This is a genomic window from Ralstonia sp. A12, from assembly GCF_000801955.1.
Lineage (GTDB): Bacteria > Pseudomonadota > Gammaproteobacteria > Burkholderiales > Burkholderiaceae > Ralstonia.
This window is the reverse complement of record NZ_JSZO01000004.1, coordinates 230,687-286,288: the sequence shown is the minus strand read 5'-3', so window position 1 is coordinate 286,288 and position 55,602 is coordinate 230,687. Positions and strand designations below refer to the sequence as shown.

56 protein-coding genes and 3 pseudogenes (1 of these 59 running past the window's edge) are annotated in these 55,602 nt (G+C 61.2%); 26 read left to right on the top strand and 33 right to left on the bottom strand.

Going from position 1 to position 55,602, the window contains the following annotated elements:
* Positions 1 to 77: 77 nt before the first annotated feature.
* The 3 genes from PI87_RS09000 (at position 78) to PI87_RS28055 (ending at position 3,203) form a co-directional block, all read left to right on the top strand.
* Entirely contained in the window at positions 78 to 1,022 is a 945-nt protein-coding gene (locus PI87_RS09000; protein WP_039597399.1) for a M48 family metallopeptidase, read from the top strand.
* 141 nt (positions 1,023 to 1,163) lie between these two features.
* Positions 1,164 to 1,886 (top strand): hypothetical protein, encoded by a 723-nt coding sequence (locus tag PI87_RS08995; protein WP_232313964.1) that lies wholly within the window; start codon positions 1,164 to 1,166, stop codon positions 1,884 to 1,886.
* 234 nt (positions 1,887 to 2,120) lie between these two features.
* Positions 2,121 to 3,203 (top strand): hypothetical protein, encoded by a 1,083-nt coding sequence (locus PI87_RS28055; RefSeq protein WP_052321458.1) that lies wholly within the window; start codon positions 2,121 to 2,123, stop codon positions 3,201 to 3,203.
* Positions 3,204 to 3,218: 15 nt separating this feature from the next.
* Here PI87_RS28055 and PI87_RS08985 read toward each other — a convergent pair whose 3' ends face one another.
* Together PI87_RS08985 and PI87_RS08980 are read right to left on the bottom strand one after the other, a co-directional pair.
* Positions 3,219 to 4,139, bottom strand: a complete 921-nt coding sequence (locus PI87_RS08985) for an EamA family transporter (protein ID WP_039597352.1) — start codon at positions 4,137 to 4,139, stop codon at positions 3,219 to 3,221.
* Between the two features lie 53 nt (positions 4,140 to 4,192).
* Positions 4,193 to 4,780 carry a nitroreductase family protein gene (locus PI87_RS08980; RefSeq protein WP_039597351.1) on the bottom strand — a complete coding sequence of 196 codons (588 nt, stop codon included), beginning with the start codon at positions 4,778 to 4,780 and terminating at the stop codon, positions 4,193 to 4,195.
* 121 nt (positions 4,781 to 4,901) lie between these two features.
* Here PI87_RS08980 and PI87_RS08975 point away from each other — a divergent pair, with 121 nt between their 5' ends.
* From PI87_RS08975 to PI87_RS08960, 4 genes are all read left to right on the top strand, one after another.
* On the top strand, positions 4,902 to 5,414 hold the full coding sequence (locus tag PI87_RS08975; RefSeq protein ID WP_039597350.1) for a MarR family winged helix-turn-helix transcriptional regulator: 513 nt from the start codon (positions 4,902 to 4,904) through the stop codon (positions 5,412 to 5,414).
* Positions 5,415 to 5,513: 99 nt separating this feature from the next.
* Entirely contained in the window at positions 5,514 to 5,885 is a 372-nt protein-coding gene (locus tag PI87_RS08970; RefSeq protein ID WP_039597349.1) for a hypothetical protein, read from the top strand.
* Between the two features lie 91 nt (positions 5,886 to 5,976).
* A complete protein-coding gene (locus PI87_RS08965) occupies positions 5,977 to 6,732 on the top strand; it encodes a YdcF family protein (RefSeq protein ID WP_039597348.1) in 756 nt (251 codons plus the stop codon).
* Between the two features lie 310 nt (positions 6,733 to 7,042).
* Positions 7,043 to 7,951: a prohibitin family protein gene (locus tag PI87_RS08960; RefSeq protein ID WP_039597347.1), complete on the top strand. Its 909-nt coding sequence runs from the start codon at positions 7,043 to 7,045 to the stop codon at positions 7,949 to 7,951.
* 62 nt (positions 7,952 to 8,013) lie between these two features.
* Here the strand turns inward: PI87_RS08960 and argC are convergent, their stop codons facing one another.
* Together argC and PI87_RS08950 are read right to left on the bottom strand one after the other, a co-directional pair.
* The gene (argC, locus tag PI87_RS08955) at positions 8,014 to 9,027 is read right to left on the bottom strand and encodes an N-acetyl-gamma-glutamyl-phosphate reductase (RefSeq protein ID WP_039597346.1); all 1,014 of its coding nucleotides are present in this window, start codon (positions 9,025 to 9,027) and stop codon (positions 8,014 to 8,016) included.
* A gap of 126 nt (positions 9,028 to 9,153) precedes the next feature.
* Positions 9,154 to 9,939, bottom strand: a complete 786-nt coding sequence (locus PI87_RS08950) for an exodeoxyribonuclease III (RefSeq protein WP_039597345.1) — start codon at positions 9,937 to 9,939, stop codon at positions 9,154 to 9,156.
* 32 nt (positions 9,940 to 9,971) lie between these two features.
* Here PI87_RS08950 and pyrE point away from each other — a divergent pair, with 32 nt between their 5' ends.
* Positions 9,972 to 10,649, top strand: a complete 678-nt coding sequence (pyrE, locus tag PI87_RS08945) for an orotate phosphoribosyltransferase (protein ID WP_039597344.1) — start codon at positions 9,972 to 9,974, stop codon at positions 10,647 to 10,649.
* Positions 10,650 to 10,713: 64 nt separating this feature from the next.
* On the opposite strand, the gene PI87_RS08940 is transcribed toward pyrE, so the two are convergent.
* From PI87_RS08940 to PI87_RS08925, 4 genes are all read right to left on the bottom strand, one after another.
* A complete protein-coding gene (locus tag PI87_RS08940) occupies positions 10,714 to 11,541 on the bottom strand; it encodes a polyphosphate kinase 2 family protein (protein ID WP_039597343.1) in 828 nt (275 codons plus the stop codon).
* A 51-nt stretch (positions 11,542 to 11,592) separates the two neighbouring features.
* Positions 11,593 to 12,474, bottom strand: coding sequence for a diaminopimelate epimerase (gene dapF, locus PI87_RS08935; protein ID WP_039597342.1), 882 nt, complete (start codon positions 12,472 to 12,474; stop codon positions 11,593 to 11,595).
* 100 nt (positions 12,475 to 12,574) lie between these two features.
* Positions 12,575 to 13,468: a lipid A biosynthesis lauroyl acyltransferase gene (locus PI87_RS08930; protein WP_039597341.1), complete on the bottom strand. Its 894-nt coding sequence runs from the start codon at positions 13,466 to 13,468 to the stop codon at positions 12,575 to 12,577.
* Positions 13,469 to 13,481: 13 nt separating this feature from the next.
* Positions 13,482 to 14,330: a lysophospholipid acyltransferase family protein gene (locus PI87_RS08925; RefSeq protein ID WP_039597340.1), complete on the bottom strand. Its 849-nt coding sequence runs from the start codon at positions 14,328 to 14,330 to the stop codon at positions 13,482 to 13,484.
* 246 nt (positions 14,331 to 14,576) lie between these two features.
* On the opposite strand from PI87_RS08925, the gene metK reads away from it, so the two are divergent.
* Positions 14,577 to 15,767 (top strand): methionine adenosyltransferase, encoded by a 1,191-nt coding sequence (gene metK / locus PI87_RS08920; protein ID WP_039597339.1) that lies wholly within the window; start codon positions 14,577 to 14,579, stop codon positions 15,765 to 15,767.
* Between the two features lie 70 nt (positions 15,768 to 15,837).
* Here the strand turns inward: metK and PI87_RS08915 are convergent, their stop codons facing one another.
* From PI87_RS08915 to PI87_RS08905, 3 genes are all read right to left on the bottom strand, one after another.
* On the bottom strand, positions 15,838 to 16,131 hold the full coding sequence (locus PI87_RS08915) for a GYD domain-containing protein (protein WP_039597338.1): 294 nt from the start codon (positions 16,129 to 16,131) through the stop codon (positions 15,838 to 15,840).
* Positions 16,132 to 16,379: 248 nt separating this feature from the next.
* On the bottom strand, positions 16,380 to 16,985 hold the full coding sequence (locus PI87_RS08910; protein ID WP_232313963.1) for a hypothetical protein: 606 nt from the start codon (positions 16,983 to 16,985) through the stop codon (positions 16,380 to 16,382).
* Positions 16,966 to 17,595 (bottom strand): hypothetical protein, encoded by a 630-nt coding sequence (locus PI87_RS08905; RefSeq protein ID WP_052321457.1) that lies wholly within the window; start codon positions 17,593 to 17,595, stop codon positions 16,966 to 16,968. The genes PI87_RS08910 and PI87_RS08905 overlap by 20 nt, the downstream gene beginning before the upstream one ends.
* A gap of 220 nt (positions 17,596 to 17,815) precedes the next feature.
* Here PI87_RS08905 and PI87_RS08900 point away from each other — a divergent pair, with 220 nt between their 5' ends.
* A complete protein-coding gene (locus PI87_RS08900; RefSeq protein WP_039597337.1) occupies positions 17,816 to 18,697 on the top strand; it encodes an AraC family transcriptional regulator in 882 nt (293 codons plus the stop codon).
* 119 nt (positions 18,698 to 18,816) lie between these two features.
* Positions 18,817 to 19,968 (top strand): HPP family protein, encoded by a 1,152-nt coding sequence (locus PI87_RS08895; protein WP_039597336.1) that lies wholly within the window; start codon positions 18,817 to 18,819, stop codon positions 19,966 to 19,968.
* A gap of 19 nt (positions 19,969 to 19,987) precedes the next feature.
* On the opposite strand, the gene PI87_RS08890 is transcribed toward PI87_RS08895, so the two are convergent.
* Complete coding sequence (locus tag PI87_RS08890) at positions 19,988 to 20,602, bottom strand: glutathione S-transferase (RefSeq protein ID WP_039597335.1); 615 nt, start codon at positions 20,600 to 20,602, stop codon at positions 19,988 to 19,990.
* A gap of 148 nt (positions 20,603 to 20,750) precedes the next feature.
* Here PI87_RS08890 and PI87_RS08885 point away from each other — a divergent pair, with 148 nt between their 5' ends.
* The 3 genes from PI87_RS08885 (at position 20,751) to PI87_RS08875 (ending at position 22,782) form a co-directional block, all read left to right on the top strand.
* On the top strand, positions 20,751 to 21,221 hold the full coding sequence (locus tag PI87_RS08885) for an Lrp/AsnC family transcriptional regulator (RefSeq protein ID WP_039597334.1): 471 nt from the start codon (positions 20,751 to 20,753) through the stop codon (positions 21,219 to 21,221).
* A 75-nt stretch (positions 21,222 to 21,296) separates the two neighbouring features.
* Positions 21,297 to 22,184, top strand: coding sequence for an RNA polymerase sigma-70 factor (locus PI87_RS08880; protein WP_039597333.1), 888 nt, complete (start codon positions 21,297 to 21,299; stop codon positions 22,182 to 22,184).
* A 130-nt stretch (positions 22,185 to 22,314) separates the two neighbouring features.
* Positions 22,315 to 22,782, top strand: a complete 468-nt coding sequence (locus PI87_RS08875) for a carboxymuconolactone decarboxylase family protein (protein WP_039597332.1) — start codon at positions 22,315 to 22,317, stop codon at positions 22,780 to 22,782.
* Between the two features lie 63 nt (positions 22,783 to 22,845).
* Here PI87_RS08875 and PI87_RS08870 read toward each other — a convergent pair whose 3' ends face one another.
* Complete coding sequence (locus tag PI87_RS08870) at positions 22,846 to 23,376, bottom strand: GNAT family N-acetyltransferase (protein ID WP_052321456.1); 531 nt, start codon at positions 23,374 to 23,376, stop codon at positions 22,846 to 22,848.
* Between the two features lie 160 nt (positions 23,377 to 23,536).
* On the opposite strand from PI87_RS08870, the gene PI87_RS08865 reads away from it, so the two are divergent.
* Entirely contained in the window at positions 23,537 to 25,087 is a 1,551-nt protein-coding gene (locus PI87_RS08865; RefSeq protein ID WP_039597331.1) for a lactonase family protein, read from the top strand.
* Between the two features lie 118 nt (positions 25,088 to 25,205).
* On the opposite strand, the gene PI87_RS08860 is transcribed toward PI87_RS08865, so the two are convergent.
* The 7 genes and pseudogenes from PI87_RS08860 to PI87_RS29915 all read right to left on the bottom strand — a co-directional run.
* Entirely contained in the window at positions 25,206 to 25,658 is a 453-nt protein-coding gene (locus tag PI87_RS08860; RefSeq protein WP_039597330.1) for a phage tail protein, read from the bottom strand.
* Between the two features lie 25 nt (positions 25,659 to 25,683).
* Positions 25,684 to 26,238 (bottom strand): contractile injection system tape measure protein, encoded by a 555-nt coding sequence (locus PI87_RS08855; RefSeq protein WP_039597329.1) that lies wholly within the window; start codon positions 26,236 to 26,238, stop codon positions 25,684 to 25,686.
* Between the two features lie 12 nt (positions 26,239 to 26,250).
* Positions 26,251 to 27,714, bottom strand: a complete 1,464-nt coding sequence (locus tag PI87_RS08850; RefSeq protein WP_039597328.1) for a phage tail sheath family protein — start codon at positions 27,712 to 27,714, stop codon at positions 26,251 to 26,253.
* A gap of 62 nt (positions 27,715 to 27,776) precedes the next feature.
* Positions 27,777 to 28,076 (bottom strand): PAAR domain-containing protein, encoded by a 300-nt coding sequence (locus PI87_RS08845; protein ID WP_039597327.1) that lies wholly within the window; start codon positions 28,074 to 28,076, stop codon positions 27,777 to 27,779.
* Positions 28,077 to 28,112: 36 nt separating this feature from the next.
* Complete coding sequence (locus PI87_RS08840) at positions 28,113 to 28,565, bottom strand: hypothetical protein (RefSeq protein ID WP_039597326.1); 453 nt, start codon at positions 28,563 to 28,565, stop codon at positions 28,113 to 28,115.
* A 48-nt stretch (positions 28,566 to 28,613) separates the two neighbouring features.
* A complete protein-coding gene (locus PI87_RS08835; RefSeq protein ID WP_039597325.1) occupies positions 28,614 to 29,549 on the bottom strand; it encodes a bestrophin family protein in 936 nt (311 codons plus the stop codon).
* Positions 29,550 to 29,613: 64 nt separating this feature from the next.
* A pseudogene (locus tag PI87_RS29915) lies at positions 29,614 to 29,724 on the bottom strand (amino acid ABC transporter ATP-binding protein); the annotation flags it as partial.
* A 98-nt stretch (positions 29,725 to 29,822) separates the two neighbouring features.
* Between PI87_RS29915 and PI87_RS08830 the strand changes: the two are divergent.
* The 6 genes from PI87_RS08830 to PI87_RS08805 all read left to right on the top strand — a co-directional run bounded on the left by PI87_RS08830 (position 29,823) and on the right by PI87_RS08805 (position 37,222).
* On the top strand, positions 29,823 to 30,749 hold the full coding sequence (locus PI87_RS08830; RefSeq protein WP_039597324.1) for a hypothetical protein: 927 nt from the start codon (positions 29,823 to 29,825) through the stop codon (positions 30,747 to 30,749).
* 643 nt (positions 30,750 to 31,392) lie between these two features.
* Positions 31,393 to 31,836 (top strand): hypothetical protein, encoded by a 444-nt coding sequence (locus PI87_RS08825; protein ID WP_039597323.1) that lies wholly within the window; start codon positions 31,393 to 31,395, stop codon positions 31,834 to 31,836.
* A 165-nt stretch (positions 31,837 to 32,001) separates the two neighbouring features.
* On the top strand, positions 32,002 to 33,567 hold the full coding sequence (locus PI87_RS08820; RefSeq protein ID WP_039597322.1) for a recombinase family protein: 1,566 nt from the start codon (positions 32,002 to 32,004) through the stop codon (positions 33,565 to 33,567).
* A complete protein-coding gene (locus tag PI87_RS08815) occupies positions 33,564 to 34,463 on the top strand; it encodes a ParB/RepB/Spo0J family partition protein (protein ID WP_039597321.1) in 900 nt (299 codons plus the stop codon). The genes PI87_RS08820 and PI87_RS08815 overlap by 4 nt, the downstream gene beginning before the upstream one ends.
* Entirely contained in the window at positions 34,460 to 35,362 is a 903-nt protein-coding gene (locus tag PI87_RS08810) for a plasmid partitioning protein RepB C-terminal domain-containing protein (RefSeq protein ID WP_039597320.1), read from the top strand. The genes PI87_RS08815 and PI87_RS08810 overlap by 4 nt, the downstream gene beginning before the upstream one ends.
* A gap of 315 nt (positions 35,363 to 35,677) precedes the next feature.
* On the top strand, positions 35,678 to 37,222 hold the full coding sequence (locus PI87_RS08805; protein WP_039597319.1) for a hypothetical protein: 1,545 nt from the start codon (positions 35,678 to 35,680) through the stop codon (positions 37,220 to 37,222).
* Between the two features lie 323 nt (positions 37,223 to 37,545).
* Here the strand turns inward: PI87_RS08805 and PI87_RS08800 are convergent, their stop codons facing one another.
* On the bottom strand, positions 37,546 to 39,330 hold the full coding sequence (locus PI87_RS08800) for a DUF262 domain-containing protein (RefSeq protein ID WP_039597318.1): 1,785 nt from the start codon (positions 39,328 to 39,330) through the stop codon (positions 37,546 to 37,548).
* Between the two features lie 81 nt (positions 39,331 to 39,411).
* On the opposite strand from PI87_RS08800, the pseudogene PI87_RS08795 reads away from it, so the two are divergent.
* Positions 39,412 to 40,065: pseudogene (locus tag PI87_RS08795) on the top strand (plasmid partitioning protein RepB C-terminal domain-containing protein); the annotation flags it as partial.
* A 271-nt stretch (positions 40,066 to 40,336) separates the two neighbouring features.
* On the opposite strand, the gene PI87_RS08790 reads toward PI87_RS08795, so the two are convergent.
* From PI87_RS08790 to PI87_RS29540, 4 genes and pseudogenes are all read right to left on the bottom strand, one after another.
* On the bottom strand, positions 40,337 to 41,431 hold the full coding sequence (locus PI87_RS08790) for a hypothetical protein (RefSeq protein ID WP_157003100.1): 1,095 nt from the start codon (positions 41,429 to 41,431) through the stop codon (positions 40,337 to 40,339).
* A 188-nt stretch (positions 41,432 to 41,619) separates the two neighbouring features.
* Positions 41,620 to 42,465, bottom strand: a complete 846-nt coding sequence (locus PI87_RS08785) for a serine/threonine-protein kinase (RefSeq protein ID WP_039597316.1) — start codon at positions 42,463 to 42,465, stop codon at positions 41,620 to 41,622.
* Complete coding sequence (locus PI87_RS08780) at positions 42,465 to 43,190, bottom strand: hypothetical protein (protein ID WP_157003099.1); 726 nt, start codon at positions 43,188 to 43,190, stop codon at positions 42,465 to 42,467. The genes PI87_RS08785 and PI87_RS08780 overlap by 1 nt, the downstream gene beginning before the upstream one ends.
* Positions 43,191 to 43,247: 57 nt before the next feature.
* Positions 43,248 to 43,490 (bottom strand): annotated as a pseudogene (locus PI87_RS29540) (hypothetical protein); the annotation flags it as partial.
* A 326-nt stretch (positions 43,491 to 43,816) separates the two neighbouring features.
* On the opposite strand from PI87_RS29540, the gene PI87_RS28050 reads away from it, so the two are divergent.
* The gene (locus PI87_RS28050) at positions 43,817 to 44,932 is read left to right on the top strand and encodes a hypothetical protein (protein WP_157003098.1); all 1,116 of its coding nucleotides are present in this window, start codon (positions 43,817 to 43,819) and stop codon (positions 44,930 to 44,932) included.
* 161 nt (positions 44,933 to 45,093) lie between these two features.
* Positions 45,094 to 45,588: a hypothetical protein gene (locus PI87_RS08770; protein WP_039597314.1), complete on the top strand. Its 495-nt coding sequence runs from the start codon at positions 45,094 to 45,096 to the stop codon at positions 45,586 to 45,588.
* Between the two features lie 45 nt (positions 45,589 to 45,633).
* Here the strand turns inward: PI87_RS08770 and PI87_RS29535 are convergent, their stop codons facing one another.
* Complete coding sequence (locus tag PI87_RS29535) at positions 45,634 to 46,008, bottom strand: hypothetical protein (protein WP_039597392.1); 375 nt, start codon at positions 46,006 to 46,008, stop codon at positions 45,634 to 45,636.
* Positions 46,009 to 46,775: 767 nt separating this feature from the next.
* On the opposite strand from PI87_RS29535, the gene PI87_RS08755 reads away from it, so the two are divergent.
* Both PI87_RS08755 and PI87_RS08750 read left to right on the top strand, forming a co-directional pair.
* Positions 46,776 to 46,991 carry a hypothetical protein gene (locus PI87_RS08755; protein WP_039597312.1) on the top strand — a complete coding sequence of 72 codons (216 nt, stop codon included), beginning with the start codon at positions 46,776 to 46,778 and terminating at the stop codon, positions 46,989 to 46,991.
* Positions 46,992 to 47,087: 96 nt separating this feature from the next.
* Entirely contained in the window at positions 47,088 to 47,321 is a 234-nt protein-coding gene (locus PI87_RS08750; RefSeq protein ID WP_157003097.1) for a hypothetical protein, read from the top strand.
* A 277-nt stretch (positions 47,322 to 47,598) separates the two neighbouring features.
* Here the strand turns inward: PI87_RS08750 and PI87_RS28480 are convergent, their stop codons facing one another.
* From PI87_RS28480 to PI87_RS08715, 7 genes are all read right to left on the bottom strand, one after another.
* Complete coding sequence (locus PI87_RS28480; RefSeq protein WP_039597391.1) at positions 47,599 to 48,102, bottom strand: hypothetical protein; 504 nt, start codon at positions 48,100 to 48,102, stop codon at positions 47,599 to 47,601.
* Positions 48,103 to 48,131: 29 nt separating this feature from the next.
* Entirely contained in the window at positions 48,132 to 49,499 is a 1,368-nt protein-coding gene (locus PI87_RS08740; RefSeq protein WP_232313965.1) for a hypothetical protein, read from the bottom strand.
* 476 nt (positions 49,500 to 49,975) lie between these two features.
* Positions 49,976 to 50,965 carry an ATP-binding protein gene (locus PI87_RS08735; protein ID WP_039597309.1) on the bottom strand — a complete coding sequence of 330 codons (990 nt, stop codon included), beginning with the start codon at positions 50,963 to 50,965 and terminating at the stop codon, positions 49,976 to 49,978.
* A complete protein-coding gene (locus PI87_RS08730) occupies positions 50,962 to 52,983 on the bottom strand; it encodes a DDE-type integrase/transposase/recombinase (RefSeq protein ID WP_039597308.1) in 2,022 nt (673 codons plus the stop codon). The genes PI87_RS08735 and PI87_RS08730 overlap by 4 nt, the downstream gene beginning before the upstream one ends.
* Complete coding sequence (locus PI87_RS08725; protein ID WP_039597307.1) at positions 52,980 to 53,753, bottom strand: hypothetical protein; 774 nt, start codon at positions 53,751 to 53,753, stop codon at positions 52,980 to 52,982. The genes PI87_RS08730 and PI87_RS08725 overlap by 4 nt, the downstream gene beginning before the upstream one ends.
* A 928-nt stretch (positions 53,754 to 54,681) precedes the next feature.
* The gene (locus PI87_RS08720) at positions 54,682 to 55,332 is read right to left on the bottom strand and encodes a hypothetical protein (RefSeq protein WP_157003096.1); all 651 of its coding nucleotides are present in this window, start codon (positions 55,330 to 55,332) and stop codon (positions 54,682 to 54,684) included.
* Between the two features lie 53 nt (positions 55,333 to 55,385).
* Positions 55,386 to 55,602, bottom strand: partial view of an SNF2-related protein gene (locus tag PI87_RS08715; RefSeq protein WP_232313962.1) — the final stretch only. Its footprint extends 3,554 nt past the window's final position; the window shows 217 of its 3,771 coding nt (coding positions 3,555–3,771); its start codon lies beyond the right edge, outside the window; it ends in the stop codon at positions 55,386 to 55,388.

The following is a 55,602-nucleotide window of genomic DNA, read 5'->3' as shown; positions in this document are numbered from 1 at the left end:
AGGCTTTGTTAGTGACGCTTGGCGTGGGCGGGTGCGTTGGCCGATATTATGTCTCAGTGATCCTGCCCACCAACCCTATGCCGCGCGTAACACGCTTCCTGCTCGCCACCACCGGCCTCGTGCTCGCCACGTGGGCAACCGCCATGGACGGCCCGCTGCCGGTGCCCGCCGACGGCGTGAAACTGGAAGCGCCGACCACCACGTCGCCCAACATCCGCCTCGTCATTCCGGCCGAAGAAATCGATAAACGCGCGCAGGCCGAATACAAAGGCGTCATCGACAACGCTGCGCACGAAGGGGCACTCGCGCCGGACAACGTGCCGGACCTGATCCGCATCCGCGCCATCGTCGCCCGGCTCACGCCGCAGGCGTCCCGCTGGAACCCCGACGCCGCGCACTGGCAGTGGGAAGTCAACCTGATCGGCTCACCGCAGGTGAATGCGTTCTGCATGCCCGGCGGCAAGATCGCCGTGTTCTCGGGGCTGGTGGAGCAGTTCAAGCTGACGGATGACGAACTCGCCATGGCGCTCGGTCACGAGATCGCCCACGCGCTGCGCGAACACGCCCGCGCCCGCGCCGGCCAGCGCGAGGTCACCAACCTGGGCGCGAATGTCATCTCGCAACTCTTCGGCTTCGGCAACCGGGGCGATACGGACCTGGGCGAAGGCGCCAAGATGCATCTGCTGGCGTTCTCACGTGCGGAAGAAACCGAAGCCGACCTGGTCGGCATGGACATCGCCTCGCGCGCCGGCTACGACCCGCGCGCCGCGCTCACGCTGTGGCAGAAAATGGGCTCGATCGGCGGGGCAGAGCAGAAGCAGTTTCTATCGACGCACCCGTCGGGCCGCACGCGCATGGTGGTGCTGTCGCGCCATCTGCCGGAAACCCTACCGCTGTTTGCCGATGCCATGCAAATGCCGATGGCCAAGCTGTCGGCCTATCGGTCAAACATGAAAATTCTGGGGGCCGCGCCTGTTGATAATGGGGATGAAGCACCGATGCGGCCGATGGTGCGGCCTTAGATAATCATTTGTTAATCATCCGCACCCTGATGGAAAACTCGAAAAACATTCCTGTAGGCTTTGCGACGCAGCGTTTGCTGCAATAACTCAATCGCAAACAACAGGGATAAGAAGATGAGTAACCGGGGTAAGGATTTGACCATGCTGGCCATTGCTTGTGCATTGGCTGTATCAGGCACCACCACGGCTGAGACGATCAGCGTGATTGGTAAAGGTGTGCAGCAAAGTACGGCTGCAGCCGATCCAGTGCAGGAGTATTACCCGGGCACACCGGCAGTTGGCAAAACCGTCGTGTGGTCCGAAACCAGCACGCGCCTGAACAACACCGTGTCGACGGTTTCACACACCTATGTGACGACGTCAGTAGCAAACGGCATCGTCACAGTCGACTCGACGATAGGAGGCGCAGCAAGCGACCGCTATACCAGCGACACTGACGGCAACCGCCTCACCCGCACGTACAACAACGGAAACCTTTGTACGTATGCCCCCAAACGCGACATGCTCAATTTCCCGCTGTCGGTGGGCAAGACCTGGACGACGACGTGGCAATACAGCTGCCAGGCCGGCTATCAGGAGTTCGCTACCTTGAACGCAGAGGTCGAAGCCCTGGAGGCCTTGACGATTCCAGCAGGTACGTTCAACGCGCTGCGCATCCACTATGTGCTAGCCCTCACTAACTCCAACGACTGGCAGTTGCCGGGCGGCAGCAACGGCACCGCGGCCTATAACCAAGACTACCGTTGCTGGTGGGACGTGGATGGCCATCGCACTATCAAGTGCGATTTCAGCTACTCCTACCCTTCAGGCGCGCCTACGAATTACCTGAAGGCATTCTCGCAGGTGGTGACTGCCATTCAATAATCTGGCCCGAGCTTGACCAAAGCCCCGCAAATCTCACCAGAGTTTGCGGGGCTTTTTCATAACTCGACCACACGACCCAGACCAAAGTTCGGAAAAACAACCGGATACCCGCCATTTTGTTGGGGACCCCACCGAAATAAGGAAATACTAAGAAAAGGATTTTGCTGACCTTGTACGCTGCGCCCCGCAGCTTTGCTGCACACAAATCTCCACAAATATCAGGGATAAGAAGAAATGAATGCATGGGGCAAGGGATTCACGGGAATCGCGCTGGCGTGCGCGCTGACCGCGTGCGGTGGCGGCGGTGATGGCGGCAGCACAAGCACCAGCGGCACGACTGGCGGCGGCAATGGTGGCAGCAACGGCGGTGGCGTCATCGTCGACACAACTAGCTTCACGGTGAGCGCCACCGTGGGTGGTACCAAGGTTCAGTCGTTCAGCGTCGGCAGCAACCAGACCGCCACGCTGACGGTCAAGTCGGGCCAGGATCTGCGCTTCGACACCGACAAGGACGTCAACTGGAAATCCGGCGACAAGACAAGCGATACCGATGTCTCGATCAAGGGCGCCAGCACGCAAAGCTGGACCGCCAGCCTGAAGAGCCCACCGGGCGGCACTTTCACGGTCACTGCGACGTCGGCCAAGGATGCAAGCAAATCGATCAAGGTAACGGTGACGGTGCCACCGCATGAGTACACCTCCGGCGCACAGCAAACCGTCGGCCGCGTCACCACGTGGACAGAGAACTTCACGCAAGTTGACGGCACTGCAGTTACGCAACAGCGCGTGAACACCACGACCGCTGTTGACTCCACCACGGGCGTAGCGACCATCCCCTCCACGGTCAACACCATTGCCGACGAAATCTACAAGCAGGACGCCGATGGCAACCGCCTTCAGCGCACCCGCACGGACGGCAACGTCTGCACCTACAGCCCCAAGCGGACCCTGGTGAGCTTCCCTCTGTCGTTGGGCAAATCATGGAAGTCGACCTGGACGTACACCTGCACTCCCGGTGGATACCACGAGACCGTCAACACCACCTCGACCGTGGAAGCCTATGAGCCGTTGACAACCCCGATGGGCACGCTGAATACGCTGCGCATCCACCATGTGGAAGCAATAACGAACTCCAACGACGGACAGCTGCAGAATGGCGGCCCAGGCAATGCTGCTTACAACATCGACATGGTTTGCTGGTGGGACGTGGCCAGCCAACGTACGGTCAAGTGTAACCAGGCTTATACGTACCAAGGCGGCATCGCTCCGGCAAACTACACCAAGACCTTCACGCAAGTGCTGAAGTCGGTCCAGTAAGCATCACGCATTACCTCACCGTGCTGCCGGCCCCGCAGGCTTTCCCGGCCTTGCGGGGCTTTCTTTTTGGGCGACAGCCACTCGCCCCCGGCGCGACAACGCCATCCCCGCCACTGTCGCCCCCAGGATCAGCACCGCGCCGCCCGTCTGCACTGGGCTGAACCACTCGCCCAGCACCAATGCGCCAAGCACCGTGGCCGTCAGCGGACTCAGCAGAGAGAGGAACGTCACATCCGCGCCCAGCACACCGATACCCCGAATCCACAACCAGTAGCCCAACGCCGTGCCGATGACGATGAGGTATGCAAAGCCCACGGCATTGCGCGCCGTGAGTGCGGGCGGCAGCCCTTCTACGAACAACGCGACGGGCAGGAGCACCAGCCCGCCCAGCGCGAGCTGCCACGCAGCCACCGCCAGCGGCGAGCCGATGCGGCCCCAACGTTCAATGAGCACGGTACCGGCTGCCATCGACAGGGCTGCGGCGAGTGCCGCCGCCACACCAATCGCATCCAGCTTGGCGGCCGGCCCGAGAATCAGCAGTCCAACGCCCAGCGATCCAGCCAGCGCGGCCGCCAGTTGCGCGGGACGCGGCTTGCGCCCCAGCAGCAGCCACGCCAGCAACCCGACCACCAGCGGCTGCGCAGACATGATCGTCGCTGCCACGCCGCCCGGCAGGCGCTGCGCCGCCACGAACAGCAGCGCGAAGAACACGCCGATGTTGGCCAGCCCCAGAAACAGCAGCGGCAGCAGCTTGTCACGCGGTGGCAGGCCGGGGCCCAGCAGCATCAGCAGCACGCCCGCCGGCAGCGCACGCAGCGCGCCCACCAGCAACGGGTGGTCGACCGGCAGCGTCTGCGTAAAGACGAGATACGTGGTGCCCCACAACATGGGCGCCACAGCGGTGGCCAGCATCGCGGTCAAGCGGTTGAACGGCATGATAAATCTCCACGTCACGTAATTTGATATCGAAATAAATAAACCAAAGCAAGTCAGCCCGGAAAGCGCCCGCTGAACGCCAGTTCGCTGATCGGCTTGCGCGGCGTGGGGCCTTCCACCGACTGCAGCGGCGCCGGCAGCGACGCCACATAGCCCCGACGGCCGACCGCCACGGCAATCTCGATGCGGAAGCGCTCCGGCACCTGCAGCACAGTGCGCGCCCGGTCGTAATCCACGCCCGCCATGCCGCGCGCGTGATAGCCGAGGCTCACTGCCTGCAACCCCAGTTGCGCCCATGCAGCACCGGCGTCAAAGCTGTGGGTGTGCGAAGGCACGGCGTGCGCTGGGTCGTCGCGATGGATAAGCGTGTCGGACAACACGAAGATCAGCGCCGAGGCATGCTGCGCCCAATCACCGTTGAAAGGCACGAGCAGGCTGACGAACTCGGCCCAGTGGGCATCGTCACGGCGGGCGTAGAGAAAACGCCACGGTTGGTAGTTGTAGGCCGAGGGCGCCCAGCGCGCGGCCTCCAGAATGCGCAGCAGGTCCGCCTCTGGCATGGGTTGGCCGTCGTAGGCGCGCGGTGACCAGCGCGCCAGGAACAGCGGATCGATCGGGTGATCGGCAAGTCGTTCGTTCATGAGGTGTCTCGCAGGTGGATGCGGCTTGACGTCGGATTGCCTCGTACCGGCAAACCCGCTACGCTTTCAAGAATCTCGACATCAAGTAGTTTGATGTCGAAATATTAGGACGAGGTTTTCGATGAGTCAAGGTGATTCCACAGGCACGCAGGGGGGACCGATGGACGGCATCCTCGCGCAATGGCGGCGCGAGCGCCCGGATGTCGACGCAAGCCCGATGGCCGTCTGCGGCGAAGTCTGGCGCGCCGGCGAGCGGCTGCGCCAAGGCGTGGTGGCCAACATCGCCAGTGCTGATCTGGACATGGCCGGCTTTGACGTACTGCTCACGCTGCGCCGTAACGGCCGCGCGCAGGCGCTGTCGCCGTCCGCGCTGGCCAAGGACATGATGCTGTCCACCTCCGCCATGACCAACCGGCTCGACCGGCTGGAAAAGCGTGGCCTGATCGCCCGCAAGACTGACCCAGATGACCGGCGCGGGCTGCAGATCGTGCTGACCGATGAAGGGTTCGCCTTGGTCGATGGCCTGGTCGTCTCGCATGTGGAGACGGAGGAGCGGATGCTCGCTGCACTGAGTCAGGCCGAGCGGGCGATGCTGCGGGAGCTGTTGGGGAAGATCGGCGGAGCGTCAGGCTGAGGCGCGGCACCGTAATTTCCCGCAACACAAACCTCAAACTCCCCACCCGCATCCGGCGCCACAATTCAGGCATCGCCTCCGCCTGATTGCGAGTCACCCATGCTCCGCACCACCCTCCTCCCCCTGGCCTGCGCTGCTGCGCTCGTTGCGGCGCTGCCACCGCCGGCCATTGCCCAAACAACCGCCGCACCGACTGATGACACCGAAGCCCTGCACAACATCCAGAGCAACTTCGCACACATGACGCCGCCGCCACGCTCGGTGGAGTCGATCAACAAAGACCTGCAGCAAACCAAGGCCGCACCCATCAACCGCCAGGGCGGCGGACGCGGCGGCAAGGGCCGGATGCGCCAGCAACAACAGCAGGACACCCCTTCCCCCAACCCCGACACCAAGCCGCAGGCCACCCAAGACGTGCCCGCGCCGTCAGCCAATCCGCAGCCTTCTGCCACTCCGGCAACAACCCCGTAAGAAGACGGGTCGCACGACCGGCCATTCCTCTTTACGATGGCACGTCATGCACGCGCTTGCCGTGCCCTGATGTGCTGGATGGGAGGAACCTGTGAGCCTGGCCGTACTGTGTGTGCTGGTGATCGTGGCGGCGGTGTGCGCGGCGCGTGCACGGCGTCGGGCCGCACGCACGCTGACCGCGCTGTCTGTGCTTCTGGTGGTGGCCATCGGTTGCGGGCCGGTGCCGGCATGGCTGCTGGACTCACTGGAAAAGCCCTTCGAGAACGAACCGCCAATCACCTGGGGCGCGCGCAACGCCATCGTGCTGCTGGGCGCAGGCACCTTCCGCGTCGGCGACCGGGTCGAGCCCGGCGTCTTCTCCTACCCGCGCATCGTGGAAGCAACACAGATCTATCAGGCCTGCAAGAAAGCCGGCGCCGACTGCAAGATCCTCGTGAGCGGCGGGGATGCACGCCACCATGGTGAGCCTGAAGCGACGGTCTATCGCCGCGAAATCGTCGCGCTCGGCGTCAACGGCGACGACGTGCTCATGGAACCCAAGAGCATGAACACGTGGCAGAACGCGCAGTTCTCGCGTGCGGCGTTGGCAGAGTACGGACCGGAGCGCACAGTGCTGGTGTCCTCGGCCATCCACCTGCGGCGCAGCCTGCTGTATTTCGCGCACTTCGGCTTGACGCCGATTCCCGTGCGCGCTGACGATCTGCAGGCCACCGCATCGCCCTTACCGATGGCCTACAACTTTGCGTTGACGGACTACGCGCTGCACGAGTGGATCGGTATCGCGCGCTACCACCTCTACAACGCGCTGGGTTGGAACCCGGAACGCGTCCAGCCGGGCCAGGCCTGATCTCTCCCGCCATTTGTGCATTCGAAGCACGGCTCTAGTGCTTCTGGTTAGGCAGCAAAATTCCGGCGCCGACCTATACTTTGTGCATCGCAACATTCGAGTCTTGCAATGCGCCACTTCGGTCGTATTGACGCTCACTACCTCATCACCATTGGCAAGCTCGCTTGCCACCACCCGCCCACCGGGCGCGGCCATCCCTGACGGGAATCGCTGACGATTCCTGCGCCAGCAAGCGGGCCTCTGCGCAAGCAGCGCGCCTGCCCCGCCAGCCAACACCTCAGAAGCAAACCAACAAGCAAGGGGAACCCTCATGCCTCAAGTCACGGCAAGCAAACTGCCGGTCAAACTGCTCGCGCTCGTCTTCGGCGCCCTGGCGGCGCTGGTGATCGCGCGGACGTTCCTACTGAGCTGGCAGATCATTCCGCCCGGCTATACGGGCATCAAGATCAACCGGCTGGTCGATCGCGGCATCACGCGCGAGAACGTGGTCACCGGGTTCGTGTTCTACAACCCGGTGCAGACGGCGATCATCCAATACCCGACCTTCGTGCAGCGCGTGATCTGGACGCAGGACCTGAACGAAGGTCACGCGCTCAATGAAGAGCTGACCTTCAACACCAAAGACGCTGTACCGGTAAACGTGGACGTGGCCGTCTCGTACCAGCTCGCGCGCGACAAGGTGCCCGAGTTCTACACCAACTTCCGCGCTGATCGCATCGACACCTTCACGCACGGCTACCTGCGCGACACGGCGCGCAACGTGATCGTGGCCCTCGGCTCGGAATACAACTTCGACGATGTGAACGGCGGCAAGAAGGAAGAGTTTGTCGCACGGCTGACCAAGGAACTGGACACGCGCCTCATGCCGCTGGGCGTGTCGATCAAGCAGTTCGGCATCGTCGGCTCGCTGCGCCCGCCGCGCGCACTGCTTGATGCGGTGAGCGCCAAGACCAAGGCGATTCAAGACGCCATCCGCACCGAAAACGAAGTGCGCTCCGCCCAGGCCGAGGCCAAAAAGAAGGTGGCGATTGCTGAAGGTGAGGCGGCGGCCAACCACGCGCTGGCCTCGTCGCTGGATGACCGTCTGCTGGCCTGGGAACGCCTGAAGCTCGAACGTGCCGCCATCGAGAAGTGGAACGGCGTGACGCCGAGTGTGATGGCGGGTGGCAGCGGTGGCGGCATGTTGTTCAATATCCCGGCAACGGGGCAGAACCACTAAGCCGATGCACCAAAGAAAAACGCGCCCGAAGGCGCGTTTTTTTGTTTCCGCTCAACCAGCGATCAGCTTGCGAAACCCGGTGCGGCTTCGCGCACGGCGTGCTCGGCGCCGGCGTCGGGAATCGGCGCATCCACGTGCAGGCTGGTCGCCTCGTCGACGCCAAGATGCACGTTCATGCATTGCACGGCCGCGCCGGCGGCGCCCTTGCCAAGGTTGTCCAGACGGGCGGTGACGACCATGCGTTCATCCGAACCGAACACGAACAGGTCGGCACGGTTGGTGTCGTTGGCGCCCTGCACGTCGAAGAAGCCGTTGTCGAGGGTTGCAACGTTGTCGGCCGGGGCCACGCGGATGAACTGCTCGCCCTGGTAGTAGTCAGCCAGCACGCGGGCGACATCCGCCGGGCTCACCTTGCGTGCCAAGTGCTGCGGGTGCAGGCCGATCGTCACGGCCAGGCCCTTGAGGAAGTTGCCGACCACCGGCGTGAAGATCGGCGGGAGCGACAGCTTGCTCTGCACGCGCATCTCCGGCAGGTGCTTGTGCGCCAGCGCCAGTGCGTACGGGCGCGGGCTGTCGAGCTTCGGATTATTGGCCGCCAGATAGTCGGCAATCATCTGCTTGCCGCCGCCGCTGTAGCCGGTGAGCGAGAACGCGGTGACCGGGTAGTCCGACGGCACGATGCCCGCCTCCACCAGCGGACGCATCAGCAGCACAAAGGCACTGGCGTGGCAGCCCGGCACGGCGATGCGCTTGGTATTGCGCAGGCGCTCGCGCTGGCCCTTGTTCAGCTCGGGCAGGCCGTAGACCCAGTTGTCGTCCGTGCGGAACGCGGTGCTGGCGTCGATGATGCAGGTGTTCGGGTTGTTGACCAGCGAGACGGCCTCGCGCGAGGCGGCGTCCGGCAGGCACAGGAACGCGACATCGGCGGCATTCAGGAATTTGGCGCGCTCGGCCGAATCCTTGCGCTTGTCTTCGGCGATGCGCAGCAGCTCGATATCGTCGCGTTGCGACAGATAGTCGAGCAGGCGAAGGCCGGTGGTGCCTTCCTGACCGTCGACGAAAACCTTGAATGCCATGGCGATCTCGCTAAAAAACTGTGACCAGAAAAAACAGCGCCGGCACCCGCCAGCGCGTGAGTTTTGCATTGTAGCGGCTGCTGAAGAAATGTCTGCGGCAGCGCAATAAAGTGACTTTAATGCCGCTTACCAGTGCACCTTGGTGTCGTAATCCACCGTCAGCGGCGCGTGGTCGCTGAACTTGATGTCCTTGAACACCGACGTGCGGCGCGCCGTGGCAGCAATGCCCGGCGTGGCGATCTGGTAATCGATCCGCCACCCGACGTTCTTCGCGTAGGCCTGGCCGCGGTTGCTCCACCACGTGTACTGCTCGGGGCGCTGATCCAGCGTGCGGAACACGTCCACATAGCCGACCTCGTCGAACAGCTTGGTCAGCCACGCGCGCTCTTCGGGCAGACAGCCGGAGTTCTTCTGGTTGCCCTTCCAGTTCTTGATGTCGATTTCCTTGTGGACGATGTTGACGTCGCCGCACAGCACGACCTCGCGGCCCTTTTCGTGGCGCAGGTCGCTCAGGTGCTGCATGAACAGGTCCATGAAGCGGAACTTGGCCTGCTGGCGCTCTTCGCCGCTGGAACCCGAGGGCACGTAGACCGAGATGATCGACAGCTTGCCGTAGCGCGCCTCGACATAGCGGCCTTCGGCATCGAACTCGCCGCCGTCAAAGCCGATGATGACCTCGTCCGGCTTGTGGCGCGTGTATAGGCCCGCGCCGCTGTAGCCCTTCTTCACCGCGTGCTGGAACACGCCGTGGTAGCCGTGCGGCGCCAGGAATTCGGGCGTCATGTCGTCTTGCGCGCATTTCAGTTCCTGCACGCAGACGAAATCGGCGTCCTGCTTGCCCATCCAATCGAAAAAGCCTTTGCTGGAGGCGGAGCGAACGCCGTTGAGGTTGGCGGAAATGATGCGTAACATGGCGGGACTTTTTTGCAGACCAGAGAAAAAAGATGAGCCAAAACAGCGAGTTGCGCCAATCCTTCATCCGCTTTGCGGTGGAAGCCGGCGTGCTGTCGTTCGGGGAATTCGTGACCAAGGCGGGGCGGACGTCGCCCTATTTCTTCAACGCCGGCAAGTTCGCCAACGGCGGACTACTGGGCCAAGTCGCGCAATTCTATGCGAAAACCCTGCTGGACTCGGGTGTCGAGTTCGACATGCTGTTCGGGCCCGCGTACAAGGGCATCACACTGGCTTCGGCCACGGCCGTGGCGATGGCGGGCATGGGCCGCGATGTGGGTTTTGCGTACAACCGCAAGGAAGCCAAGGACCACGGCGAAGGTGGCAGCCTGGTCGGCGCGAAGCTGCAAGGGCGCGTGGTGATCGTCGATGACGTGATTTCTGCGGGTACCTCGGTGCGCGAGTCGGTGGAGCTGATTCGTGCGGCGGGTGCCACACCGGCTGCCGTGCTGATCCTGATGGATCGGATGGAGCGTAGCGGAAACGCTGTGGATATCGGCGAGCGCTCGGCTGTGCAGGACGTGCAGGCTCAATACGGCATGCCGGTGGTTTCCATCGCCAATCTGGATGACCTGCTGGGGTATCTGGATAACGCTGGGGACCCGGCGTTGGCTGGCTATCGGGATAAGGCTGCGGCCTACCGCGACAAGTACGGCGTGAGCGCGATCTAATCGGTTGATGCTGTTGAAGAACCCCGGCTGAGGTATTCGCCGGGGTTTTTTCTTGCCCAACCGATTATTCGATCTTCAGCCCAGCCACCGCCGGATTCCCTGCCGGATACGCCGGATTCATCGCTTCCAACGTCTGCAGCAGAATCTCCGCCACCATCAGGTTCCGGTGCGTCTTGGAATTGGCGGGAATCACGTACCAGGGCGCATCGGGCGTGGCGGTGGCGTTGATGGCGTCCTCGTACGCGCTCTGGTAATCGTCCCAAAGTTCGCGCTCTGAAATATCGGACGGGTCGAACTTCCAGTGCTTGTCCGGATTATCGACGCGCCCCTGCAACCGCTCGCGCTGCTCGTCTTTTGAGATGTGCAGGAAGCATTTGACGATGGTCGTGCCGGTGTCGGTCAGCATCTGTTCGAACGCGTTGATGTGGCCGTAGCGGCGCTTGCATTCGGCGGCATCAATGTCGTCGTGCACGCGCGTGATGAGCACATCCTCGTAGTGGCTGCGGTTGAAGATCACGATCTCGCCGCGCCCGGGCGTTTGCGCATGTACGCGCCAGAGATAGTCGTGCGCCAGCTCCTGCGGCGTCGGTGCTTTGAAGCTGACCACGCGCAGGCCCAGCGGGTCCATCTCGCGAAACACGCTGCGCACGGTGCCATCCTTGCCTGAGGTGTCCATGCCCTGCAGGATCACCAGCACCTTGCGGCGGTGCTCGGCGTAGAGGATGTCCTGCAGGGTGTCGAGCCGCGTGCCGATCTCGGCCAGCCGCTCCAAATCGCTGGCCTTGCTGCCGGTGGAGAACGGCTTGACGGCAGCATCCGACTTGGCGATCTTGAACTTGCTGCTGCCGTCGTACCGCCATTCGTCGATCAGGGTCTTGCCGTTCGATGCCATGGGATCTCCTTGTTGTTCGTGCACGGGCGCAGCAAGGCGCTGGCCACGTGATCAATGCGCGGCGGCGGTCAGCTTCAACGCATCGAGGTCCAGCGTGCCCTCAAAGACGGTGGTGGCAGGGCCGGTCATCATCACCGGTTCGCCCTCGCCAGCCCAGGCGATGGTCAGTTCACCGCCATGCGTGGCCACCTTGACGGGCGAGTCGATCAGACCACGGCGGATGCCGGCCACCACGGCTGCGCAGGCACCGGTGCCGCAGGCGAGCGTCTCGCCCGCGCCGCGCTCGTACACGCGCAGGCGGATCGAATGACGATCGACGATCTGCATGAAGCCCGCATTCACGCGACGCGGGAACACGGCGTGCGACTCGATCAGCGGGCCGTCTTCCAGCACCGGGAAGGCCTCGGTGTCGTGCACCACCTGCACCGCGTGCGGGTTGCCCATGGACACAGTGGAGATCCACTCCGTCCGACCGTTGATCAGCAGGGCGTGCAGCGTATCGCGGCCTTCGGCACATGCGGGCAGGCCATGGGGCAGGAACGGCAGACGCTCGGCTTCGAACACGGGCGCACCCATGTCGACGGTCACCTGGCCGTCGTCCTGCATCGTCAGCGTGGCGATGCCGTTCATGACTTCCACGCGCACGCTGCGCTTGTTGGTCAAACCCCGGTCGGTGACGAACTTGACGAAGCAACGCGCGCCGTTGCCGCAGTGCTCCACCTCGCTGCCGTCGTGGTTGAAGATGCGGTAGCGGAAATCGACGTCAGGGCGCGTTGAACGCTCGACCAGCAACAACTGATCTGCCCCCACGCCAAAGTGGCGGTCGGCAATGGCCGCCCATTGCTCGGGGGTGAAGTCGATCGGGGTCTGGATGCCGTCGAGCACGACAAAGTCGTTGCCCGCGCCGTGCATCTTGGTGAAGTGCAGTTTCACGGTGATAGGCCGCCCAAGGTGACATGGGCGGCAATGAGCATTCGGAAAGCGCCCATTCTAAAGCGAGCCGGCCACGGTTGCCCTCGCCGGCCCCGGCACGTCAGTAAATGCCGGGCATGCCCTCGGGGCGATGCTTGAAGCGCTTGTGCACCCAGTAGTACTCGGTGATGCGCGGGCGAATAGCGTCTTCAAAGAAGGCGTTCATGCGGCGCGTGTCGGCGGTCAGGTCGCCAGTGGGATAGTTCTCCCACGTGGGCAGGATGCGCAGCGCATAACCCTCGTAATTCGGCAGGATCTCCGTGTACATCGGGATGACCTTGGCGCCTGTCATCGACGCCATGCGCGGGATGGCGTTGAGCGTGAGCGCAGGCACACCAAAGAACGGCACGAACTCCGAGTCGCGCTCACCGAAATCCATGTCGGAAATGAGCTGCAGCGCCTCGCCGCGCTTGATGGTGCGCATGATCTGGCGGATGTTCTCGTTGCGCGACACCATGGTCGCGCCAAAGCGGCTGCGCAGGTCCTTGATGGCGTCATCGAGCGCCGGGTTGGCCATGCGCGTGTACAGCGAGCAGCCCGCGTTGCCGGTATTCGTGCGCAGATACTCGGTCAACGCCAGCGCACCGATCTCCACGCCCGACAGGTGCAGCGTGACGAGAATGTGTGGCTGACCATGCAGCGCCGGCAGGTTGGCCTGATCGTCGATCTTGACCACGCGCATCAGGCGCTTTTCCGACGCGAACCAGGCGAATGAGCGCTCGGCAAAGCTGCGGAACACCTTGCGGAAGACCTCGTGCGCCATGGCTTCGCGCTCGGCGTCGGACTTCTCGGGAAAGCACGCGCGCAAGTTGGCCAGCACCACACGGCGGCGGCCATTGGGAATGCGGTACAGCAGCCCGCCCAGGCCCTCGCCAAAACGGGCGACGAAGCCGTACGGGAAGAAGGACAGCAGCCACAGAAAGCCGAGTCCGAGTTTGGCAGAGAAGCGTTCCATAAGTGCAGCAGCCTCAGGCGGCGGGCGGAGCGTCCGCGCCCTTCGGATGCTTGTAGCGGTTATAGCCCCAGAGATATTGCGTCGGTGCCACGGCAATCAACTGTTCAATGGCTGCATTGATGCGGGTGGCGGCTTGCGTTGCGTCTTCGGGCAGATCGCCGATCTCGTGCACGTGCAGGCGATAGCCCGATCCGCGCGGCAGGCGCTCGGCAAACAATGCGACGACGGGCGCACCCGTCAGCCGGTGCAGGCGGTGCACCAGCGTCATCGTATAGGCAGGCTTGCCGAAGAACGGCGCCCACACACCTTCACCGCCGGTGGGTGTCTGGTCGGGCAGGATGCCGACGGCCTCGCCGCGCTTGAGTGCACGCACCAGCATGCGCACGCCACGCGGGTCCGCCGGCGCCATCTGCATGTTCGGCCCCGCGCGCATGGTCTCGATCCAGGCGCGCAGGCTCTCCTTGCGCGGCGGCTTGAACAGCGAGGTGACCGGATGCTCACGTGCGTAGGCCTGCGGCAGGACCTCGAAGCAGCCCAAGTGCGGCGTGAGGAAGATCAAGCCGCGTCCATCTGCGAGCGCACGCTCGACGACCGACCGGCACACATCGAACAGATGTGGGGCAACGTCCGCGCCGTTCTTGCGCACCCAGAAATACGGCATCTCGAAGACCATCCGGCCAGCAGATCGCCCGGCCTCTTTGAGCATGGCGGGCGTGGCGTCCGGATAGGCGTGTCGGAAGTTGGCGATGAGCCGGTCGTGATAGCGGCCGGGCACCTTGGCGGCCAGCGCTCCCAGCCAGCCGCCCAGCGCCTGCAGCGCTGACAGGGGCAAGCGTGAAAACAGCCAGTACAGGAAGGTCATGCGTGCGGTCGCAGCAGTGTGTGTTGGTCGCAGTCGACAGAGGAGCAGGGTCTTGACAGGCCGTGCTGCGGCCCCGAAAAGTGCCGCGTATAATAGCGCGATTCGCCGAGTTAACTGACAACTTGCGGGGCGAATCCTTGGCCGGCCTCAAACCTGGGCAAGGTAGCTAAATACCGCTAAAGCGTCGCCGGCCGTGGCCCAAACGGATTGGCGGCAATAACAATCGCCAATCTGGAGCCAACAGCCGTGTCAAACGACTTCCTCTTCACCTCGGAATCCGTCTCCGAGGGCCATCCCGACAAGGTCGCCGACCAGATTTCCGACGCCATCCTGGACGCCATCCTCGCCCAGGACAAATACGCGCGCGTCGCTGCAGAAACGCTGTGCAACACCGGTCTGGTGGTGCTGGCAGGTGAAATCACCACGTCGGCCAACGTCGACTACATCCAGGTCGCGCGCGAGACCATCAAGCGCATCGGCTACGACAACACCGACTACGGCATCGACTACAAGGGCTGTGCCGTGCTCGTCGCTTACGACAAGCAATCGCCGGACATCGCCCAGGGCGTCGACCGCGCATCGGACGACTACCTCAACCAGGGCGCCGGCGACCAGGGCCTGATGTTCGGCTACGCGTGCGATGAAACGCCCGAGCTGATGCCCTTCCCGATCTACTATGCCCACCGCCTGGTCGAGCGCCAGTCGCAACTGCGCCGCGACGGCCGCCTGCCCTGGCTGCGCCCGGACGCCAAGTCGCAGGTGACGGTGCGCTATGTGGACGGCAAGCCGCACAGCGTGGATACCGTGGTGCTGTCGACCCAGCACGCGCCGGAGATGTCGCAAGAGGCCATCCGCGAAGCCGTGATCGAAGAGATCATCAAGCCGGTCCTGCCCTCGCACATGCTGGCCGACACCAAATACCTGGTGAACCCGACCGGCCGCTTCGTCATCGGTGGCCCGCAGGGCGACTGCGGCCTGACCGGCCGCAAGATCATCGTCGACACGTACGGCGGCGCAGCCCCGCACGGCGGCGGCGCGTTCTCGGGCAAGGACCCGTCGAAGGTCGACCGCTCGGCAGCGTATGCCGCACGCTACGTGGCCAAGAACGTGGTGGCCGCCGGTCTGGCGCGCCAGTGCCAGGTGCAGGTGAGCTATGCAATTGGCGTGGCACGCCCGATCAACATCACCGTGTACACGGAAGGCACGGGCGTGATTCCGGACGAGCAGATCGCCAAGCTCGTGCACGAGCACTTCGACCTGCGTCCGAAGGGCATCGTGCAAATGCTGGACCTGTTGCGCCCGGTCTACGAAAAGACGGCCGCCTACGGCCACTTCGGCCGCGAAGAGCCGGAGTTCAGCTGGGAAGCCACCGACAAGGCCCTGTTGCTGCGCGAAGCGGCCGGCCTGAAGGGCGAGCCGGCCAAGGCATTTGCCTGAGCCAGCGTTGCTGCAAAAACGAAACCGCCCCTCGGGGCGGTTTTTTATTGCGCGTGCAGCGATACGGCGCTCACGGGATCATGCTGAGAATGCCTTCCATCTCGTCAGCAGAAAACGCCCGTAGCGTCTGCGAGCGGACATTGCCTGCTGCCGACAGCGCCAACCCGAAAGCCGTCATGGCCGCGTCGTCCGGCCCCTCACAGATCACGACGAGGTCGTACTGGCCGAGCGTCCAGTAGATCGATTTCATATCGATGCCGGCCGCCTTGGCCAACTCGCGGGCAGCTGCTGCCCGCTTGGTGGTGTCTTTCACGCCGCGGATGCCCTGGTCAGTGAAGTTCAGCAGGGCGAGAAAAGTGGCCATGGTGCGTCTCCTGATCGGCGGGAATCGTGGAGGGACCGCGCGCCGCCGAAACGCGCGGGAAGAAGCCACCTGCAACGAATGCGCCATGCGACGCAACGCCAGCCATTGCGAGCAGGCGGTCCCGACGCGTACTCGGCCGTATGGCCCTGTACTAGCAAAACGGTTTCAGGCGCGATACATCAGCGTGCCCAACAAGAAGAAAGCCGCCCCGAAGGGCGGCCTTTTTGATGCGGGCAACGCGCGTGCGCCTAGGGCTTGGCCACGGCTGCCCGAAACGCAGCGTCGTCCAGCAAGGTACCGACCAACTTGCGGTACAGCGCTTCGTACTGCCCCGCTGCCTGCGGAATCGCAACGGCCCCGATGAAGGACGAATCCCACGACGCCTCCGTGCGCAGCGCGCGGTCATAGCGCACCGTGCCGGCCCGCGTGACCACGAACCGCGCCGCCAGTGCCGCCTTGGCCGTTCCTACCGGTGTCTCAACGGTACTGTCGAGCAGCGTGCCGGTAATCACCGCATCGGAATGCGTATCCAGCAGGCCGGCGGACTGCAGTTCCACACGCAAGGTCTCACGCAGGTATTGGGCGAACGAACCCTCCACCGGCGAGCGCACCATGTTGCTGCGAATGCTGACGCCCTTATCCAGGCTCGCCGACTGCGAAGCGTCGAGCGTGAACTTACCCACCTCAACTGGGCCGATGGCGGGGTTGCCTCCACGCAGTTTCGCGGCGTTCTCGATGGTCGGCTTGGGCGGACTCATCGGCATCTCTGCGCAACCGGCCAGAAGCGAGGCGGCTGCCAGCAACACCACCCACAGCGCGCGCGCCATCACGGAATCAATTGAACGCGGTGTCATAGGACAGATCTTTCAGCGCATTGCTCAGCACGTCACGCGTCATCTTCTGGATCGCATCGAGCACCGATGCCGACTTCTGCGCTCCGGCCGGCGGATTGGCGTTGCCAATCGTGGCATGGATGGCGTGGCGCGCCGTCTTGACAATCGGGGTCGCCTGGCCCGGCGGCAAGTAGCTCACCGTGCAGATATAGCCGTCTGTGACCGCGCTGCCAGCCAGGCCGAAGGTCAGGCCGGTGACGAAGCCCTTGGCGGCTGCATTGTCCGTGAGCGGTACGTTGTTCAGCGTGACGTTCAGCAACCCCACGTTCGGCGTCGGATCCGTCGCCACCTTGGAGAACAAACCGGCGTCCACCACTTCCTTGGCAACCGTGTCCTTCAGCAGCGTGGTGGCACGCGCGTTGGGCGCGCCCTTCGTCTGGAACTCGAAAACCAGTTGCACCGGCTTCGGATCCGCAATCTTCTTCATCTCCGACACCGGCACTTCCTTAGTGGCCGTGTCGACGTAGAAGCTGGTGCACCCTGTCAGCAACGCCGCACCGGTCAGCGTCGCCGCCATGACCATGCGGCGCACGATCGCCCCGCCCCCAAACTTGCTCTTGTTGTTTTGCATACCCTGATTCTTTTGTAGTGGTGTCTTGGATACGTCGGCCGGGCGGTCTGTGCAACGCGTTGATCCGGCTGGCGGCGCCCCGAAAGGCGCGTAACGATGCTATCAGAGCGATGTGCACGTCGCGTCCCTTTCGAAGAGGGGTGACAAGCCATTGAGCAATTCCGGTCAGGCGCGCATGACGCGACCGGGCTACCGTACCGCCTACCCAGGAGCCACGCCATTGACCACCGCCACTGACCACTACCTCACCCGCATGCGCGCCGTTCTCACGCACATCGACGTGCATCTGGAAGACGCGCTGGACGTGGACCAGCTGGCCGAGGTGGCGGCGTTCTCGAAGTACCACTTCCACCGCCAGTTCACGCTGCTGTTCGGCATGAACGTTGGGCGCTACGTGCAGCTGCTGCGCCTCAAGCGCGCCGCACACCAGCTCGCCTATCGCGACGACGCGCGCATCACTGACATCGCGCTGGCCTGCGGGTACGAGGCGCCGGAAGCCTTTGCGCGTGCGTTCCGCAAGCAGGCCGGGCAGTCGCCGTCGGATTTTCGGGCGGCGCCGCAATGGGGCACCTGGGCCACCGATCTACAGGCGCTGCGCGCCCTCAGGAGCGAACACATGCCCGCACAACCGCACACCCATTCCATCGAGATCGTTGAACGCGCAGACGTGCCCGTCGCCGCCATCGAGCACCACGGCTGCCCGGCCCGCCTGGGCGACACCATCCGCACGTTCATCGCTTGGCGCCGTGCGCACCGGCTGCACCCGTCCGTCTCGGCCACCTACAACATCGTCTACAACAGCCCCGACGACGTGCCGCCCGAAGACTTCCGCATGGACATCTGCGCCGCCGCGCAGGCACCGGTGGAACCCAACACCGCCGGCGTCATCGCCAAAACACTCGCGGGTGGCCGCTACGCCGTGCTGCGCCACACGGGCTCGGACGACACGCTCGACCAGAGCGTCGCCACCCTCTACGCCGAATGGCTGCCCGCCAGCGGCGAGGAACCGCGCGATGCGCCATTGCTGTTTCAGCGCGTGCGCTTCTACCCCGACGTGCCCGAACACGAGGCCATCACAGACATTCTGTTGCCACTGAAGTGACACGGCGGGCACCCGCGCGTTATGTCACAGCGTGATAGAATTTGCGGCTGCATTCTTCCTGCATTTCTCTGTCTTGGTGAGGCCTGGTCTGGGCAATCGCCGTGTGACCACGCTTGACCATGTCTGCCCCGCCGTCCTCCCGCGCCTCATTCGCCCGCTGGCTCCACAGCTTCGTCCCCGCCCCCGTGACGGTGCGCTGGCGCGAGCGCGCGCGCTCGGCCGTGGGCGCGCTGGTCGGCATTCTCTTTACCGGCACGATGATGAAGCTCGTGCCCGGCGCCGCCACGCTGATCCCCCTGCTGGTCGCGCCGATGGGCGCCTCGGCCGTGCTGCTGTTTGCGGTGCCGGCCAGCCCGCTGGCACAGCCGTGGTCCATCATCGGCGGCAACCTGGTGGCAGCCACGGTGGGCGTGACGTGCGCACTGCTGGTGAAAGACCCGGTAGTGGCCTCGGCGCTGGCAGTGTCGATTGCCATTGCCGGCATGTTTGCGCTGCGCTGCGTGCACCCGCCCTCGGGCGCGGTGGCGTTGACCGCCGTGATTGGCGGGCCGGCCGTGCACGCGCTGGGGTACGAATTCGTGCTGGAGCCGATCCTGATCCAGTCTGCGCTGCTGCTGGTGGGCGCGCTGGTGTACCACGCTGTCACCGGCCACCGGTATCCGCACGCGCAACGCCTGCCTGCCGCTGAACGTGCGCCCACCGCCGGCGGCTTCACCCGCGCCGACATCGTCGCCGCGCTGCGCCGCCAGAGCGAACTGCTCGACATCGACCCCGAAGACATCGAAGCCGTGCTGCGCGAGATGCAGCTCCAGGCCTACACGCGCACCTTCCACGCGCTCACCTGCGCCGACATCATGTCGCAGCCGGTGATTGCCGCCACGCCCGGCACGTCGATCCCGCGGGCGCTGCAACTGCTGCGGCAACACAGCATCAAGGCGTTGCCGGTGGTGGATGACCAGCGCCGCATCGTCGGCATCGTCACCCGGGCGGATCTGCTGGGCCTGGCCCCGCGCGATCTGCGCCAGACGCTGCGCCATTGGTTCAGCATCGGCGCACTCACGCCGGCACGCGTGGCCGACCACATGAAGACGCGCGTGCAAACCATCGCGGCGTCTGCGCCCATGTCGGAACTCGTGCCGATGTTTGCCCATGCGGGGCACCACCACATTCCGGTGCTTGATGCCGACGGCAAGCTTGCGGGCATCATCACCGAGTCGGACCTGGTGGGCGGGCTGTACCGTCAGGCGACGATCCAGCCGCCGGCCGCCTGAGCGGCCACATCACACAACCTCAGGTCGCGTCGATCGGCAACGCGCGGAACACATCGAGCTGCTCCGCCGCCGCCGAGAACGCCGCCACGCGCGGGTAGCTTGCCGCCGGCACGCGATCGGCCACCATCAACTGGATAAAGCCCCAGGCCACGGCGGTCGTCACGCCCGCTTGCGTCAGCGCACCCGCCTCTGCGGGCGGCGGCGCATCCTTCCACTCCGCTTCCAGCGCCTCCAGCGCGGCGAGCAGTTGACCGTGCACACGGTCCACCCACGGCGCGTGCACCTTCTCGGTCGGGCGCAGGTTGTGCTCGTAGACGATCTGCACGGCCTTTTCGCACGCCGCCAGCGCCAGACCCACCACGCGCAGCGCGTGCTGGCGTGCGGGCACGTTGGCGGGCATCAGGCTGCGCCCCGCCACGGCCTCTGCGTAATCGATGATGAGCGTGGAATCCATCAGCACCGTGCCGTCATCGCACACCAGCGTGGGCGCCTTCACCACGGGGTTGATCTCGTGAAAGCGGTCGAACTGCCGAAAGACCGACACCGACGCATGCTCGAACGGCAGGCCAAGCAGCTTGAGCGAAATCGCGGTACGGCGCACGTAGGGGGAATCAAGCATGCCGATCAGCTTCATGGGGTCTCCTGGGTAGATGTGGATGACGTAGATGGCTCGATGCCCATGATAAGCAGCCGCGCTGGCGCATCTAAGCGGTTTCCATCCAAAATCAGGGTTCCTTACCGATGAATCATCGGTCACATCTTTCCCAGTACCTCAACCCGCCATGCCCCTCGACAAGAAAGACTGGCTGATCCTCGAAGCCCTGCAGACCGACGCCCGCCAGAGTCTCGCTGCCCTGGGCAAACGCATCGGCCTGTCGCAGCCGGCCATGAGCGAGCGCGTGCGCAAGCTGGAAGACGCCGGCGTGATCGAGGGCTACGGCGCCCGCGTCAACCTGCGCCGCATCGGCATCGGGCTGCAGGCCTATATCCACATCGAGACCACCCACGCGCACGTCCGCCAGTACATCAAGCTGTTCGAGGAGATGCCCGAGGTGCTGGAAGCCAGCCGCGTGACCGGGCAACACTGCTTTATCGTGCGCTGCGCGATTGCCGAGCCGGGTGACCTGGAGCGCGTGGTCGACAGCCTGGCCCGGCACGGCTCGGTGACGACCTCGCTGGTGTTGTCCAACCCGGTGGCCAAGGCGGTGACGGTTAGCGCCGGCAAGATGCCGGGGCGCGGCAAGTCGACTTGATTGGCACCTGGCTGTCACAAACCCCACGCCTGCTCCGTCTAGGGAATACGATCCCTAGACGACACCACCCAGACCATGACCCCATCCACGCGCACTGACACCGAAGACACCGCCTTCACCGCTGCCCGCCCGCGCCTGTTTGCCATTGCCTACCGCATGCTCGGCACGCGCGCCGATGCGGAAGACGTGCTGCAGGACGCGTGGATGCGCTGGCACCAGACCGACCAATCCGCACTGCAATCGGCCGAGGCGTGGCTGGTGACGGTGGTGACGCGGTTGTCGATCGACCGCCTGCGCGCTGCCAAGGCCGAGCGCGAGACCTACGTGGGCTGGTGGCTGCCCGAGCCGTTGGTGGAAGTGGAATCCAACGCCCCCACGCCCGAGAGCGCCGTGGAGTTGGCGGGCGATCTGTCGATGGCGCTGCTGTGGGTGCTGGAACGCCTTTCGCCCGAAGAGCGCGCGGCCTTCCTGATGCGCCAGGTGTTCGACCAAGACTATGCAGAGATTGCCGCCCTGCTGGGCAAGAGCGAAGCCGCCTGCCGGCAGATGGTGCACCGCGCGTCAGACCGCGTGCAGCAGGATCGCCCGCGCTTTGATGTGTCCGACGATGCGCACCGCGACTTGCTGGAACGCTTTGCCGAGGCCTCACGCAGCGGCCAGCGTGACGCCATCCGCGCGCTGCTGGCTGATGACGCGCACCTGGTGGGCGACGGCGGCGGCAAGGTGCCCTCATTCACGCGCATCATTCAAGACGCCGAGCAGATCACCAAGATCTACTGCGAACTCGTCCGCGCCATGGGCAACATCCGCTACCAGCACGCCCGCGTCAACGGCGCGCCAGGCCTGCTGCGCTACGTGGATGACAAGCTGGAATCGGCGCAATCGTTCGTCATCGAGAACGGCCGCATCGTCGCCATCTACGTGGTGCGCAATCCGGACAAGCTGGCGCACATCACCGCCTGAAAAAAAGTTTGAGAAAGTTCGGCCGGACCTGTCACAACCCGGCCGAGCGAGGCGTCTTAAGGGTATGGAGCGACGCAAAACACAGCCTGCGATTGCTCCAGGTAACCAACCCAACCCCCAGGAGCCTCTCATGTCGCAAGCACCTCGCGTTGCCTACTACCAACTCGCCCCGAAAGCCTTCAACAACCTGCTGAACCTGTCGAACGGCCTGCGCCGTGACCTGCTGGGCGCAAAGCTGGTTGACCTCGTCCTGCTGCGCGTGTCGCAGATCAACGGTTGCGCGTTCTGCATCGACATGCACTGGAGCGACCTGATCAAGATGGGCGAAGACCCGCGCCACCTGAACGCCGTGGCCGGCTGGCGCGAAGCGCCGTTCTTTACCGAGCGCGAACGCGCTGCGCTGCGCTGGGCCGAGCTGGTCACCAACACGCCGCACAGCGACGCCAGCGATGACGAGTTCGCCAAGTTGCGCGAGCACTTCAGCGATGAGGAGATTGCCGAGCTGAGCTTCGTGATCGTCACCATCAACAGCTGGAACCTGCTGAACGTGAGCCTGCGCAACCCGGTGCCGGCCAAGGGGTACGTGGCGGCCGCGTAAGACGGCGAGTCTGTATGCGGCGCCTGTGTGCGCACACGGGCGCCGCTGCTCTGCCGCCTCCTGCTACACCTGCAGGAAGCGCACCATCAGCACTTCATCTGCATAGCCGGCGGCCGACTTGAGCGCGCGCGGCTCGATGCCGTAGGTATCAAACCCACAGCGCTGGTATAGCGCGAGCGCTGCCGCGTTGGTATGCACCACCGACAGCGTGAGCTGTTCCACCACCCCCGTGGCCGCCGCCACGATGCCATCCACCAGCGCCGTGCCCACCCCGCGCCCACGCACCTCGGGGGCCACATAGAAGCCCCACACGAAACCCTTGTGCGCATCCTTGGCGCCGGTCTGCTGTTTGAAGCCGACCATGCCGACGATGCGTGCACCGTCATACGCGCCCAGCACGGTGGTTGTGGTCAGCCGCTGGGCGAATGCCGCCAGCGGAAGGCCCGCCTCTGCCTCATACGTTGAACCGAATGCCTCCGGCGAATCCTGCAGCGCAGCGAGGCGAATGGCGCGGTAGTCGGCTGCATCGGCCAGTGCGAGTTGACGAACGACGATGGTGTTGGACATGGCTGGCAAGGCAAGCAAATGATGCATGCCAGTATCACTCCAAACGCTTGCACCGGCGTGCAGCGCACGTTCCCGTCCATGAAGCCGATGGCTTCGTCGGTCAATTGGCCTATGTCGATGTGCTCGCTCGGGTTTCTATGCTTCCGGAAAACGCGAGTCCATACACGCATTCAGAACGGGGGGAGCCATGGCCGAGCTGTCAATCGCCCAAGCGAAACGCATCAACCGTGCGCAAGCGCAACCGATGCCCGCACCAATTCCACCGACTGCTCACAAGCCCTCGCACGGCGTGCACGGTGCAGCGTTAGTGATGGCTGCCACGCTATCGATCGGCCTTACGGCCTGTGGCGGTGGTGGCGATGCCTCGCCGCCGGCCAACCCGCCGAGCAGCAACGTCGCGCCGGCCCCTACGCCCGCGCCCGTGCCCACTCCTACGCCCGCACCCGCACCCGCGCCTACTCCAGCTCCTGCACCGGCGCCCACCTTTGGCGTGGGCGGCACGGTCAGTGGCCTGGCCGCAGGCAAATCCGTCACGCTGCTGGACAACGGCGGCGATGCCGTTGTCGTCAGCGCCAACGGCAACTTCCACTTCCCGACCAAGCTTGCGCAGGGCAAGCCGTACGCTGCCACGGTGGGCACACGGCCAGTGGGTGAGAACTGCACCGTCACCAACGGCAGCGGCACCGTGGGCACGGCCAACGTGACCAACATTGCCGTGGCCTGCACGCTCAAGCCGCTGTTTGGCTATGCGGTCAATTCCATTGACGGCACCATCTCCGCCTTCACGCTGGACGCCACTACCGGCATGCCCACGGCCATCGGCACGGCTGTGACCGTGGGGCTCGGGCCGCTGTCGCTCACCATCGACCCGGCGGGCAAGTTCGTCTACGTGGCCAACGCCAATGGCAACACCATCACCACGCTGTCGATCGACCCGAACACCGGGCTGCTGACGGTGGTGGGCACGCCCACGGCCACCGGTGCGCAGCCGTTCAGCATTACGCGCACGCCCAACGGCAAGTTTGCATACACCGCCAACTATGGGGACAACACGCTCAGCGCGTTCTCGGTCAACACGGGCACAGGTGCGCTGACAACGCTGGCGGGCGTTCCTGCTGGCGCCAACCCGTACACCGTCACCATCAACAGCGCTGGCACCTTCGCCTATGTGGTGAACGCCAACAGCGGCGGCACGGTGGGCACGGCCATGGCATTTGCCATCAACAACACCACAGGCGCCTTCACGCAGGTAGGCACCACAGTGAACACCGGCAACACACCGCAGTTCATTGCGGTCAACCCGGCAGGCACCCTGGCGTACGTGGCCAACTCGGCGGATAGCACGATCGGCATCTACAGCATCAGCAATACCGGCGCACTCACGGCGTCGGGCACGCCAGTGTCGACGGGTGCCAACAGCAATCCGTTCTACATGGCGATCTCGCCGTCGGGCGGCTTCCTGTATGAGGCCAATGTACTGAGCAACAACGTGAACGTGTTCTCGATCAACGCAGCCAATGGTGCGCTCGCGCTGGTGCAGACCGTCACGACAGGTACCGACCCGGTCACGATCCTGATCAACCCGACGGGTACCTTTGCCTACGTGGTGAACGCCGTTGACAACACGGTTGTGGCGTACAGCATCGATGCCACCACCGGCAAGCTGACCGCGGTGACAAGCGGCTCGGCTGCCACCGGCAACATCCCGCGTGGGATGGCGATTGTGGCAGTGCCGTGAGGTCGGTCGGGTGACTCAGTCAGGCGGCTGCCCGGAGCCCCTTGCTTGTGCGAGGGGCTTCGTCTTTTTGAGCGGCGCTCAATGCAGCATCTCCGGCGCCGGACACATTCACGCCCGATCAGCCGCCGGTGACCGTGATGCCCTCATGCGCAAGCTCGATCAACTCCACCATCACGTCGTCATGGTCGGCCTGCGCGTTCACGCCGGTCACCTTCGTCGGCCAGGCGCTCTGCAGCGTCCACGTCATCGCCTGCTTGTGCTGCGCGTCGAGCAGTTTGATCGTCACCGTCTGGCGCTGGATGGTGTTCGCCTGGATTTGTGCGTACCACGCCCAGAAGGTGCTGTCCTTGACGAAGATGCCCCGCTTGAGCGTGACGTGACCGTCCTGGGAGACACCCGGCACCTTGATTTTCGGAAACGATTTGGCGTTGTTTGCGCGGTATTCGATCGACTCTGTCTGCACGTCCAGGCCGCTGACCTCCAGAAACGGCATGTCTTTCATGCCGCCAATGTCGACCAAGAAAACCAACACCGCCGGCGGCTGCGGAATCTCTTTGGATTGGTCGGGCATGGTGGAGTCTCCTGAGTGTCAATCGTTACCACTGCACGTGCACCGGCTGCGGCATCCAAGCAAACTTGACGATGTTGAACGACCACGGCAGCGAAGAGAGGAAGACGTCGGCCCTCGTCCGTTGCACATTCAACTGCCAGGCGGTGCCGGCGCCCGATTGCGTCAGGCGCCCATCGCGCATCAGGAAGGTTGCGCGCAGGGCATCAATGGAGGCGTGGCGCAGCCTGTCCCAATGCTGCGTGACGGCGTGCAGCAGCGAGTGATTCAGCTCGAGCTCTTGCTCGGTCGGCGCATCGTTGGTGGGCTGGAGCGCGGTGGATAGCGCCACGCCGCACATGACCTTGGCCAACGGCAACACGGTTTCATCCTCCACCCACTGGCCGCTTGCCAGCAGATGCACCAGGCGCACCGCACGATGGCTGGCGGCCGCATCGACAAACTGCCCATCGCGCACCGCCAGGCTGCACCTTTCAAAGTAGAGCGGCAGAAACGGGCAGAGCAGCACCGCCCCTGCGTTGGAGACCGGGATGGGGACTGCGTTGTCGTTCATATCGGGGCGAATGAGGTTGTCTGTCGTCATGGGTATACCTCGTCAGGAACGCACCATCTGCTGTGCGAACGTGAGCACGATGAACTCGGCCGGCCGCACCAGCGCGATTTGCACCGACACCCGCATCGTGCCGTTGAGGATGTCTTCGCTCGTCATGGTGGTGCCCAGACCAACGCTGACCGAGAACGCAGCGGATGGTTTGGCCCCCTGGAGCACCCCGTCCTTCCACTGGGCGGTGAGGAATGCGCTGATGACACGCGTGACTGCGAACCAAGTCTGATTGTCATTGGGCGCGAAGCTGTAGGTCTGCACGGCGGCCTTGATTGACTGCTCCAACATGATGAGCGTGCGGCGCACGCTGATGTAGCGGAGGTCATCCGCGTTGCCATCCAGCGTGCGTGCGCCCCAGACGCGCGTGCCGTAGCCCTGAAACGTGCGGATGGCGTTAACGGCCTTGCCGTCTGGCGGCGTGTTCAAGTCTTCCTGGTCTGTGTCGCTCAATCGGACTGCCGGTGACGCCACACCAAGCGGCACGATGTTTGCGGGGGAGACAAACACGCCACGCGTGCTGTCTACCGTGCAATAGACGCCCGCCATCGCCCCACTGGGCGGCAGCAGGTTCACGCGGGCCTGGATGTCTTGCATCACCTGCCGATAGATCGCCAGTGACGCAACCAGTTGTTGGTCAGCCGCCGTTGCCTGCACGGCCGGCATGTCATGCGACAGGCTGGCAATGATTTGCGTGAGCACCTGAAGCTGGACCGCCATGGCGGGTTGCCCGGCACACAGGGTATCGACATCACGCTGCAGCCGCGCCTGAAACGCCGGCAACGACTCCGGCGTAATCGCGCGGAAATCCACCCCACCCAGCACCGTCGTGTTGAGCCACGGGTAATAGGCGGCCCCGTAGCTAAGGCCATCTGAACCCACCGACGCCCGGAAGGCCGCAATCTGGTCTTGCGCACCGGTGCCGCGCGGCGCATCGCCCCTGGGCACATCGAGAATGGCAAAGCGGTTCTGCAACTTGGCGCAGTGCGCGAGCGCCTGCGCCGGATACGCGCTGGCCACATCCGCGCCCAGGCTTGCGACATCCGGCGCCACCACCAGCGTCACATCCTGCACCTGCTCCAGCTCGGCAAGCGCCGCCGCAAAGTCACTCACATGCGGCGTGGCCACATACGACCCCACCGACATCACGAAGCAAGGCACGCCGCCATTGGCGAAGTACAACTGCAAGCTGGCATGCAGCACAAACCGGTGCGGATACTGCAGCACGTACCCACCATTGGACAGATCCGCCAGATCTGCATACGTGAACGCCAGCGGCGGCGGCCCGCCAAACTGCGCTTCGTAGTCCGCCATGGAGGCAGCCCGCACCAGCTCGCCCGTGGCAACGGCCTTTTCTGTATAGCCAAGGAAAGCCGGCACCGCTGTGGGCACCGGTACGACGCTGGTCTCGCCCGCAGTGGGCTCCGGGATATACACACCAGGGGTTTTGTATTGCATCGTCAGTCAGGCGCCTTCCAGCGCGTTGGGGTGAGAGAGGGACTGCCCTGCCAACCGCCTTGCTAACCGCCGATCATCACCGTCATGCAGCCCAGCAGGATGGTGCCGCCATGGGCCGTGGGATCCCCCATGCGCGCGGCGGGCCTGCCGCCGATCAGGACGGTGGACGAGCCCTGGATGATGGAATCTGGCGGGCCAACACAGACCGCCGTATCCCCCACCACGGCCGCCGGCATGCTGCCGATCAGCACAGTCGGCACGCCGGGCCCGGTAACGGGGCCGCCCACGTGTGGGATGGGGGGCAGGCCCGGCGTCACCATCGGGCACTGGTGGAAATCGGTCATACGTGCGGCAGCAGGCATGGCGGCTCCGGTGGCAACGTTAGAACGGTTGGGGTATCAGTTGATCATGACCATGCCGCCGCGTACGGTGGTCGTTGCGCCACCGCTCAGCTCGGCTGTCATGTTGCTGGTGGCCTTGAGCGCCACCTCCGCCTGCGCGGTGATGTTCATCCCGCCAATGGACACATCACTCCCCTGTGCCCGCACCGACACGCCTTGTACGGCGTCCAACTTGAGCGCGCCACCGGCCTGGATGGTGACGTTGCCGGAGCTGCGCAGCGTGATGCCCTCGGGCGCCAGGGTCACCTGGTTGTTGCTGACATCCTGCAGGGTCACGCTGCGGGCCGTATCGTCCAGCGTGATGCGCTGGCCGCCGGGTGTGCTGATGCGGATGACCTTGGCCTCGTCATCAAACTCGATGCTCAACCGCGTGCGCGTGACGATGGTTTTACTGATGCTGTGCTCACCCGCCGCTTGCTGCGTTGCTGGCCCTGCGCCTTCGTGTGACATGCCCTTGTCTCCTGAGGTCAAACCGTTGCACCGATCGAATGGAACGCACTAATCGAGAATGAAATCCTGCGCGCGCCTGGGGCGCTCCAGACTCGGCTCGCCCATCATGTCGCGCACTGCGTCTTCAATCATGACGGACAGCGCGTTGAGCGCGAGGTCGTTGTCTTCCAGGCCGAACGGGTCTTCCAGCTGCGAGGCGATGGCCTCGTGCGCCATGAAGGTGTACGCCACAAACACTGAGAACACCGGCGTGAAATTGCCGATGCTTTCCACCAGCCCAAACGGCAGCGCCGCGCAGAAGAAATACACCGTGCGCTGGATCATGACCGAATACGCAAACGGCAGCGGCGTGGAAGCAATGCGCTCGCACCCGCCGATCACGTTGGACAGCTCATTCAGGTTGCGGTCAAACGCCAGCGCGGCGTAGGCGTCCAAGACCCCGTCCTGCGTGCGACGCTGCACCCACTCCCCCAGCCACTGCACGAGGGCGATGGGCCGGTAGCGCGCAGCCATCACGCGCTCGAACAGCGGAGCGGGCAAGCGGGCGGCCAAGTCTGCACGCGCATCGGTATGGCGCAACTGGTGGCGCAGCGCATGCGGCAGCGCGCCCAGCACCTGCGCGAACTCGCGTACGTCGGCATCGGCCACGCCGCCGTTCGGGCCATCGCCACGCGGCAACGTGCGTGCCTGACGCATGAGCGAGCGCGAATCATTGAGCAACTGGCCCCAGAGCTTGCGGGCCTCCCAATAGCGGTCGTAACTGGCGTTGTTGCGGAAACCCAGGAACACCGCCAGCGCAATGCCGATGAGCGAGAACGGCGTGGTGCTCAGGTTGACGGCAATCGGCAGCCAATGCGCATGCACCGCCATGGCCACCAGCGAGATGCAGAGGATCAGGAACAGGCGCGGCAGAAGCTGCGGCAGAACGGAGCCGCGCCACGCGATCAGCATGCGGAACCAGTGCAGGTGTGGGCGGACGACCATGGTGGGCGAGGCAGAGGCGGGAGTGCGGAGGATTATGGCAGAGGCCCCAGCCGGCGGCTTCAACTCATTGCACCGCGCCAATGACCGCCGCCAACTCCGCCGTCCTGGGGTTGGCAAGCACCGCCTTGGCGGGGCCGCTTTCGTGAATCAGCCCTTGGTGCATGAACACGCGCTGGCAAGCTTTCTCTTGGGGCGATCGGCCCCCGACGGGGCATGGACACTGTATAGGCGCGCTGGTAGTGTCTACGGCGACATCACTTGCTCGGATGCGCCATGCGTGAATCCCTGAAGAAGCAGGATTTCTCTCGTACGCCAGCTGACGAACGCAGCGCCGGTGGGCGCGTCGCGTTGGCGGTGCCCGGCGGTTTGCAGGCAACCATCGATAGCTCGCCGCGGATGGTGGCGCAGCAGCGCAAATTGCGGTCACTGAGCAATGGTGCATCCTCGCCTGTGGTGCAGGGCCAGTTCATCTACAACGATGGCTCGATCAATAACAAGAAGTCTGCGCAAAAGCTGGGCCTTAAGCTTTTCGGCACGAAGCCGCGTGCCCAAGGCAAGGTCGCGGCACTTGTCGAGCTTGCCACGGATGGCAAGGATTACGGCACGCTGAATGAACGCACGCTGCGGGCCATGATCGATGGCAAGGGCGAGCAATTTACGCTCGAGCAGAAGGGGCGGCGGTTGCATACGCACCGGAATACCGAGGCCTCGTACCCGAAGGCGCGCTCGCTTACGCATCAGCATCTAGAGCAGGGCAAGGTCAACCACAAGAAGCGCAAGAACAAGAATAGCGATGACGGAAGCATGGCCGATTCCGAGGAAGAGGCCAAACCGGTCGGCGACTTCTCGTATGTGGATCTCAATGCGATCCTGACGCAGGCCACGGAGGGCATGAATCCGGAGCAGGTCAAGCAGGCCGCTGAAATGGCCGTGAAGAATTTCGAAGTGATGAAGCTCAGCGTGAACGTGGATATGAATCCCGATGTTCAGCTGATGGTGCAGCACGCATTGCAGTATCAGGCGTTCAATCATCCGCAGCTCAAGGGCCGGACCAAGAACGGACCCAATGCGCAGGACCGGGCGCAGAACGCGTTCCGCAGGTTCGAGCTGGAGAAATCGAAGGCGCTGATCGTGCAGGATGCGGAAGATGGCTTCGAGCATACGCTGACGCCGCAGCATCAACGCCATTCCCGCCGTTAAGCAATTTCTTAACTGCGTTTTCATATACAGCCTTGCCCAACGGACGTCAATGAGGCTATACCTGTGCAGCCATCCAGCAACAGCACTTTCGATAAGAACGGCGCGCGCAGGAGCAGCGCCCCGACACCGTTTGTGCCTTAAAAAAAACGCCGAGAAATCTCTCGGCGTTTTGTTTCCAGCGTTGCTAGATGTAGATGGATTCATAACCCAAGAAACTGCCCCTTGTGGGACAAGGGGTTCAAGCCAACCGGGGAAGCAAAAGGCGAGAAAGTGGACGCATAACCCGAGAACTTCCTTCCCCGACTAGCCTCGATGCGCGCGGGAGCGCGCGATGGAATGGAGCCATCCCATCAGCAGCTGTCGCCAAGGTTTGTATTGGCCGCCGCAAGAATTGCGCTTGAAACAAGGCAATTTTAGCAAATTGCACTCGTGAGCGAACCCTCCTTCGATGCACGCCGGCGCTCCGGAAATGTCTAAGTATCCGCGACTGGCCCGCTATCGCCTCTAGCAAATTGCGATGGTCGTTTGGCGAGGCAATTGCCGAGTTGTCTCCCCCATCTCTACCCCGCCTCAGGCCAGTGATTTCCGTGGCCGGTCGAGACGCTACCCGTCCGCCCATCACAACCCGGCCTGGAGGGTGTTCATGAAATCGACCCGCCTATGCCTCGCCTGTGGCAACGCGTTCCTCCCGTTGCCGCATGTTCCCCACCAGCGTTACTGCTCGTCGAAGCCTTGCCAGCGCGCCCGCCGGCGCGACTGGCAGAACCACCGGCTCCGCATCGACAAGGACTACCGCGACAACCAAGCCCGGGCGCAGGCGAAATGGCGCGCCAGCCACTCAGGCTATTGGCGCGAGTATCGAGCTGCACATCCGGCGTACCGGGAGCGCAACCGCAGCATGCAGCGGATGCGCAATGCACGGCGGAGTTGCAGACCGATTGCAAAGATGGACGTCATCGGGCGCCGTTGGCCGCTGGGTTCTGGCTTCTACGTGCTGTCTCATGCGGATGAAAGCAGCGTTGCAAAGATGGACGCGTGGACCGTCCACATCGCCGTGCTGTCTGCGCCGACAGGCCCGCCGGCATGATTGCAAAGAGATGACGTGATTCTCATTGGCGCCGTGCCTGCTACGCTGGCCTCACCAAAGTTCGTTTTCGAACGCCACCGCCTGATGTGAAATCGTGGCGCGTGAGCATGAGGCCCCACACCCTCGGTGCCTGCCGCGGCCTATGCCTGAGTTGCGGAGTGAAAAATGTCATCCAATAACGCGGGTGCAGCAGTCGTAGCCGGCTCCTTCGGAGGACGGGCGGCGGAGTATGTCCGCATGTCGACTGAGCATCAGCAGTATTCGACCGAGAACCAGCGGGACAGAATTCGGGACTACGCAGCCCGTCGCGGATTCGAAATCGTCCGCACGTATGCCGATGAGGGCAAAAGTGGGCTTCGAATCGATGGTCGCCAGGCGCTTCAGAATCTCATTTCCGATGTGGCCAATGGCAAGGCCGATTTCTGCGTCATCCTGGTCTATGACGTGAGTCGATGGGGACGATTCCAGGATGCCGACGAGAGCGCGTACTACGAGTACATCTGCCGCCGCGCAGGCATCCAGGTGGCGTACTGCGCCGAGCAATTCGAGAACGACGGCTCCCCTGTCTCGACCATCGTGAAAGGGGTAAAGCGGGCGATGGCTGGCGAGTACAGCCGAGAACTCTCCGCGAAAGTATTTGCCGGCCAATGCCGGTTGATTGAGATGGGCTTCCGACAAGGAGGACCTGCCGGCTACGGGCTGCGCCGCGTACTGGTCGATGAGCACGGCCTCATGAAGGCAGAGCTGCTCCGTGGCGACCGCAAAAGCCTCCAGACCGACCGAGTCATCCTCATGCCGGGACCAGACAGCGAGGTGCGAATCGTCAATTTAATCTACGACTGGTTTATCAATGAGTCGCTCGACGAGTACGAAATCGCAGCTCGCCTGAATGGCATGCATGTTCGGACTGACCTTAATCGGGAATGGACACGCGCCACGGTTCGGGAGGTATTGACCAACGAGAAATACATCGGCAACAACGTCTACAACCGGGTGTCGTTCAAGTTGAAAAAGCTGCGGGTGGCGAACACACCCGACATGTGGATTCGAAAGGAAGGCGCATTTCAGGGAATTGTGCCGAGCGAAACCTTCTACACGGCTCAAGGCATCATGAGAGCCAGAGCGCGTCGCTACTCAAACGAGGAGCTCATCGAACGATTGCGCAACCTGTACCGCAGTCGGGGTTTTCTGTCCGGCGTCGTGATTGATGAGACGGATGGCATGCCCTCCACATCCGTCTATGTGTACCGATTCGGCAGTTTGATTCGCGCCTACCAGACCGTCGGTTTTACTCCTGGTCGAGACTATCGATACATTGAAACCAACCGCTTCCTGCGACAGCTGCATCCGGAAATCATCGCGCAGACGGAGCGGAAAATCGCGGATTTGGGCGGCGCAGTCATACGCGACCCGGCGACCGACCTGCTGACGGTCAATGATGAGTTCACGGCCTGCATCGTGCTCTCGCGCTGCCAGGCGCATGACAATGGCCGCAATCACTGGAAGGTGCGCTTCGATACAAGCCTCCTGCCGGACATCACGGTAGCGGTGCGGCTCGACCACACGAATGCCTCGGCACTGGATTACTACCTGCTGCCACGACTGGATTTTGGACAACCGCGCATCCACCTCGCAGACCAGAATCCAATCGAGTTCGAGAGTTACCGCTTCGACACGCTGGACTACCTCTATGGCATGGCTGCGCGCGCCCGGCTCAGGAGAGTGGCATGAACTCGCAGCAGCTCGGCGAAATCCGGATGGTCCCCGTCGCTCAGATTGAAGTCATCAATCCGCGCGAGCGCAATGGTCGAGTGTTCAAAGAAATCGTCGACAACATCAAGACCATCGGCCTCAAGAAGCCTATCGTTGTCACGCCGAGAGCGACGGCCGGCGGCATCGAGAAATACTTGCTGGTATGCGGCGAGGGGCGGCTGAAGGCGTTTCGCTCGCTCGGCGAAGAAACTATCCCTGCACTCGTTGTAAGCGTGAGCGACGAGGACGCGTTCGTCATGAGTCTGACGGAAAACATCGCGCGCAGACAGTGCCGCCCGCTCGAACGGCTGGCTGGCATTCGGCAATTGCAGGACCAGGGATACGCGCCGAAGGTCATTGCCGAGAAGACAGGCCTTACACCCACTTACGTCCAAGGCATCCTCACCCTGCTGCGCCAGGGCGAAGAGAGACTTGTGGTTGCGGTAGAGAAAGGCCTCGTCCCCTTGAACGCGGCCCTCACGATTGTCGGGGCCGGCAACGACGACGCTGGAATCCAGGCGGCACTCCAGGAGGCCTATGAGTCGGGAAAATTACGGGGCAAGCAACTGATGAACGCTCGCCGCGTCATCGAGCGCCGAAAAACACTCGGGCGAAGCGCGACCCGCAATATGACGCACAAGTCCGCATCGGTCACGACATCAAGCCTGGTGAGGACGTATGAGCGCGAGGTGGAGCGTCAGAAGGCCATGGTGAGAAAGGCGGAGTTCACGCAACAGCGGTTGCTATTTGTGGTCGGCGCCTTGCGACAACTGTTTGTCGATGAGAACTTCGTCAACCTGCTGCGCGCTGAGGGCTTGGCTAGCCTGCCGAAGTACCTTGCCGAGCGCGTCTGGCCAATCGGAAGTGGCACATGACTGGCGTAACTCTTGGATTCATCCCCGAGCCGTTGTCCGTGCCCGTCGCCAGCATCCTGCCGTCACGCAGAGTACCGGCGCCTGTACTGGAATCGCGCAAGTTTCAACAGATAAGAACCTCCATTGCGGAGGTGGGCCTCATCGAACCACTCTCTGTCACGCCTGCAGACCAGTCCTCCGGGCAGCATGTTCTGCTGGATGGGCATCTGCGCTTACTTGCTATTCAGGACTTGGGATACGAGCAGGTGGCCTGCCTTGTGGCGACCGATGATGAGAGCTACACGTATAACAACCGTATCAATCGGCTCTCGACCATCCAGGAGCACTACATGATACGGCGCGTCATTGACAGAGGCGTCTCGCCCGAACGATTGGCGAAAGCTCTTTCTGTGGATGTGTCCCAGATTATCAAGAAGATGTCGCTGCTCGACGGAATTTGCCCCGAAGCCGCGGAGCTGCTGGGCGACCGCCAGTTTTCACCGGAGCTTGTTCGCGCCATTCGCAAAATGAAGCCCACGCGCCAAGTCGAATGCGTTGAGCTGATGGTGGCCGCGAACAACGTGTCGGTCTCCTACGCCGAGGCATTGTTGGTGGCCACGCCAGCGGCGCGCCTGGTGGAGGGCAAGAAGCCGCGCAAGCTGACCGGAGTCAGCCCTGAACAGATGGCGAAGATGGAACAGGAGATGAGCAACCTGCAGGGGCAGTACAAGCTCGTGGAACAGACTTACGGCCAGGACGTATTAAACCTGGTGCTGGCGAAAGGGTACCTCGCCAAGCTCCTCGAAAATGAATCGGCACGGCAGTACGTTGCGCAGCGCCATCCAGATTTGATGGTGGAGTTCGAATCCATCATCGCAACCATTTCTCTCGACCAGCAGCCATGCGGCGTGGTCCTCTAGCCGGGCGCAGAGCTGCCACGAGCCCCCCAAAAAAAACTTCGTCGCCAATTTTCACCTGGTAGTCGTCCGAGCGGCTACCTAGCATGCCAACTCCTTCCACTACTAGGGAGCTCGACATGAAGAGCCAGACGAAACAGCAAGCCAACGACCGCGCGGACTCACTTAACAAGAACAAGGGAACGAGCGGGACGAATTCCACAAATGCCAAGGTGCATGGAAACCGAGGAAAACAGTTGAATCCGAATCAGACGAGCAAGTAGTCTGCAAGCGCCCCGCCTCTGCGGGGCCTCCTGTTTTCTGACACGGGTCCAAATCATGAAGGTTGTTGGCTTCCCCACTCAAGGTGAAGTAGTGCAGTTCGTCTTCGACGCGTCCGGGGTTCTGCCCAGGAAGTACGAGAAAGACGATAGCTTTGACGAAGCGAGAAAAAAATCCACGCAGACGGCACTGAGACGCCTAGCCAATGAGGTCGGTCAACTCGACCCCAATCTCGGTAAGCTTCTCGTGACGTTTAGCTATCTCATCTCCGGTGTTTTGCCAGCGCGCGAATTCTGGGCGTTCGGAGATGTCTTTTTCGACCTGTTCGATACATATCGATACGCCCTGAGAACCGACGGCACCTATCTCACAAAGTCCGAAACTGCCAAATGGTTTCTGCTGGAAAGCGCCGCCCCAAGGTTGGCGATTTCGCTCGCCAAGCATCTCCAACGATATAACGTCGCGGCCGACGACCTTCTGGTGCCAGCAGACCCTTTCTGGTACTTACCCAAACAAGACGGTGATGACTGGCAGTGGCCTCTCGAACGCGTCATGCGCTGGGCGTACGAGCTCGTCGGAACCTCAATCCAACGTTTCCATTGCCCGGACGACGCGGATTTGGCGCTTCTCGGCAAGAACCTCGAAAGTGCAAAAAATTGGCTCGCAGGTCGCAACCTTCCATCCTGGTCGTCGCTACTCAGGAACTTCGACGAGTCATTCGAAGCACTCGACAGATTTCGAGCCAAGCAAGGGTTGCCGTCGCTTCCCGAACAGCAGAAAGTAAGCATCCGGACCGCGCTATTTCTGTCGCGGGCCGCGACTTACGTCTCGACGCTCGTTCTGAAGCACTTCGGGGCTGAGACGCTGCAGGAGTTCTGCAGCCGCCATTGCTTGGTCGCCGAGCTCGTTGTTGACGATACTCAACGAGTTCGCGAGTTCGTTCATCAACTCATCGCTCGCGAGCACCTTCCGCCAAGCGAGTGGGATAAGGTCTGGTTCGAGGTTGTCACCGACTATTGGCACAAGTTTGTTGCGCGGCAGGACCTGATGAGCCAGGCCGTGGCAAGCGGCTGCCTCACCGTCAATGAAGCTATTGAGGAGACTCGGGCCTTCGGAGGACTCGCCGCGCTCCAATTTGAACGCCCAGACGCCTTTGCTCCTCAACACGCCATCCCTGACGGATTTGCAGAACTCCTGCTGGATGGGTTGGCGGCCAGAGAGTCTAGCGACCTTAGCATTTCGAGCATTGAGACCTATCGCGCCCGCCTCGAGAATCGCGGGCTAACGAGGGCACTTCCATGGATGGTTCCTTGGCAACGAAGTACCTACTACTATCGCGAACAAAAATACGCTGAGGCTTTCCAATGCATCCAGGAAGCGTACGAATGCGCCCAGTACTGTGCGGGAGCACATCAAGGAGTCCTCGTAAATCAGTACATTGAGCTCGCTGCGAAAACCGATAGGTGGCGGGAATTCACGCAGGGCATTCACTGGGCCACGTATCTCGGCCTTGAAACCAGGTGGTTGCGCAAAGAACCACCGACAGACGAGAACCTCAAATTTGCATTCGAGGTTTTGAAGAGAGCCGTCTATTCAGATTAGGACGGCGCCTGATTTCCAATTTTCGGCCGTGGCGGGATTGCCGCCGTGGTTGGCAGCCAGGGACGTCGCCCTGACTGCCGTGGGGTCGGCGAGTCAGCGACTGGTTGCAATCTGGCCGAGCTCGGCCCAAACGGCGTCCTTGAATGCCTCGAACACAATCCAGTTCTTGAACTCCGAGTTCCAGTAGCTTCTGGGCTAACCAGCTATTCCAGTTCAAGGTAACTCTTCGCTCCGAATGGCCAAGAGAGCCGGGCGTCTTCAACGGCTCTCTTTGTACGCGTTTATGACATCACATCCCGTGACGGGCGGGACCGCATGAAGCCCTAGTTTGCTTCTTCATAGTCCCAAAGCGGCCATCTAGCAACACAAAGGCGTGCGAGCTCAGCGGAACGCTTGTCAATATCCACTCGAGCAAAAGCCGGCGTCTTGGTGGCCCCCATTGCGGCCAATGACTTAGTCATCTCGTAACCTGAAGCACGATAGAGCTTCTTATCCTTCATCTTGATTTCTACCGCCTGATTGTTGCATGACGAGTTCAGCGTGCTCTCAAGGAGCGTTAAATTGCCAAGCCGATGGATATGACCGAGATACGCCTCGGCTGTTGCAAACCCATGTGCACGGACCCCGAATGACGGCTCCTGCGGAAGGACATGCTCCACGGTCTGGCCCGAGCAGACAAGGCTGACCAGCTCCTGCACTTCAAATTCCTCAGTACCAATCGCAACTCGCTGGTCCTCTTCCGCAGCGCTGAGAATTCTCAGCAGCCCCGGATTTCGGTACATTTCTTCCGTTGACAAACGAGACTCGAACATCCCGTCGTCCATGAATTTGGACACGAACCATCGTAGGTGGCTCGCAATTTTCGCCAATGGCAAATCGGCAGATTCACGAGTGAGGTTAAGAATATCCGCTTGCGGATTTGTGCCTCGCAACTTGAAAACACGAAGGTCCGCAACCTCAATCATCTGAAGTAGCGACAGGTCGACATGCACGTATGCGCGCTCTCTCAAAACGCCTCGCATTGCGAGGCGCGTCGTAAGCGGGTAGAGCGTTGCCGCGAGGTCACCAACGACAAAAAGCATATATAGCTCTTTGTCATCACGCGTTTTTTGAATCAGCGCACGCAACGCAGCAAAAAAATCTGCAAGGTCAGCAACGTAATGCCGAATGAACGCGCTCAGCTTCGCCGCATCACTTCGCAAAGCTTTCAGAATCGGTTTAAGAAAGAATTCAAGAACCGTCTCTGAGGACGCGTTATAGTCGAATGCAACTGAGCTTGCGTGCTCGTCGACGTTAAAAGCGAAGTAGTGGTATCGAAAAACATCGTCTTCCCGGAAAGCATTTCGATTTATAAGTCGAATCTGGTAACCCTCTTGCGCCGCCAATCCCTTGATAAGGCTATAGTCACGAAATGCCGACCCAAATCGCTCGGCCACAAACTCGTCAAGTTCACCGGATAGAAATCTATTTGAATAGTAGATAAGAAGACTCTTTGCAATGTCCATCTTGGACAGTGGCACTCCACGGTCATTTACCGACTGGAACATGCGGATTGCCTTACCTTCTTCCGCCTCGATAAACTCAAGCACCTCAAGCTTCCCGATATTCTCTAACCACTTTTGTATTGCCCTCTCCCCCCCATCGCCTTTGATGACTTTGACTCGTTGACGAATCCAGCCGTAAGCCTCTTTCAACCGGACTTGCCCCTCGGTAGCGGGATGCGGTTTTTTGTCTTCGAGCATTCCAGCAAAGTAGGCCTGGTTTTCGCCGAGGACTGTAAATTTCGGTCCATGCACCGGGTGGCGAAGAAACGTCGACCGATAGTAGGTCTTGACCTCTCCCTCAGGAAGAGCTGCAACCATGGCATCCAGGAGCATCGTCAGCGTAGTTAGCCGCTGCTGCCCGTCCACGACTTTGAAGCGGTCCTTGGTCGCACCAGCCGACAAGATGAACGTCCCGAGATAGTGGCTGCCCCCCATCTCCATTGCCTCTAGGATGTCGTCGAACAGGTCATCGACGTTTGTCGTACTCCAAGCGTAGTCTCGCTGATATGGAGGAATTTCCAAGCTCTTGCCGGTGAAGAACTGCTCAATTGTTCTCGTACTCACACTTCCCCCTGAATTTGCTTTGCGATTTCACATCTAACTACGTGTTGCTATAGAAATGACCGCTCCTAACCGGAAGCGAACGCTGCCTACCTTGTGGCGACCGATGACAAGAGCTACACGTATAACAACCGCGTCAATCGGCTCTCTACCATCCAGGAGCGCTACATGATACGGCGGCGCGTCATTGACAGAGGCGTATCGCCCGAGCGATTGGCGAAAGCCCTTTCCGTGGACGTTTCCCAGATTATGAAGAAGATGCCGCTGCTCGATGGCGTTTGCCCCGAAGCGGCAGAGCTACTCGGAGACCGGCAGTTCTCAGAGCTTGTTCGCGCGATTTGCAAAATGAAGCCCACACGCCAGGTCGAATGCGTTGAGCTGATGGTAGCCGCGAACAACGTGTCAGTCTCCTATGCCGAGGCGCTGTTGGTGGCCACGCCAGCGGCGCGTCTTGTCGAGGGAAAAAAGCCGCGCAAGCTGACCGGAGTCAGCCCGGAGCAGATGGCGAAGATGGAGCAGGAAATGAGCAACCTGCAGGGGCAGTACAAGCTCGTGGAACAGACGTACGGTCAGAACGTGTTAAATCTGGTGCTGGCGAAAGGATACCTGGCCAAACTCCTCGAAAACGAATTAGCACGACAATTCGTTGCCCAGCGCCATCCGGATTTGATGGTGGAGTTCGAATCCATCATCGCAACCATTTCTCTCGACCAGCAGCCGTGCGGCGTGGTCCTCTAGCTGGACCCAAGCATTGCGGGGAACGGACTGCCGACACCGCACCTGGCTTGCCGCATGTAAGCATGCCTTAGCTCTTCCGCAACTCGGTTGAGGATTACGGCCAGCGAGGTCGATGAGCGTGTCTTCAGCGCGTCCGCACCAAGCTCGTTGCGGTCTATATAGCTTTCGTCTTCTTGCAACGAGTCTTCGCTTACAAGCCAATGTGACCTGCTGTGCCGCTCAACGGTGACTCTGACGTATTGAAACCAACGACCCGACGGTACGTATACCGTCAACCCATGAGTGCTTTCCATTGACGCCGCAGCCGGGGACCATGGTTCTGTTCTAGCACTTGAAGTGCCGCCCGATTCGAGTCGAAGCACTCCGCGCCGTAGAAGTCACGCTGTTGGCCGGTGAGGGATTTCTGCCGGAGCCCCTTCAACGTGGCCTCTGCCACATCAAGTGCTTGCCGATAGCCAGCTATGGTTACATCAAAGCTTGAGCCAGAAAAATCCGCGGCCTGTGTTTTCATGCACTGCAGAAAGTGGCGAAACGCTTGTTGCTCGGCGAAGCCCGCCAGGCTTGGCTGCGGCGCCGAAAAAAGCGGCGCCGCGAAGTCTGACCCGAATTCGGGCGGAGTCTTCAGTTGGTCTAGCACCCCAATCTTCTTGGCGATGTCGAGCGTCGGAATCTTGAACTCGGTAAACAAGTGCGGTGCGTAGTACCACGTGGAGCGCTGCTTTATTTCGTCGTCGTCTTGAGACAAGAAGCGAGCTTGGGTGAAGGACCGGACGTTCATCCACGTCCCCGAGCATATCGCGTTGGCGCCCGCGCACGCAGCCATCAACATCTGCTGGTTCGAATACCCCAAAATCACTGCTTTGCCTGCGAGCCTGGCGCTTGCGATGATGTCGAGCACATTGGTCGTCCATGTGAGGTCACCGACCAGATACGCACCGGATGGCGGCTCCACGATGAGATAAATGCCCGACACCGCCCAGCTGTCCAGCGCCTCAACGAGCAATTCAATCTGACGGTCATCCCTTACGGCGTCCGCCATCAAGGCGACAGTGAGAATGGACTGGTCGGCCGAGATACCCATTCGAGAGGCCGCGTCCAGGACCAACGTGGTGCCGTTGAGCCAGTTTGAATCGATGCGACTGGCCAGTACGCCGGGCAGTATGATTTGTGCGGCCGCGCATTCTCGATTTCGAGCCAGCAAGGCTGTGAGGACGCGCGATAGTTCAGTTGTGCCGTGCAGCCCGGCACCGTTTGGCCAATGTTCATGACCTGTGAGCCGTTGATGATTTGCCTTGGGCAGGTAGAGCTGCGGGTCAATGAGCACCTGGCCGCCATTCTTCGCTACGTCCTGCGATAGCTGTGCCATCTGGGACTCGGTCATATCACGAGGGCTAAGGACAACAGTCCCGCCTCCCCACGACCGAACAAGGAAGCGGCAGTGCTCCATCATCCCGAAGCCGAACTGAAGACTCAGCTCCATTCGAAATCCTCCCCAGTTTTGTATTCTGTCCAGGCCACCACGTCGCATCGGCCTGTGCAGATGAGCGTAGAGCCTCATTGGGCTCGTTGAGCTAGCAAATCATTAAGCCATTCCAGGGCCGCAGCAGCGGTGCGCGGGCGGTTGGTGCGTCGCAGCTGCGTCATTGCGGCAACCAAGTCAGTAAAGCCAGCTAATCCGTCCGGCTCTCGAGATAGCCTCGGAAGCTGAGTTGATTGCATGCGCTGGAACACTTCTGTGTGACTGGTCGCGCCGTCCAGGTATGGGTTTTTTCGCTCGACACAGGTGTACAGCGTGACGCCCAATGCAAAAAGGTCGCTGCGCACATCAATATCACTAACCAGAGCATTGAACTGCTCGGGCGGGGCAAAACCTGGCGTACAAGGGCCCATCGGGCCTACGGTCAGTGCCGTGCGGTCGAGATGCCGCGCAATGCCAAAATCCAATACCCAGATGGCGTTGGTGTCCGCATGCAGCAGCAGGTTGGCCGGCTTGATGTCTCGGTGAACGATGCCCTTCTGCTCGGTGAGGGTGAGCACCGAGAGAACATCGTGGGCGAGTTGGATGATGTTGTGGTCTTGAAGGCTGCCCGCATCAATATGCTGCTGAATTGAGCCACCCGGAACAAACGGCTCAATGACATACGGACCCTGGTGGCCATCTTCCCCCAACATTCCCCATTCAAGGATTGCCGGGATGTTCCGACTACCAAGTTGCTGTACAGCGCTAACTTCCCGCTCAAAGCGGGCCCTGTCCGTGCCAGCTTGAAAGAGCTTCAGCACGATGCTGCCGTGCTTGTCGCATGTGGCGCTGAAAACCTGTTTCTGGCCTCCCGTCGTCAGGTACCGTACGTCTCGATAGTGAGAGAACTCTGGCGGCACAGCCGGGGGCGATTGACTCATCAGTGTTTTGCGATGGGGCTTGGGTAGCTACGCCAAACAGACTCGTTAAAGAGCCAAGATGCATGCGACAGCGGTAGCGCCCCGCATTTCGCGGGTAGCGGACAGCTATCGAACGAGCTACCCGGCTCAAGCAAGCCGATACCCAGTTCATTGGCCCGCTCGAACAAGCCATTCTTCTTGCCGAGCTGGTCGAGCAGCAGGTAGGACTCCGATGCAAACCATGTGTTCTGGAATGCCTGGTCAAGCCCCCGGCGCCAATTGCCGACCTTCGCTTCCACCGCAATCAGTCGTCTAACGGCATACACCTCTGCCAGCGGCTTGCGGCGCAATTCATCACCGACCGGCACGGCAACGCCCGCTGAAGCGAGGCGTTCCCATGTATTCGCTCCGCGCTTGTTGCCCTGTCGCTGGCAGATGGTCTGCCGGTCGACCGCGCCCAGCTCGTTTATATAGTGCAGCCAATACGTGTCGCCAGCTTCAAGTTCTGCTCGGGCTGCGCTCCACGTTTCGGTTACTTCAGGGTCCCATCGCACTACAACCAAGTCAGGGAAGCAACCGTGAATCTTGGGTTCAACGAAGACAGTTGTCGCCATATCCCCCCAGGGGCCGGCGCTTAGCTCTTCGCAAAATGACTGAACAACCCTTAGCTCCGGCCCATCCACAGGGTTTCGGAACGAAGCTAGAGGATGCTGCTCAGCAGTTTTGATGGAAGCGTAGGAAAACATGCCAATTTGTGTGGGCGCGTCGCGAGTTGCTGACAGCGCGGTATCGTTGGGTGAATGCTATACGACTTTGGCCCCGACGCAATCCCGCGTGCCGTCCGTGGGTCCTGGCCGTACTGCCAATGAAGAATCTCGTGCAGGCGATTCTGGGGGACCGCTGCGGCCAAGACGAGGGGCAAGCAACCGATGCAGCAAAGCACCGAGCACAGCATCAACACATTCGGCCAGCACGAACCCGGGCACGCCCCCCGGTGCGATGCCTGCAAAGCTGTTACTGAATATCCGCTCGAACGTCGCCACCGGAAGCCGCCACTCGATAGCTGAGCGCTTCCGGTCCAAAGACCAATGGTGGCAACCAGGCGCGTCGCTCTGGTCACCTGGGGCAGAAGAGTCAGCGACCGTCTGCAATCTGACCAAGCTCCGCCAAAACGGCATCCTTGAATGTTTCGAACACAATCCAATTCTTGAACTCCGGGTTCCAGCGCCCACGTCCCCGGCAAATCGGCTCGACCACTTGCCGAACGGGCTCGCAGATTGGGTGGAACACTGCGATGTTGTTTGCGGGTAATTCACGTACGTGAACCGACACACCCAGAATAGAAAACGTCCATACTCCGTTTCGCCCGAACATGTTGACCTCCTGTGTTGATTACGAGGCCAGCCTAGTCAGCACGAGTCATCGAAAACAGTCACCAACAGTGGAAGAAACTGTGCGAGACGGAAATATTTCCATTGAAATCAAAGAGGTAGATACTGAAGCGGACCAGGCGGACGCGGACGAAAAGCAGGGTGCGCTTGACGCGTTCTTGGGCTTTCTCAAACTCCAGGGAAAGGAGACGCAGCCGCTGAGGGTCGCACGCGCGCTCGCCGAGGAGAGCTTGCAGAGACTGCATGCAGGCAAACCCCTGGTTGCCTACAACTCAGCCAACGTCGCAGGGATGGTGGGGCACGAGGTGCCAGCAGACCGGGCCACCGGCTGGCTCACCAGAAACTGGAGCACTCTTGAAAAGCGTCTGGAAGAATGGGAAACCGGCATCCAAGAGTTCGCCCGGCAGGGCGGTCTATCGACTTACGCGTGGCCCAGGAAGATTGCTGGCGCAGGTGGCGCTGGAAACAACTCCACGTATGACATCGAATTTCGCAACCTTCCCGCGTCGGATATAGAGCCAATTCCACCGGCACCGGGCGGTATCGCATACGTGCCAGACCTGACCTTGAAGCCTGCCTTTTGGGTAAAGCCACTTATCCAGACGGGCTTTGCTCTGAAAGGATGGCGACGTGTCGCCTTCGTGCTGTACGGCGTCGGAGGGATTGTGGTCTTCGGAACGCTGCTTATCCTGCTGTGGCTCGCGCTGACAACTCAGTCAGCGAGGATACGGACTGGAGACATCGTTACGCTGATTCTGTCCGCTGCTCTGGTCGGATGGCTGGGCTACGAATTGCTGAGCCCCTTTTGGAGGCTGATTGATTTGCGCATCATCATGGCTCCCGACGTACTCCTGTCGTTCCGCGACCAACACGTTCAACTTGAAGCAGCAAAAGAACCGGCGAATAACGGACAGCACGTCCGCGTCATACGGTTGGTGCGGTACTCGGCTCCCTGCCCAAGGTGTGGAGAGACGGTCCATCTGCACGACGGTCGACGAGAGTTCCCCGGGCGGCTTGTAGGAAAGTGCGATGAATATCCTGCCGAACATGTGTACTCGTTCGACAGATTCACCAAGACGGGCAAGCCGCTACGATAGGCGCTCTCTCACGCCCCCCCCGCGGGACAGATTCCTAGCGCAGATTGCAGCAACGCGTAGGCCTCTGTCCAACGTGAAGGAATGTTCAGCCGATGGCCTCGGACGCATCGAAACTCAGCGAAGTTTTCCTTCACGCTCACCAGCCACTGGACGACTGAAGCATGGCCTTAACCTCGACGCAAATCGGCACCATCGGCGAAAACCTTCTGGTTAATGCCGTCATGAAAGCGAGCGACGGGAGGCTGTCGCCGTTTCAGCCGTATGCTGATGATGACGGGCTTGATGTGCTGTTTTACGACAAACAGACTGGAAACTCAGTAGCTATTCAACTGAAGTGCCGTACCGTCACGCTGTACAAAGCAGGAACGCGAGAAAGAGGGAACGTCGTCCACTTTGGCGTGCGTCAAGCAACGTTTCGTGCGACACGACACACCTACCTCGTTGCGGCTCTCATCAGCCCCGACTTCACAAACTTCGAGGCTCTATGGCTAGTCCCCATGGAGAGGCTCCCTGAGGTTGCGGGCAACATTTCAGGAAAGTGGGTAGTTCGGGCGAATAAGAACCAAGCTACCGCTGACCGGTACTCCGCTTATCGCTGCCCGAGCGTCACGGAGCTGGCCGGCAAAATCATTGCAGCATGCGAAAGTCGCGGCTGAGCTGAGAAATCAGGTTCGAAGGGTCGGCGTTGGAGGTACACGGGTCTAGTCAGACCAAACCGCGTCGACCTCTCGAAGTAGATGACCGCCCAAGATGTAATCACCCAGCCGTTCCGCTTTTGCCTCGAGTAGTTCCAGCTCGCCTGCGGGCACTCGGTCCAAGTCAAACTGGCAATAGAGATTCCGCTGCCGGAACGTAGCTTTCGCCCGCGCGAGTCCAGCAACCAGCGCTGCTGGCGATTTGACGGCGATGCTCTCGTGGCCACGGAATTCCACACGAACGCCAACGGCTCTGCCGAGCCGGCCCAATTCAACCGCATCCTGCCAGCCAGACTCATAGTCCAATTCGACAACCGCGACTCCACCGGAGCCGACCAGCCGTAGCGCCTCCTCGCGACTACCGGCGCGTGCAGTGCATATCGCCGTCTCATCGTTCCTTGGGAGTCGCGAGCGCATGCGTACCACATGTCCCGTTTGCATCATTTTCTTCCCTGATGGGCTCCTGCTTATTTCTCTATCGAGTGAATCTCCAGCCGGTCCTGCCTCACCGAGACGTCGGAGGCACTTGTAGGACTGTCGTGGAGATGCATTCGCCACCTCAAGCCGCAATGGATTGACGGGGTCCCACCGGCCATAGATACTGGATAAATATACAGTATTTGTGGTTATGACGGCAGGCAACTTTCCATCCCGAACACCTCACCGAAAGAAGCTGACTTCGGCGGCTCTCCGCGCGATGTGGCAGAGCAATCCAACGCCGGAAGTCCGCGATTTGCTGTGGGAAATCCATCGACTGCAGGACATTGCGAGGCAGGCTTATGGTGTTCTCACGATTGCCCGCATGTGGGGTGTCGATAAGCCGTTCCTTGCGAGATTGAACACACTGGATTCGGTGCTGTTTGGGGAGCCGTGTCTTTGGGAGCGCCCGGTAGATTGGTCCGCAGAGGAAGAACAGGCCTTGAAGCGCCTGTCGCGCGGCCGCCGGTAGGAAAAGCGGGGACAAGCAGAAGATGTCGAGATAAGACCAGGCCACTATGCTCCCAACCAAGCAGCTACAACGCAGCGCCTCACCTCACGCCTGCGGAAGACATGCCGCTCATGCCTTTGGCACCTAGAATGACCTTACGTGGACCGGACGGCAGGCAGGTAGCGAAGCTAACCCAGGAGCGCAAAAAGGGAGCACAACGATGGCATCCGAGAACCAAATCGACCTGTGCATCGCATTGCGCAAGTTCAACGAACTCGCGCTAGAGGACGGGGACCTCGGCTACGAGTATTGGTACGGGGTCGGCCAGTTGCTCAAGAGAGCGGCGAGCATGCAAACAGAAATCGACGCACTCTCGCGAGAGCTTGAAATCTGCCGAGCGAGGCAGCGTGAGCCATTCCGCAGTCCAGAAAAATAGGTCTCGGCCCACCGCATCTTTGATATGACATGGGGCCATACACGCCCCCAGGGCGTCAATCGGCGCATCATGCTCCTCCGCGCTGCATATACTTTGATGCAAGAAGCTAACATGCTGTCCGCCGCGCGGAATGCCGCCGGACAGTGGGGCCGCCCCATCCAGCAGATGGGCTTCGGTGATGTGGCCATTGCCGCCTGCGCGGGCGAGGTACGAGCACTAGCGCGCAGGGGATACCGGATTCTGGGGGGCAGTTCTGAGACATCCGGCACGCTGGCGAAGGCAGAGGCGTGGAACGAAAGTCTACCGGGCGAGGCCGGCTCCATACCGTAGTATCAGGGCGGCGGCTGAGTGAAGGTGCGTCCCAGGCATTCAAGCCAGGGAGGGCTGAGCTCAGCCTCACCACCCGTAGCCAAACCATCAAGGTATGCATACGTTTTTTGGCTGAACCCTTGTAGGCGCAAACATAGTGAGCTCTTTCCTGGTTCAGCCCTACATGCGGAAAGCGCAATGAACGCCACCTACGTCCAGTTCGTAGCTGCTGGCATTACATGCTTGTCAGGCTGGCCCTTCGCGAATCTCGGCAACAAAACTGCATTCTGTGAATACTTCAGCGATTGGGTTTTGTTCGGACACGGCGCACGTAACCATTGCCCGTCATGACAGAGATGATTGACGGATTTGCCTGCGCTAGGTGAGGCAGTTCTGCATGGAAGCCATACAATCGATGCAGCGCCAAGGCAACTGCTGTCGACCTCGAGTACCCGCCCTCGCAGTGAACGACTACGGACCTGATTTCGGCGGGCAGCGACTCGATAAACGAACGAATGGAATAGCCCTGCTCTTCAGTGAAGGCGTATGGAAGCTTGCCGCGAGCGCGCTCCGACAAATTTTTGTGGAGAAAGTCCACATCGGCAAAGCTCATGCGCAAAACATGAGCAAAGCCGCCGAGATTTGCAGGCGGCCGCTCAGGCGAAGTGATGGAAATAATGGCAATCGATGCTAGCTGCGGTAGCCTTTCTGCATCGGCTCTCGCTAGCGCAAACACTTGCTTCACTCCATCTGGTGGTGGCCTATACAGCTTGCTAAGGACATCCTGCAGTCGCCGTGCCATACGCACCTCCGTCATTTTCAACTTCGGTCTTATTGAACTGGCGAAGCGGATACAAACAAATCCTGGCCCGCCCGTGCGCCGAGCACCGCGAGGCGACACAAATCGGCAACCCGAATCAGCCCACCACGAACCGCGCCTCCAGGAAGTTGCTTCGCACCCACCATATCGACACCAGACAAAAGCTTCGACAGCGCGGATGACTTGGACCCGATGCCGCGAGCCAAGTCAGCAAGCGGCACATAGGTTTGCCGGAACGCCAACAGTTGATGCGGCAGCACAACCCGGCACGCCTGGCCTCGCAACACAATGGTCTCCGACTCCAACAGACCCTCGTCTATCCAGTGCGACACGGTCTCCCACTTCCAGCCAGTGAACTTAGAGAGCTGCGGAATCGACATCCCCGCCTCGAGTAGTGGGGTGCCAAAGTAGGAAGCCACATCCGCTCGGCGGAACACCATGTCGCCAAGTCGACGACCTTGCGCAACAGCCTTTACCGAGCCTTCCGCAATGGCCCGCATCACGTCCTGGATAGCCCGCTTGTCTCCCATGCGCCGGCTGGACAATTCCGCCCAAGTGAGTTTGTCGTCTTCGGACGCAGTGGCCGGTTCCGCGGCATCTCGAACACGGTCCGCTAGCTCTGAGATTGACCGGTGCTCTACGAGCCCGCCTTTCAAAAGGTCATGGCGCCAATTGGCGTCCGCCTGAATCACGCCGGCGGCAATCATGTGTTCGAGCACAGACGGCGGCACCCCGGCCAGCTCACATGCTTCCGCGCTCGACACCCACTCATTGCGCCGCTGCTTGATACGCTCCACCTCGGCACAGGCAAGCTCGTAGACCTGGCCACGCGTACCTGAACGACGCGTGCGATGACTGCACTCCCCTGCATGGATAGCTTTGTGCACACGAGACAGACTGACACCAAAGGTCTTTGCCGCCTCTGACGCACGCACGTACTCCGTCACCTCCTCAACCATCGCCTTCGCTGAATCGAGTCCGAGTGCCCCATCGAATCGGGCAGCGGCGACTTCGATGATGACCTTGAGAAAAGGCTCAAGCGCGGTCCCCTGACAGAGCTTTCGCAGGCCGACGTACCAGGGGCCGAGCAACGTGTTCAGGGTTCGCGCGCCTGGGTTGCCTAGTGCGATACGTTGCTCGACATGCGACTGGAAACCGGTCGGCCAATCTGCCAGCAGCGTTTCCAATGGCGCTAGCAAATCGACCGCCTCCGCGACAGACCTCGGCAAGGCGGCGCCGCGGTGCGGTGACGCGGACTTGGGGTCCGCATACAGGCAAAGCGTGCGCACAACTTGTCCCAGCGTAACAACATCCACGCCATGCACGGCAGGTTCGATGCGACCTGATAGTCTGCCGTCACTGGCAATCAGTGTCGACAACCAGTGTTCGGCTCGCGTGGAAGGTGTACGAGGAAGCAAGTAAAGACTCTGACCGCACTGGCACCTGTCGATGTGATACCGATTGGGTGAAAGCAATTCTCCACATTCGTTGCATCTGTCGACGAGCCGGATGTGGTGGTCTGGACAGCCCGTGACATAGGCGTGCTCCCAAAAATGGCGCATGTACCCAGCCTTTTCCAAACAGGGCGGACATACGGCATCGCTCTGAACCCGGTGCAATCTCCCCCATCCGCGACAGGTCACCTCCTGGTGGCTGGCAAACCGGGCCCATGCGGCTTCTAGGCCGAGCTGTCCAGCGACGAAGTCAGCGTGCCCCAGCAGCGCACTGCGGCTACGTTGCACGCCTGCAAGTCCGGCAAGCTCACGCCAATCGGACAGGACGTTGTCGGCAGACAACCTCCGGTAAAAGCCAAACCCCGATTCATCCTCATTCGGGGCAAATGTCACAACAAGGCTCACTGAACACCTCCGAGTTCTTCGTGGAGGATAGGAACGGCCAGGTCGTTGTCGTTCATGACTTGTACAAAGGCCTGATGGAGTGCGGCAGGCGCGACCTCAGAAGCCATAGCATCGAGGCTCGCGAACGCGGGGAAGTGACGCGAGCCAGCAGGCTCAATGGCGTTCGCCGCCGCCTGGCAATCTGCGAACGTCAGTGGCCGAGGCGACTCATATGTCATCTGACTTGCCAACTCCTGCATGAACCGGCTCAGCACGCCGACCAATCCGCCCGTAAGGAGGTAGCACTGACAGCTGAGCGACCGCACCGGAAGGTCTATCGGGTAGCCGTACTCACGGAACAAATTGGCGTAGGTCACTACGCACGCCTGGAAATCCTTCATATTCTCGGGAATGCGGGAGTCATAAGGCAGAAGCCGACGCTGCGCTGACGCACGTAGACGCAGCTGTTCGTTATGCTCGAACAGACGCTCCAGACGCGGGACGCCGACCAGAACCTCCATCAGATTGAGCGGCTCCGCTAGGTTCTTGAACCAGTCCCCTGCCGCGCGCGGAGGGACGCGTGCGCCTATCTCGACTAGGTGGCTCGCCTCTTCAAAAATTACGACACGCGTGCCGGCAAGCCTAAGTTGGTCCTGCATGCGCTTGTCCATCACGCCCGATGTGATGTTCCGCTGGACCGGCAAGCCTAGTGCCGCCAACACGCTCGAAGGCAGCAATAACGGAGACACAGGCGTAGGTACTGGCACGACAAGCACCGGCACATAGCGTCGACCGTTCACTTTGTCTTCTGGGAACGCTCGCCTGAGCGCATTGATGAGCATCGTCTTACCAACGCGCGATGGTCCTATCACGCGCTCGATACGGCTAGCCGCGCCGTCTAAGGCGTCCTCGATGCGTCGTTTGAGCGGCTCGAACTGCTCAAGGAATAGCGTGTGTGGAATCTCGCGCTGCTCCACCGCGATGCGCAGTTGCTTCGCGGGCGTCATGAGAGTACTTCTCCACTAACGCGGTCCAGCATGGGAAACGGCGTCACCTCGTCGAACATTGGGTCGACGGGCGCCACCGCGGCCGGCACTTTATCTTTGGCTTTGCTTGGTCTACAAGGTTGCGGCGGCAATGGTGCTGGGTGCCTGGATGCACGAGCGATGGCTCGGGCCTCCTTCTCGCGGCGTGCAGTTTCACGATTCCTCTCGCGGACACTCGGTTTCTTTTTCTTGGGCGCCAGAGAGTCGGCCACGACCTTATCGCGCAGGTCTTGAGCGAACTTCTCGGCTTCTGGCGCTCGCTTAGACCCGGCCTTCTGCTTCTGGAACCGCCCCTTGGCTTCACTAAATGACCATGCTGGCGTCTCTGGCCTCAGGTGCTCGTGAGGCAGCGTGATAAGCGGAAGGTCATCCCCCTCGTAGACATAGACGTTCCGGAAATCATCCGGATTGAAAAGCACCTTCAGTTGCTGCTGTTCACCGTATTTGGTAATCAACGGTCCAATATCGTCGCCCTTGTAATGCAGGCCTTCTATCGTGATGCCTGTCGTTCGGCTCAAGCTGCGCATTCTGTGCTCGTAAAGCGCAGCAAACCATTCGGAACGTGATGGTGGAAGCGAAATCGCGGAGCATGATTCCTCGAAGTGCTTCCAGCGTTCCGCTGGGGTGTCTCCCTTGAGCGAATCCGTCAGCACGACATCCCACTGCAGGCGGTCCAATGGATGGTGAACCCACTCTTCGTAGTACCAGCGCACTATCCAGCGTTCGAGCTCCGCCAATGTCATGAGTGCATCGCCCAGGTCGCTGGGGTTGCGCTGCCCGTCTTTGCCATCGACACGCGTGGAGCCCGCGAGCGCCTCCAGGGCTTCCTTGAGCGACCGATTCAACCGCTCAATGAACGGCTTCTGCTGCGCCGCCCGGGCCTTACAGTGTTTGACGTCGACACCGAGCCTTTCAAGATTCTTAATACGACCTCCTTTGGTTTCTGGACCGTTGTCGAAAACAAGCTGCCCAGGAGTCCCGCACACATTCATGGCATGGTTAACACCCAGCTCCTCGAAGCGCTTCTTCTTGAGCGGCGCCATGTACATTTCTACACAGGCGAGTGAGTCCGCATCAGTTGGTGAACCCACAACGAGGTGCCAGCCGAGCGGATAGCTCGTGCAACAGTCGATGGCATGGACGAGGTACACCGCACTGCTGATTCCTCCTGGCGTCTGGACCTCCATTGGAATATGCAGTGCATCCTGTTCAACGCGCTCGAAGGGTAGTTCGGCGCGAATGCGCTGCGTTGCCACCGACTTCCCGGCGACTGCATCTTCCGGAAGCATGCGGTCGAGCTCGGGGTCCGCGCTCGCAAACTGCAATATGGTCTTTTTGACGTACTTGGTGCTTATCGGTCGACACTTCGCGGGCAGCAACGTGCCGAACACCTGGCGGTTGACCTCATCTGTAAGGCGGCTCAACGACCAGCGGGAGAGCGGCACCAGGAAATGCTGTTCCGCAAGTAAGCAGATTGTGTTGACAACACTCACCGAGTACCGCGGTGTCCGGTTGCCCTTGTTCTTATCTCCGCGCAAAGGAGGCAAGCCAGCGACGTCACGCTGGCGATACCGATACATCGTGGCCAACGCTGGGAATGGGCGCGCGCCGCGTTCGTCCTGCTGGCGGTACTCGTCGGCAATACGAAGGTATGCCTGCTTGAAGCTGATGCCCTGTCGCTTTTGCTCGTCCCGGACGCGCTGCAGAATCGCTCGGATAAAGCAGCTCTGCTCGTGGAGCTTTTTGTCGTCCGGTTGAGCGGCATGACTGAAACTCGGCTTGCCCGCACGAAGCAGCGTCCGTTTGCCTGCGTAGAGGTCGTCATGAATGTCGGTGACCTTGATGTACCGGTCTACGCGCTCGGCAGCATCGAACACCTTGATGCAGCCCCCACGCGGGTGGGCATCGAGTACCTCCCAGAATGCATCGTGATTTTTTGGCGGAGCAAGGCGGTCGTGGAGGAGCAGCTTAGGAATCATGCTTCGACTCCTTCAAGCAGGCAGAGATGGCCTAGGTCTCCGTACGCCAAGGACAGCTCGAGCGTCCCGCAGATAGTGTGATGAGTGAGGTCGCCCGTGAGCACGCCACTGACAAGCAAAACTGGAATCAGACCTGGCGATAGCTCCAGGTCTGAGCACAGTGTCCGCACCGAGACGGGCCCATCTTCGCAGCGCAGTACCACGCGTTCGATGAGTTCGTCGGTCAGGTGGGTTCCAACTTGATGAGCTGCCTGTTTTAGCACCCGCGAATTCATCCGCACCGGATGAACGGTATTCGAGGGAAACACCAGGGTGCGCAGGGGATAGCCATTGGCATCCAGAATGGGACGGGCGCGTGCAACCTTGTCCCAGTAGACCTCATCGCCTTCGAACCCCTCGAACTTGACCTCGACGGCGTGATGAAATCCGTCCAGCCATTCAACACTGAAATCAACGGTGTAGAACTTCGCGCCGGGTACATCGCGATGCTTGTGCCAGGCTTCACGCACCGCATCCCGCGTGAACAGCATGCGTCGGTCTATCAGGTCGACGCTGAACGGCTGCGGCTTAAAAACCCTGACGCGTGGGTCAATCGTCAGCAGTTGTGCGACGAAGCGCTCGGCATCGGACTCGACATTGATGTGGCCGCCCGCCTTTTCGCTGTACGTGCCGAACCTGGCCTTGCCGTACGTAGACGCCGTTTGGCGGATGCCGGTGTTGGCGGCGCTCTGCCGGCCGCGACGGCCATAAGACACAGAGGCGCGACTCATGACGCACCTCGCTCTACTGCGGACAGTTGGAGAGCGCTCAGGGAGCGTGTCGCGACGCGCGCGGCAACGCCTGAAAAACCGAGAGGGAATGGGAAATGGAAAGTGCTGTTCCTGTTCAGCATCATGCAGTCATTGGGGGCTTCGACTGCATAGCTTACGGACGCGTTTTTGCGAAATATAGGGGTGGTCTGACCGGCGTTACAGCGCCACTCGCGAATATCACTTGGCGCGCATGGGCTCTTCCTACTGAAATTTTTTTTCGCGTTACACGCCTGTAACGTTAACGTTACGTCGCGCTGCTGTCGCGTGAGGAGAGGTGGGAAATTGGCGCCGCCGCTGGTCGCACGATGAGCGCGAGAACGGGCGTCGAAGTGATAGACAAAGGAAGTGGAAACGTGCGTTTCGCAGCCGTTCCGGTGGCGACCTGCAGGAGAACACCGGCGTCCCAAATCCGACGTCTGTCGCGGACTGCAAGGACCTGTCCATAACGCAGGACAGGCCAGAGACCCGCTCCGCGAGACAGGCAGATGCTCACCGCCGTCACCAATCCACAACCGGATGCGGTCTACTTTCGGCCGCCAGAAAGTGGTCTGCTTCATCGCCCGCTCCTGCGTCGTACCCTCTCATAAATAGGGCTCGCCGAGGAAGCGCGTCAGATTTGCGAAGTCAGGTTCACACTCGATACAGCGTCTCTGCGTTGCGCCGAGACCGAGTTACCGTAGTCAACGCAGCGAGAATTTTCAAGCCAAAAACTATGTCTGGAATTTCCGCGCCGACCCGAGCGAATTCCGTCGTGCACGCACAGCCCATCGTGTTGGCAAGAGGAACACGCGCCTTTACTTGCGGTCTGCGCGATGAGTGATATACGAGTACGACACCTCCGCCAAACGCCCAACATCGCGCCGCCTCCACGTCGCGGCAAACATAGTTACCCGTCAGAGCGGTTCAGTCTTTTTCCAACGTGGAGATGCTCACCGTACTTCGTCGCTAGGTCCTGGAACTGGCCTGACAGCCGTTCTGCTTCCCCAACCTGAGCAGCGAACTCGTCCAACGTCATCGCAATCGATTCGTCCTCTCGACTCGGTGACATGTCCCAGTTCAGCGGCACAAAGACCAGCAAAGGGGTCGCATCGCAGAATCGTCCGGATTCTCCAGGCAGATGTTTCCCTGGCACGCCCCAACGGCCGTGGGAATAGTCATTACGAAAGACCCTTGCTCTATGCGCGCACTCAAACCACAGGCTGAACTCCTGCTGACCTTCTACTACCGCGTTCATCCAGGCGGCGCGCATCAAACATTCCAAGGCCTTCAGACGCTCATCGAGCTTTGCTGTTTTAGGCTTCAGAAGTGATTGAATTTTTGTGTCCTTGTCACTCCCCCAGTAGCGCAATTGCAAGCCCACATGAAAATCCAGTCTTGCAATGGCATGAACCAGTCGACCAAGCAGAAGATGGAAAGCATCTTCGAAGCGCAGGTCTGTGGGAATTCGAACTTCGTTTCGGCTTCTTGAACTTGGCATAGACAGGACGTTCTGCTTCCCCACTTCGCGGCAAAGTTGGGCGTCGAGCGGGCACGGCAAGACCCCGTCTCTTCTGTATTCTTCTTCAGCCGGCGCAAGCGTTTCGCTAATGTCTACTGTGCAGTCGCCTCATGCTGTTGCCATTCAGAAAAAAGCATTCGCTCCACCTCCAACATCGTCACTTCGTGCCTCTCCAGCAGGCTGGCCAAATGCGTTTGGTCCAATAGTTCCACAGAGTTCAAAGCAGCGTTCTCGTGCGCCTGTCGGTTGAAGAACTGATTCGTGATGCAGACCCTCTCAAACTCCACCATCGGGTGTCTACGGCGGTAG

Bases quoted from the DNA above. Each gene is read 5' to 3' on its own strand.
- PI87_RS08725 (WP_039597307.1), bottom strand. From the start codon at position 53,753: ATGAGTCGCGCCTCTGTGTCTTATGGCCGTCGCGGCCGGCAGAGCGCC.
- PI87_RS08825 (WP_039597323.1), top strand. From the start codon at position 31,393: ATGAAATCGACCCGCCTATGCCTCGCCTGTGGCAACGCGTTCCTCCCG.
- PI87_RS08735 (WP_039597309.1), bottom strand. From the start codon at position 50,965: ATGACGCCCGCGAAGCAACTGCGCATCGCGGTGGAGCAGCGCGAGATT.
- PI87_RS08830 (WP_039597324.1), top strand. From the start codon at position 29,823: ATGCGTGAATCCCTGAAGAAGCAGGATTTCTCTCGTACGCCAGCTGAC.
- PI87_RS08780 (WP_157003099.1), bottom strand. From the start codon at position 43,190: ATGTTTTCCTACGCTTCCATCAAAACTGCTGAGCAGCATCCTCTAGCT.
- pyrE (WP_039597344.1), top strand. From the start codon at position 9,972: ATGAGCCAAAACAGCGAGTTGCGCCAATCCTTCATCCGCTTTGCGGTG.
- PI87_RS08885 (WP_039597334.1), top strand. From the start codon at position 20,751: ATGCCCCTCGACAAGAAAGACTGGCTGATCCTCGAAGCCCTGCAGACC.
- PI87_RS08785 (WP_039597316.1), bottom strand. From the start codon at position 42,465: ATGAGTCAATCGCCCCCGGCTGTGCCGCCAGAGTTCTCTCACTATCGA.
- PI87_RS28480 (WP_039597391.1), bottom strand. From the start codon at position 48,102: ATGGCACGGCGACTGCAGGATGTCCTTAGCAAGCTGTATAGGCCACCA.
- PI87_RS08890 (WP_039597335.1), bottom strand. From the start codon at position 20,602: ATGAAGCTGATCGGCATGCTTGATTCCCCCTACGTGCGCCGTACCGCG.
- PI87_RS08845 (WP_039597327.1), bottom strand. From the start codon at position 28,076: ATGCCTGCTGCCGCACGTATGACCGATTTCCACCAGTGCCCGATGGTG.
- PI87_RS08730 (WP_039597308.1), bottom strand. From the start codon at position 52,983: ATGATTCCTAAGCTGCTCCTCCACGACCGCCTTGCTCCGCCAAAAAAT.
- PI87_RS08915 (WP_039597338.1), bottom strand. From the start codon at position 16,131: ATGGCCACTTTTCTCGCCCTGCTGAACTTCACTGACCAGGGCATCCGC.
- PI87_RS08905 (WP_052321457.1), bottom strand. From the start codon at position 17,595: ATGCAAAACAACAAGAGCAAGTTTGGGGGCGGGGCGATCGTGCGCCGC.
- PI87_RS08960 (WP_039597347.1), top strand. From the start codon at position 7,043: ATGCCTCAAGTCACGGCAAGCAAACTGCCGGTCAAACTGCTCGCGCTC.
- PI87_RS08810 (WP_039597320.1), top strand. From the start codon at position 34,460: ATGACTGGCGTAACTCTTGGATTCATCCCCGAGCCGTTGTCCGTGCCC.
- PI87_RS28055 (WP_052321458.1), top strand. From the start codon at position 2,121: ATGAATGCATGGGGCAAGGGATTCACGGGAATCGCGCTGGCGTGCGCG.
- PI87_RS08895 (WP_039597336.1), top strand. From the start codon at position 18,817: ATGTCTGCCCCGCCGTCCTCCCGCGCCTCATTCGCCCGCTGGCTCCAC.
- PI87_RS08975 (WP_039597350.1), top strand. From the start codon at position 4,902: ATGAGTCAAGGTGATTCCACAGGCACGCAGGGGGGACCGATGGACGGC.
- PI87_RS08870 (WP_052321456.1), bottom strand. From the start codon at position 23,376: ATGCATCATTTGCTTGCCTTGCCAGCCATGTCCAACACCATCGTCGTT.
- PI87_RS08970 (WP_039597349.1), top strand. From the start codon at position 5,514: ATGCTCCGCACCACCCTCCTCCCCCTGGCCTGCGCTGCTGCGCTCGTT.
- PI87_RS08860 (WP_039597330.1), bottom strand. From the start codon at position 25,658: ATGCCCGACCAATCCAAAGAGATTCCGCAGCCGCCGGCGGTGTTGGTT.
- PI87_RS08835 (WP_039597325.1), bottom strand. From the start codon at position 29,549: ATGGTCGTCCGCCCACACCTGCACTGGTTCCGCATGCTGATCGCGTGG.
- PI87_RS08755 (WP_039597312.1), top strand. From the start codon at position 46,776: ATGGCATCCGAGAACCAAATCGACCTGTGCATCGCATTGCGCAAGTTC.
- PI87_RS08855 (WP_039597329.1), bottom strand. From the start codon at position 26,238: ATGACGACAGACAACCTCATTCGCCCCGATATGAACGACAACGCAGTC.
- PI87_RS08790 (WP_157003100.1), bottom strand. From the start codon at position 41,431: ATGGCACAGCTATCGCAGGACGTAGCGAAGAATGGCGGCCAGGTGCTC.
- PI87_RS08910 (WP_232313963.1), bottom strand. From the start codon at position 16,985: ATGACACCGCGTTCAATTGATTCCGTGATGGCGCGCGCGCTGTGGGTG.
- PI87_RS08875 (WP_039597332.1), top strand. From the start codon at position 22,315: ATGTCGCAAGCACCTCGCGTTGCCTACTACCAACTCGCCCCGAAAGCC.
- PI87_RS08850 (WP_039597328.1), bottom strand. From the start codon at position 27,714: ATGCAATACAAAACCCCTGGTGTGTATATCCCGGAGCCCACTGCGGGC.
- PI87_RS08980 (WP_039597351.1), bottom strand. From the start codon at position 4,780: ATGAACGAACGACTTGCCGATCACCCGATCGATCCGCTGTTCCTGGCG.
- PI87_RS08815 (WP_039597321.1), top strand. From the start codon at position 33,564: ATGAACTCGCAGCAGCTCGGCGAAATCCGGATGGTCCCCGTCGCTCAG.
- PI87_RS08940 (WP_039597343.1), bottom strand. From the start codon at position 11,541: ATGGCATCGAACGGCAAGACCCTGATCGACGAATGGCGGTACGACGGC.
- PI87_RS28050 (WP_157003098.1), top strand. From the start codon at position 43,817: ATGTTGACCTCCTGTGTTGATTACGAGGCCAGCCTAGTCAGCACGAGT.
- PI87_RS08880 (WP_039597333.1), top strand. From the start codon at position 21,297: ATGACCCCATCCACGCGCACTGACACCGAAGACACCGCCTTCACCGCT.
- PI87_RS08840 (WP_039597326.1), bottom strand. From the start codon at position 28,565: ATGTCACACGAAGGCGCAGGGCCAGCAACGCAGCAAGCGGCGGGTGAG.
- PI87_RS08985 (WP_039597352.1), bottom strand. From the start codon at position 4,139: ATGCCGTTCAACCGCTTGACCGCGATGCTGGCCACCGCTGTGGCGCCC.
- PI87_RS08865 (WP_039597331.1), top strand. From the start codon at position 23,537: ATGGCCGAGCTGTCAATCGCCCAAGCGAAACGCATCAACCGTGCGCAA.
- PI87_RS08995 (WP_232313964.1), top strand. From the start codon at position 1,164: ATGCTGGCCATTGCTTGTGCATTGGCTGTATCAGGCACCACCACGGCT.
- PI87_RS08805 (WP_039597319.1), top strand. From the start codon at position 35,678: ATGAAGGTTGTTGGCTTCCCCACTCAAGGTGAAGTAGTGCAGTTCGTC.
- PI87_RS08925 (WP_039597340.1), bottom strand. From the start codon at position 14,330: ATGACCTTCCTGTACTGGCTGTTTTCACGCTTGCCCCTGTCAGCGCTG.
- PI87_RS08930 (WP_039597341.1), bottom strand. From the start codon at position 13,468: ATGGAACGCTTCTCTGCCAAACTCGGACTCGGCTTTCTGTGGCTGCTG.
- PI87_RS08820 (WP_039597322.1), top strand. From the start codon at position 32,002: ATGTCATCCAATAACGCGGGTGCAGCAGTCGTAGCCGGCTCCTTCGGA.
- argC (WP_039597346.1), bottom strand. From the start codon at position 9,027: ATGGCATTCAAGGTTTTCGTCGACGGTCAGGAAGGCACCACCGGCCTT.
- PI87_RS08750 (WP_157003097.1), top strand. From the start codon at position 47,088: ATGCAAGAAGCTAACATGCTGTCCGCCGCGCGGAATGCCGCCGGACAG.
- PI87_RS09000 (WP_039597399.1), top strand. From the start codon at position 78: ATGCCGCGCGTAACACGCTTCCTGCTCGCCACCACCGGCCTCGTGCTC.
- PI87_RS08770 (WP_039597314.1), top strand. From the start codon at position 45,094: ATGGCCTTAACCTCGACGCAAATCGGCACCATCGGCGAAAACCTTCTG.
- PI87_RS08950 (WP_039597345.1), bottom strand. From the start codon at position 9,939: ATGTTACGCATCATTTCCGCCAACCTCAACGGCGTTCGCTCCGCCTCC.